The organism is Gudongella sp. DL1XJH-153, from assembly GCF_049310905.1.
Classification (GTDB): Bacteria; Bacillota; Clostridia; order Tissierellales; family Tissierellaceae; genus Gudongella.
The window spans coordinates 102,376-160,046 of the sequence record NZ_JBMEMN010000002.1; the positions used below are offsets into that span (position 1 = coordinate 102,376).

Here is a 57,671-nt window from a genome sequence, read left to right on the forward strand (position 1 = left end):
TTCTTCAAGCTTGTCCATTCTGCCTTCAAGCTTGCCTTGACCCACCTTCAGATCCTTTAATTCCTCCAGCACTATCCTTTGAAATTCTTCATTGGTCATAAGGCCACCTCCACAATTTCATCCGTAGGGATATTATATCACAAATCCTGTACGAAATTATTAACTATATTTTATCATAATATCGTTAACCGTACAAGTGTTCGATTAATTTTTCTTAATATTTTTTCTGCCAGAAACTTATACAATGGCCTCCTGCTCAAGTTTGATGTTGTTCTCCAACATATACTCTATTGTTTCCTTGTACTGGCTGTTTAAAAGCTTTTTCAGCCTTTTTTTATCGTTCTCAGTAAGAGGTTTGCCGTACTCTTTATGCTTCTTCAAGGTATCTATATCCATTTTATAAGGCATGAAGCTAACAGCAGTTGTATCCTTTAAATGTTCGAGGATAAGGAACCCTCCTGCATCGATATCTCCAAAGTGATAGTAAGTGGCATCAGAGTTTTGATCATAGAGCATTTTTATAAAATCCCTTCTCACCCTGTTATGAAATCCACCTAAATAGATTACAAAATAGTCCTTCTCTTGAAAGCTATGAAAAGTTGTTAGATTTTCGACAGTCATTACCTTTCCCCTGAAAACCTTAACAGAATCAATATCACCAAGCATACTGGATGATATTGCAATATCCGAAGATAGCCTACTTAAATCAATTTCCTGGCCGGAAAGACATACCTTGCCTGCTCCCTTGAAATTAACGTGTGTGGGAGTTCTGACAAGATTGAAGTTTCCAAGAATCTCATCTTTTTCAGGAAAGTCTCCATATTCGAATAGCAGACTTTCAACCCTGCTCTGTATGTTCCCAAAGGCTTTTGAATCATTATAAAGTTGAACCGAGAACTCCCTTATAAATTGCTCGTTTTCAAGCTTTTCCAGCTCTTTTACTGCAAGAAGAATTCTTTCAAATTCACCGAAATCGCCTAAGAAGAACCTTACACTCCTATTTTCCTGAAGCCTCTTAAGCTGATCTGCCAAATAACCATCTAGAATTCTACCATAACCCAGGTACTCTTTTAATATGCCTTCCAATCTGTAATTGATTTCACTTTTAGGTGTCCTGTTTAGATACTTGTAGGCTTCATTTATTGTCTCAGTTTTGAGGTAAACCTCCCTGATAACACCTCCACCTGATTTTTTTGATATCACCAGACCCTTTCTCATCAAGACTTCAACTTCTTCGTTAATGTCCCTAAAAAGACTGTAATTTGAATGGTCATCGTACTTTGGAAACAATGCTGAAATCCTTACCTTAAAACTTTGGTTCACTTTGTTGCTTCCCTTAAAACTCTTGCTGTTTTCATACTTGTCCAAAAGCTCACTCAGGATTGCTTTTTCATATTTGCCCATCATAGGTCATACACCTCTACAATCGCATTGTTTCCTTCCCTGATAGCCAATAGAACAGTGTCAACCTTCTCACCTATTATCTCCATCTTGCCTGGGGGCGTAGCCAATATTATCTGGAAATTCTGGCTGTTAAAGAAGTCCATCATTGATGCAATTCTATTATCATCCATCTTGTCAAAAGCCTCATCCAGCATAATTATTCTAATGGTATTACCCGCCCTGTAAAGCTGCACAAAGGAGGCTGCTATGGCAACATAATAAGGGGTCTGGGTCTCCCCGCCGCTTTTCTCGCCATATATGTTTGAAAACCTCTGGCTGGTGCCATCCTTCTTTTCAACGATGATATCATAGTCGAGATAGCTCCTGTAGTCTGTATACTCCAGAATCACCTTGTCGCCCATGTCATCATATGCAGTTAACTTGTCGAAAAGGTCGCCGATTTCCTCCTTGTACTGACTTTCAAAGCTGTAGCGAAACATCTGGCTGCCTCCGGTATTCTGATCTGACATAATCATCTGATACAGCCTTTCCTTCTTCTTGTTGTTTGTAATCTCAAACTTATAGCTGTCATCCCCGTAATAAATGCCTCTTAGAGCCTTATTCAGCTGCCTGAACTCAAGCCTCGCACTTTCAATGTTCTCCTTTATTCTGGCAAGGAAGGATTCCTTAAACTCAAGCTCGCAATTATCCTTGGCTTTTGCCAGCTCATCCTCGAATTTGACTATATCAGATGAAACGAGTTTGTGGTGCTCCTTGATAAAGTCCTCCATTGCCTCTCGCCCGGTACCAAAATCACAGTCATATTTGCTGCAATAATCCCTTTGCATATCCTTCAGCAGATCTGTTAGCTTGATCATTGTATTCTCCAAACCCTGTGTGTAGGGAGAGAAGTTTGTAATTATTATTTCCGGTGACTTGGATCTTGACTGCTCCTGAAATTTAAACATTCCTTCTTCGAAGGCAACAGGCTCACTATCTCTTAATTTTTCAAAGATAGCTTGCTTATAATCAAAATTTCTGTTCAGATCAACCAATCTAGCCTTGTTCGACTCCACATCCTTTTCTAGACTTGTGCAGAGTGATGTATAATCCCTGCTTTCCTTGCGAAGCTTCTGCACCTTTTTACTGCATTCTGTAATCTCAAGCTGAATCTCAAGATATGTGGGATTGCTTCTCGCTTGATCAAGCTCCTTTTTCTTTATATACAGGTTTTCATCAATTCTAGCAAGCTCATCAGGAGCAGAGATATTTTCCTTTATGGTATCCATATGGCATAAATCCAGTGCCTCCAACACAAGTTCATGCTTGTTCACAACGCTTCTGTGAGATGCCAGCTCAGTCACTGCTTCCTCAAGCTCACTTTCCCTAATTTCAAGCTGTTTCTTATATGCAATCGCTCCAATGTAGGGCGGATTATAAACCTTTTCATTTATCTTTCTAACAGCATAATTCTGATACAACATGCACCCTTCAGTAACAGCTACTTTATGCTTCTTCAGATCCTCAAGCCTAGAGCACCTTGTCACTCTGTTCAATAGGTAATATGCATATGATCTTGCATATCGATTGTTGCTGGTGACATAATATGCCAGAGATGACCGGTCAGCCTCAAGCTCAAGATCTAGTTTTTCAGTGTTTACAAGCCCAACAGAATGAATCCTGTCCCTTACTCTGTTGTATGTATGTAGTGCAATTTCGTAATATCTTGGGTCCACAATCAGGTAGAACCTTTGGGTGTTTAGATAACCCTCAATGGCATTTTGCCATGAAGGATTGGTGATTTCCAGAAGCTCCGAGAAAATCCAGACATTTGCAGCTATTCCGCGCTTCTTGAATTCAGCAAGTATTTCCTCCCTAAGCTGGACTGTACTGTCTGGATACAGGAGCTTCTTATTCTGTAGATCCTTTATCTCTTCCTGTAGCTTTCTTCTCCTATACTCAAGCTCATTGATTTTTTGATTTGTACTGTAGAGCTGTTTGTTATAAAATCTCTTGTTCCTTTTGACCATTCCCTCCATTTCGTATGCCATTTCCAATTTTTCTTCCAATGAACCTTGCGGTTTGCCCAGGTCATCTATTTGGTTCTTGGTGATGGAGGAACTACCCTCCTTAAAGAGCAGTTCAAAAGCATTTTGGCATTTCTTCAGCATGCTGGAAAGTCTGGCTATCTTTTCCGAGAGATGCCCCTTTTCCTTTTCCATTGACCTGATTTCATTCTCAATATCCTGGATCAGTCTTGTGACCTCATTGTTCTGATGGGCAGCTTCAAGACCTATCAGCCTGTTATTTTCGCTTTCATATGCCTTCTCGGTCTCGCTTCCTCTTAGGATTGCATTTTCATGTCTTCCCTTTATCAGAAATATTTCCCTTTCTAACTTATCCATTTCATTCTTAAGCTTCTCAAGTCCGGCTTTTTGTAGAAGTATTTCATTGACCTTCTTATCATTTTCCTTTGATTGGATTTCCTCTTCCTTGACAAGAATGCTTTCAAGGGAATCAATCTTGTTACTCGTCTTTACCATAAGATCCTCAAAATCCTTCAATAGCCGTATGTTTTTTCTAAGCGAATCAACCTCAATTCTTTTCTCGGAAAGAATAAACTTGTTGATAAAGTCCTTTACATTATCCATGGGCTTAAATGCAAGGGACTTGGGAATCATATCAAAAAATCGATCCTCCAGGTTTCCAAGCCTTCTCCCAAATCTCTGCTTGGCTTCACCCATCTGGCTTATGAGCTCAACCTTCCTATCATTTCGTCTGAATTCACCCTTCATTGATGGCCTACCGTCGGTTATAAAAGCAAGCTCATCAAGCTTGCACTCTTCCACAAACCATCTGGTATCAAGCTTTGCTTCCTCATCACGAGACTCTATCATTGCACCAAGAGTAAAATACTTTGCATTTGTTTCCTCAAAGAACTCCAGGGCTACATAGGAAATCACACTACCTTTTCTTTGGTATGTGTTATCCTCATCCCCAGTCTTACATCTGACATATCCCCTTAAGTCCCTACGGCTCTTTTCATTTGCAGCTGTATTGAATTTCCTGGTGTTGGTGGTCAGTACAAGCTGTATTGCATCTAGAACTGTCGATTTTCCAGATGTGTTTTCACCAGAAATCAGAAAGGATCCATCAACCTCAATCGTTTCATTCACAAAATAATGCCAATTAATCAGCCTGATCCTGGTCAGTTTCTTCATCATCAACACCTCCACCTGCATACTTGTTCAGCCTATCTGAAATTTCTTCTATCATATTGTTTATATTCTCCCCGGGAACTGCAAACAAGACAGAAGGATAGATAATTATCCTTGAATCAGACTGTGTCACATCAGTGTCAACATTTGAGATGATATTGAATCTTTTGAACAACCTAATCGAATCACGAAATGTTGTCTTGTCAATATTTGGCTTGGACTCTATCTTAAGCATCTGGTACTTTTCATGGATGTCCTCTGAAAAAACCATAATATTATCATTGGTGCTTAGTTCCCTTTTCTTTTCTATGTACAGTAGCCTTAGAATCAACAGGAGTATTGTTTCAATCTTCCTTAATCTGTACCTACCTGTTCCATTGTAATTTACAAGGCCAGCTACATCACTGTTTTCATTGATTCTAAGCTCGTAGCCCAAAAGGTCAAAGTATTCTTCAAACATCTCTCTATGCTGCAGTATGAAGATGTAGTCGTTCCTTGTGTCTTCCTTTTTCTTTAAGACAAAGCAATGATTAAGAAGCTTATTGGCTGCGCTTCTGAACTTATCTCTCTGAGCTATACTCTCCTTAAATACGTCCATCTTCATCCCGCCTTTCAATCTCAAAATCTTCAAACCTAAAGCCGTTTTTCTCAACAACTGTTCCCTTCTTAATAATTCTGAAGCCTGACAGGTGATGTCGTCCATAGAGACTGATAAAAATTATCCGGATAATGTCCCTTCTGGTAAACAATGGCAGTGATGATGCTAATATTGTCTTGTTATCTCCAAGTGAATCCATAACAAAGGAATCAATATTCTTCCTGGAGAATCTGTTTCTGTGCCTCTCCCTTAAAGCTAGCTTCCTTAAGAGTCTCTCTTCCTCGCTAAGGCCCATGGACTCATCCAGTAGCTGAGGTACTTGATTCTTTCTTGTTATTGGCATGACATAGAGAGAATCTCCATCCAGAAAACCCTGTGGGAAAATCTCAAATATCCTTAAAAGATCTTCATCCGCATCTTCATTTATCCCCAAATCATCTTGCCTGTTCAGCTCATCCGCCATAACAGCCAGTATCTGAAAAATCTTCCCGTCAGTGTTTCCTGAATCATTCAGTAGAAATTTAGCCCTAGCCACTGAGCTTGATAGGTATTTTGTGTGCTTTTCGTCAATTTCCTTGGCTATTTCATCGTAGTTTTTAAATGATGAGATTGTTCGAAGAATCCTATTCTTAAGCTCTTCTCTTGCCTGATTTCGGTCCTTTATCTGCTCCAGCTCCATAAATCCGTCGACAGTTCTTTCAAAAATATTCTTGTCATCCAAAACATATCTTAGTTTTTCAACTATTTCCAATCTGTAATGGGAAATATTCTCGCTTGTCTTCATCCTATGATAACTTTTGGACCCGATTTCAATGTTATAGTCAAAGAAATCCCTGACTATTTCAGAGGCTGTCTTATCCCTTGTTATATTATCTATCCTATTCTTGATGGATGTGTTCAGCTTCTTAAGCCCCACCATCACGTATTCAGTGTTTTCAATTACCTTCTTTATAACATTCTCGTATGGCCTTCTAAAACCTTCTTGGTTCATCAGGATGCCATAGATTGATGATATCTCGCTTTGGTATTCCATTTCCTCGTTTCTATCCACCTTAATCAATGCTTCAATGATTGTTGCAGCATAATCATGCAGGTTCACCTTAACATTGTAGCTGCTGTCGTGTTCATACTCAACCCATCCGCAATTTCTAAGGTGTCTGAGGACTGCGTTTGCCTTGGACCTTGAGTCTGTGACTGATATCTCTTCCTCGTCAAAAACCATTTCCTCAGGATACTTTTCATCAAAGTATTGCTCTAGCTTTCCAAGCAAAACCTCCCTCTCAACGCCGAAAGAAAATTCAGTTCTGTAGGTTTCGTAGATCATCTCCAAACAATCCACATATGTATCCTTGTATTTACTTGTAAGGGGTTTGAAAAAGTCATCCGACAGGGTTTTAAACAATTGCATAAAAGTACACCTCTAAATCACAGTTAGTCTGTTCATATCAAACAGTACTTATTGATATTATTCTACCATTAATCTGGTATCAATTGGAAACTAATGTTGCAGATAACACTTGCAAAAACTAACCCTTATTTTATTTTAATTTACAAAATAAAATAAGGGTGCTGAAAAAACATATTATTCTTCATACTCCTGCGAATCTATATTTTTAACATATGCAGTTGCTCTACCAGATCCGACTTTTTTGATGTATCCATCTTTTAGTAAATCAGAAAGAGCTTTTTCAATGGTTGTAACACTTATATCGGGATTAATGTCTGCTATCTCACGCTTTGACAGTATGTCTATCTTTGCATATCGTTGTACAAGGACATACGCTTCTGCTAAAATATTTTAATCGTTTTTTTCGGTCATAATTTGGCCACAATTTTTATATATAAATTAAATATGGTTAAAAAACCATGACAAATAACAACACATTTCTAGGAGGAATAAAAATTGAAAAAAATCATGTCATTATCAATACTAAGCCTACTGATTTTCGCATCATCAAGCACAGCATTTGCAGCAAATAATGTTTCCAGAATGGCAACAACAAAAGGCGGACTAAATGTTGCACAGTGTGCCCAGGAAATGGACCTGGGAATATCACAATGTCTGCAAATGCCAGAGTGTACACACTAATATAGCCCCTTAAGTTTAAATGGTTCCCCATGTAATGTGGGGGCCATTTTATTAATATTTAATATATCCCATGACTCCATGCTAAACTGTTCCATATCCTCTCTTCTTGATCCTTTTCTTGTTGGAATACATCTTAAGGTCAGTTTCGTGTATGAAATCGCCAATATCGTCATGCTTATTGTGATCATATATATCAGAACCGATGGCAATATCAAGCACATATTCATGGTCAGGTTTTGCTTTATTAAGCTCCTCTCTCATCCTAACTACCTTCTCTTCAAAGGCTTCATCATCCAGGTCGAAAATTACACAGGCGAATTCATCTCCACCTAGTCTAAAACAGTCACCATGTGGCTTCAGATGCTTCTCTATCACTCCGCTGCAGGCTCTGATGGCATCATCGCCCTCTTTATGTCCATAGTTGTCATTGATGTATTTCAGGTTGTTAATATCCATCATTGCCAATCTAAATGTCTTGCTGCCCTTTTCACCTCTCAGTCCATCAATGTATCTCTCAAAGGCAGCCCTGTTTCCCATATTTGTGAGTATATCCTTGTATGCAAGCTTCTTCAGTATCTCTGATTCCTTTTGATTCTGAATCATATTGTTCATGGTCCTGAATGTGTTATATGAGATTTGAATAAAGAATAACAGTATCCCAATTCCTGTGAAGTATCCTGTCATTTCGTATCTTCCCAATAGGAAAACAATGACCTCAACAATCAAAAATGAGCCTGAAGTGCTAGAATATATAAGCATATTCTTAGCCTGCTCATTGTCATGCCTCTTCCACTCCAGTACCATGAAAAATATGGAGGCTGCCAAGATCAGTAGAATAAGCAATACAGTAATCTGCATACTGACAATGAAAGGAACTATTCCAGTCAGCTGAAAATACAAGTTTGATACCATATTAACCAGAAACATAACAGCAAATGCAACCATGATGGATCTGTACTTCCGCAATACCGATTCCTTGAGGAAAAGCAAGTATGATATTGCAATCAAGGGAATCATCATATAGCTCAGTCCACCAATGATAAACCTGTTTCCTATGAACAGCTGCATAATCTTTGATTCACTGAAGCTCCAGATTGCAACAAAAACAGCAAAGCCTCCCAAATATATGAGCCTATTGTCTTCAAGATTTCTGAACAATCCCGAAAGAACAAGGGTTGTTGCTCCAAATGCAAGGAATATTACACTAAGTGTTAACTTGAAAATATTGCTGCCTATAACATCAAAGATCAGGTCCTTTCCCTGCCCTGCATAAACCTCGTTCAGCATCCCTGAAAATGCTATGGTCGGGGACTGCATCTCAATCCTGAGCTCCTTGCCACCACTGTCATTTGGAAGTTCAAACAGATGCCACAGACTTGCATCAGGTGCCATAAACCTGCCATCATTATTCTTGATATCTCTGAAGATCTCATTGCCATCCACATATACTATCACATCCTGCATGGAGGACCTTATCCTAAGTCTGATATGGTTGTCCAAACCCTCAGGAAGTATAAGCCTTGCCGTGTAATTGACATTCTCCTCCAGTCTAAGGTCATGTGGAAGGCTTACATCATTCACAACAACATTATCATACTCCACAGTCCACCCTTGGTTCAGGTCAATTTTTTCATTGCTTATAATCTTGTAATCTTCTGACGGAAGTTTGAAGGAAAGATATGAAACAAGGGTCAATAATAAAGCTGCCACTATGAAAATAATCATTCTGTTTCTATGAGCTTTATTCATTGTTGTTTTCCTCTCTTTTTCTCATTTTATACTTGAAATATATTATATATCAACACCGCAATATGTTAAAGTGTATTTTTGATAGGATATTCCATGGATTGTGTCTGAATCTATTAATGGTATGACCCGAATAGATTTGCAATTGGATCCTTCCACTCTATCCATTACCTGATATTTATTCCTTAGGCTGATTATCAAGCATATCGATAAAAACTTCCACCAATCTTGGATTTAAACCAGTCCCTGCATCGTGGCGCAATACCCCAATAATCTGGTCATGCTCTAGACGAGCTCGATATGGTCTGTTGCTTCTTAAGGCATCGTATATATCCGCAATGCTTATAATCTGACTGACAAAATGAGGTTTCCAGCTCTGGGTTATTGTCGGGTATCCACCGCCGTTGTATTTGATATGGTGTTCCAAGGCAGCCAAAATTGCTATTTTTGGTATCCCCTTCTGATTGCACAGATACATGACCCCATTCAAAGTATGGGATTTTATAGTTTCAAATTCACTGGGGGTCAAGGGACCAGCTTTGTTCAGTATCTCATTTGGAACTAGCATTTTCCCAACATCATGCATCAAGGCAGCATAGATTATATCCGTCAGCTCCGATCCTACAATGCCAATATGCTTGGCTAGGGACATGGAGAGCAATGCTACATTGATTGTATGCACATAGGTGTATTCATCTTCACTTTTAACTTCAGCCAGATACTTCAATGGACTTGCTGAATATCTGAATGTCTCAATCAAATCCACAGAGAGGTCCTTTACCGTCTTGAAATTGAAGGGATTTTGGGGGTCAAGATTCTGCAGCATCCAAATGAAGTCTTGTGATGAGTTCAAGTCCATAATCGAATCAACATTCCTATCATCACTTTCCTTATCTTCTGTAGATATCCTCCCCAGCAATATATGTGAATAATCTAGTATCTCTGCACTACCAGCATTTGCTCCGAAGGTTTCCATCAGAAACATGGTGAACTCTTCCTTGTACAATCCCTTTAAAAACACAATCTGATCAATGTCTACCTCATTCAGCAACCTTACCATGGACTCAGACACTCGCCCGATTCCCACAACCGGCTTCTGATTAACCAATATGCTGTCATTGAATACTCCGATAAGCAGCTTGTCTTCGGTTTTAAAAACCTGGTCAAGCCTATCCATTACACGATCCACGGATGATCTTGCTTGTGGATGCTTGTGGGAATACAGCTTTATGGAATTGATTGCCCCTAACAAATCGGGCAAAATATGGTCATTTCTATCTGGATATGTGGTCATGGCTAACTCCTTTTAAATACTTCTTGATTCTCCTGAGGTTTTTTGGCGAAAGCGTAAACCTCTTTCCCATCAATCTGCTCTCCAAATCCCTAAAGGCTTCTGAATCTAACCAAGAGATTGTATCAATAGTCTTCACGATATACTTATACCTACTCTCATCAATGTAGAATGTACCGATCCTGTTGACTATGGTGTCCATCAGTTCAGTAATTCTAAACTCACTGATCAGGTCAAGCAAACCCAATACAAGTTCATTTTCACCATCTTTAATAATCCGCCCTATGTCATTTCTTACACCCTCATCCTCCTCAGCCAGCAGGATTCTCATGGCAAGCAACTTCGCATCCACCGAATCACAGTGAAAAAGTCTAGACGACAGATCCTTGGGTATTGAGCCTATGTGGTCCCTGATTATTGGCATAAACAAGGATATTTTCTGAGTCGGGTCTTTAATAAACCTTTTAAGAGCATAAATGGCGGCAGTCTCTTGGAAAGACTGAATCAGGCTAAGAATAACCCTTCTACTCCTCAAGTCAGTCTCTTCAATATAGGAATCCATAAGCCAGACTATGTTCTTGGGCCCACTTACCTTGATGACTTCCATCAAATGCCTGTCACTGTAGGAGCTTCTGCCCCCTATTGCTTCGGACAATCCCAGAACCGTTGAATCCTGCTTCAGGTAAGATGATACCAACTCATTATCTGTGATTAAATGGATGAATTCCCAGTCCCGGCATTCAATAAACTCGTCAAGATAATTATGTATGCTATCCACAAAGCTAAAGTGTATCGCATTATCCAATTTGCTCCTTGTCAGATGTATAAGAGCCATTACTATTGTTTTGTTGATAAGGGTCTTGTCAAACATATCCAAATCAGTGATGCTATCCTTGGATTGAATATCATATGACAACAGGCTCCTCAGATGCTGCCTGTAGTCATCTGAAATATACAATTCATATGCTTCCCTTTCCACCAGCTTGTCCAGTTGGTCAGAGCTTATTTCATCAATGGATTTCTCTATCCTGTCATCACCAGCGAGTCTTCTGGCTGAATCCATTGCAACAAGCAGGTCAATCAGTGAAGGGGATATGGAATTTTTCTTGGCATTAACTCTTTCAATTATCTCCGATACCACATCATCTGATAAGCTTTGCAAAAAATCTGGGACCTGATTTTTAGGCATTTTGGATAACTCTTCCAAGGCTATGTCTAAGAGTTCCTCTGTATCGTAGCTATCAATATCAGGATTAAGGGTCTCTAAAGACATTTGCAACTGATTTCTTATATTATTGTCAGCAGAAGAATGGTCTTGGGCTTCATCTTTGTATCCATACCTTAGACTGCCATAATCCATCTCTTCAACTTCGATTGAATCAATTCTATGAATGGCAAACTGAATGTCCGTATGATATAACAGCTTGCTATTGTTGGGTATGGAGTTTAGCAGATACAGTAAATTCATTATGGACGAGAATCCAACTCCTGAACAGAATGTTAAAGAAAGGATTCCACGGCCACCAAGCAGCTGCATAAGGTATCCTGCCTTTAAGTTATCAGCATTAAACTCCATATCATTGATCACCAAACTAAAACCAGTATCCGATATTCTGATTTTCGGAGTGCTTTTATGTAATTCCTCAATAGTCCTAAGCAGATCCAAAGCAGCTTGATTCACAAAATCATGTCCATGTGAATACAAAAGGTACTTTTTCTCCAATATTACTAATTCATTTAGAAAATCATCATACTTGGCCATCAAAATAATCTACCCCATTTTCTACAGTACATCCACTTTGACTAAGATTTACAATTTTGTTTTTGAGATGATCTTATTACTATTGAAATGCTGCGTATATTTTACCCAAATGGGAAATCCCCTCCCATTTAGCTGTAAAAACAGTCCAGTATGGCGATATTTTTAGTTTGGTTCTCTAACCCCAATTGTATCACATTTCAAGGCTAATTGGTTTTCGAAAATCACGAACAATCTTGATCTTTAATTTCTCGCTATCTACATCATTCATTATTTTATTTCACCCTAAATTGGTACTTACCTCAGCTTAATTTTTTTAAACTTTTTTCAGTTATAACTGTATTTAAATATTATTTGTTGTTTTTTTAAGTTATACCTTAAATAATAGTTGATTTTGTAATAACTGGACTTGGTGACACTGACTACGGTCATATCCTTGAAAATGCAGTATTTCTAGAATTGTTAAGAAGAGGCTACGAAGTAACTATAGGAAAGATTGGGACCCTTGAATTTGACTTTGTTGCAGTCAATGAAAACGAGAAGATCCATATTCAAGTATCAGCTACTATCTTGGATGAATCCACGAGAAATAGAGAACTTAAACCATTGCTAGACATTCCAGACAATTACCCAAAGTATATACTCACAATGGATCAAACGATATATGATAATTTTTCCGGAATTAAGATTAAAAACATAATTGATTTTTTACTTGAATAGGTATGAAATAAACCCAATATATGGAGAATTTTACTCTTGCTCCATATATTGGGTTATTAATAATCTATGAATCACTCCTAAATTTTATTATACACAAGTGGAGTTTTTTTACTTTTATCGACCATAACTACACCTCATTATCCGCAATGGATTTTACGTGCGGGTATTTGAGTGCAACCATACCATTCTCTAATTCATGATTAGCCAAGCATGTCACACCTTATCTGTCATTTCAAATAGCCCTTCCGGCACCATCAACCCCCATTCACTGTTATAAGAACTTATCTCTTTTGCTTCATTCACAAGGTACCGTCTGCTGTTTAAACTTCTGCTTTTCCTAAGAATATATCCCCTAGAATCTCCAGCATTTCATCAAAATTTGTGCCTCTAATACCTAAGCTCTTCAGATAAGGTTTATCTTCCTTGATTTGTTCAATGAACTGAATAACATCATTTTGAATTTCTGCTGAGGGTTCAATCCTACTTGTGGGAGATACATTGGCTAGAAGCCTAAAGATGTCATTCTTATGTTTCCTTATATTTTTTGTATCGATATCATCTCCGGCTTCTTTTCGTTCTTTCATATCCAGCCATGCTTTGATCTTAAACAGGATGACTGTTTCGATTTCGATTAGTGAATATCCATCCACCGTCCGTTTCCCTTTTGTTAATAGCCCGTAATAATCATCGTTTAATAGTATTGCAGATAGACTGACGATGCTCTCATCAATGTGAATGGGAGTCAGTCCCCTATCGAAACTAAGCTCAAAATCATTAGGAAGCTTACTGAAGAGTTCAATCATTTTGGGAAAGGATGAATCCTTCGGTTCAGTAAAACGATAAAATTGATTCTCACCCGTTCCCTTCTCGCGATACTCATATCCTCCATCTTTTATGAATTGCCAGAAGGTTTCCCCAAATGAGGAATCTAGAGCCTCAATGATGAGCACCATATCCAGATCCTTGGTTGCTCGAAATGGAGCTCCAAGTTCATCCATAAGAATATCGCAAGCTGTTCCTCCAATAAAGACATATTGACTTGTATGGTCTCCAAAATACTCTTTAAATTTTTCTAATCCGTGTACCATGGCTCACCTCGCAAGACTTCCTCTAATGCCTGCTCAACCCTTTCATCAGTTTCTTCCTTCAAAGACGCATACAAAGATAGTAGGTCCACATGGTGATTATTAGAAAACAGTCCAGGATCATAGTCCCAAAGCTCTAGTTCCACCAGTTTTGTATCTTTTATAAGATCCTTATTTTTAACAATTTCAACCTGCTCTTTATTCAACTTATTTCTATCTATTGCCCTAATCGGATGACCAGGTGGATTGATCATGGATAATCCTGCCAATGCATCCATTCCAGCAGCCAAAGCACCTAAAGGCTTTTTCTTTGTGTAGATGATTCTTCTCACCGGTGTCTTCAGATAGTCACGACCTCTAAGAAAGTAGTCCGGGTCTGGAATCCTCTTATACTCCTTGCTACGGCCAGTCATTCCTCCAATTTGATAGGTGATGAGATTCGCATGGTATAGATTATTTAATGCTCTAGAAGCTGTCATTTTATTAAATCCCAGCTTTTTCGCAAACTCAGTCGTGTTCACAACTTCCTCTTTATGATACAAGAAATACAAATAGGCAATCTGCGCAGGTATTGTGAAGCTCTTCACTTTATCTTCAACATGTTCTTGGGCTTTTTTCAAATCAAGTCCCAAGAATGGCAAATACATCTGTCCATCTTCAATCACAAATGCGATCCTGTTTTCAATCAGACTTTTTCTTCTATACCTCGTGATATCTTTGTAGAACAGAACAATTTGAAGATCCGTTAGGTTTTTAATTTGCTTCATATGCTTTTGAAGCTGGTCGATATTTGGCATCTCATCAACGACTTCTAGTAAAATACACCGTGTCCCAAGAATCGTCATCTCATAGAAGTTGTAGCTATTTCTTAAAAAAATTGGAAAATTATTCTTTTTAAGCCACGGTTTTATTGTAAGCTGTCCATCGATATTTTCTTTCAAGTAAGGCTCTGCTGCCATGACCAATTAAATCACCCCCTAATGTAACATTACTTGCTTTAAATATATCACCATTGCTGTTATATTGCAAGTTATTTTTGTTACATTAAGCCAATTTAACTTTTTGACTTCAGATATAACATTTTGATTGTTACATTTAGAATTATTTTGTTACATTATTTTTTGTCATATTTTTTAACTTGATCTTTTTTCATTAAAAGGTCCAACTGAGAATACGCTGTCTTCTCATTACCAACAAGTTTCGTTTCTTTACATCATCGATTGTAAAAACTGGATACTTTGCCAAATCAGTAAAAACTTCCACTTATCTCACCTCTTTCACTTTCAGCATGATTTTCTTCATAATTAAAGAATAACATGCTGCTTTTAAAATATGTTTTTCTGGCACTGAAATTTGTATGCAAAAAATAACAAAGTCACAAATCGCATACGCTTTTAAAAGCTTTACAATAACTTATAGGTTACTGTAGGTCCGCTACCTGATCTACTTATGATATTTTTATCTACAAGACTGTTCAATATCCTAAGTGCTTTTGATTTATTAAATCCGGTTTTCAAATCTATTTCTTTTCTCGAAAGCTCTCCCTCTGCTTTTAGCAACTCGTAAATAAGGATTTCATCCTTCGATAAATCTAATGAATCAATCTCAATAACAGGAAGTATGATTCTAATTCTATTTTCACTTACTTCATAGTCAGGTCTGGATATGCTATTAATATACTCTTTATTAATTCTTGCTATTCCTGTGCCAAACTTCTCAATAATACTTAACCTATTAAAAACCCCTGCTATTATTGGGTTTCTCAAAACAGAAATATTTCCATATAAATACTCATCCTTAGTTATACCTTCAGGCAATCCCCCGGGTGAATTTATTTCTATTTTGTCTTCATGCATAGCAATTTGTATATATGAGTTGGTGTCCCAGACCCTATGAACAATGGCGTTTGCTAAGGACTCTCTAAAAGCTTCTTTAGGGATTAACTCTTTTTTTGTTCTGTTGTATCCCTCAATCTCTTCAAATATATAATATTGCTCAAAAATGTCTATTGCTGTGTCGAATTGGGTTAATAACGATACATTGCTAATAGTTTTTCTATACTGAATTTTATTGATGTCCTTCCCAAATTTAACAATATCAATACCTGAAAACTCTATACCATTTTTATCCGCCAACAACTCTCCAGCAATATTATAGTATCCTACTTTATTACATAAATTAAGGGTTTTTAGAATATCTAAGTCAATCCTTTCTATTCCAGCTTCCTTTTTCAACCTTGTTTCTAATACATTGAATTTTAATTCTTGGGAAGATGCTTTTCTATCTTCATAGTGCATATTAGTACCTTCCATAGCTAGTCTTCTGAGCTCAAATCTATCTACCTCTATGGTTGAAGTATCCGATCTTTTGTAAGCTTTCCCTCTGTAATAATATGGAGTATCCTTCCCTTTTCTTACTTCTAAAATAATAATTTTCTTATTTTCTATTTCCTTTACATTAATTTTAAAATAAGGAACTGGAGTAATTGAATCGTTGATCATATTTTCAATTTTTAGCATTACTTCTTCTATACTCCCAATAATCCCCTTCACATTTCCATAGTTTTCTATGCCAAAAATTATTTCTCCATCATTATAATTAGCAAAGGCACTTACTGTTTTTAAAAATGTTTTTGATATTTCTTCTTTCAATTCTAAATTGTATTTTTCCTTAGTTTCCACAAGCGTCACCTCCAAAATTCTATACTATACACTATAATTTTACCATAAAAATTTTACTTTTGCAACGATAGCGCTTTCGTTTCACTTATCGTTTCATTTTTCAATTCTTTTTCTTGTATCGTTGCACAACGGTGTGTAACGATGAATATTCTTGAGCACCAATCTCCTAAAAAATCCCATAAAATATCTAAAGTCACAAAATTGGCATTTTGTGACTTTAGCGAACTTGTGTTCTGTGTTTTGTTGCTGTTAAATATATTCTTTATATGCATTAGATTCTAAATATAGATCCTCTTTATTAATATCTTCTATAATTGAATAGAAGTTGATCGTCGGTAGAATTACTGGTTCATGATCACTTTTTGAAGTTGCATCAGTCAATATAGATCTAAGATAAGGGAATAAAATTGAACTGCTATTTACTAGATATATGTTCTCTAACTCATCCTCATCAATATTTTCTTCATTAGCTTCGTAAAACCCTCTAACAACTACCGATACTCTAAAAGGGAGATTTTCATTATCGCTAAATCCTAATCTAGTTCCAATTATAATATTGTATTTGTAAGGATTTTTTTTATCAACAGCTACTTTTATCAAAAATTGCGGAATCATTTCTACATTGTTGGTATTCTCGTTAAAATCGTTATTCCTAACATAGTTAATTTCTTCTACACAATAACCCTGGAACTTTATTATACCTTCTTTCATGATTCAAATCTCCTTAACTCGTCATTTCAGCTAATTCTTCAAAATTAAAAATCCTGTCATGTTCGTCAGAACTATCATTCAACTGCTTTCTGATTACTTTTATTCTTACACTCTTAACCTGATGCCAATCTTCTGATCCATCTGGTTTAGAAAAGAGCTTTTCTAGTTCTTCCCTATTCAAACTCCTAGTTGATCCATCAATATATTTCATCTTTGGACCACTCGAAGATCCATTATAAGCAACATTATATCTAAGCGCAACCTTCTTAACTATGCCTTCAATATTTTTCACATCAATCACCTCATTTTCTTTTCAAACCAAATTCTACTAGGTAGCTTATAATCTCCCGCTTCAACAACTTTCTCACTGCTTTCAATACAATTATTATTAGTTGCACATATTTGTGTTTCATTGTATTCAATACCTAATGGGAAATAATTCTTCTCAAAGAAGCTAACATTTGCCTTGCCATAAGTCTGTTCTTTTGTCTTGAATGTCTTTATTATAATATCCAAATCGTGAAGTTCTTTAATAATATCCAATATCATGCATCTATTCAAATTTGTATCTTCACTCAAAAATTCTAACTTTAAATCATTGTAATGGTCATAAATGAACTGATAAACAAAATCTACCCCTTCGACGGTATCTAGATTCAAAACATTATCCGAATCTGTACTCAACACAGCCTTTAAAACCGCAAGGTTTTTGTTAGTCTCTTCTTTATACTTTCTAACCGAGAACCATTTTGCAAGTCTTATATCAGTATAAAAATAAATACCTTGTCCAAGCCAATGATCATCTCTTTCATTGCACGTATACCCATTTTTTAACATGTCCCCAACATTGTTTTCATTTGTGCCATGATATCCAATTATTTTATAAACATTTTTTGTCATGTTATCTGCCCTTTCAAACTATTGAATCAACTTTATTCGATAGAATTTTGATTTCAAAAAAAGAGTCAATCTATCACATAGCAAAAATTATAGCAATCTACTAAATATGTTATCAGATAAAGTATGATATGTCTATCAAAACACAAATTGCAAGCCTTAGAACTGACTACTCAATACTTGAATCTACATTATCGTAGTAAGTAAATATCCTTTGTTTGGTCTTAGTTTTTGAACATTCATTTTAAAAACCTCTCTTGTAACAGTACCATCGTATTTAGGCAAAAAAGATAATGGATTTTCAAATTTAATGCCACCACTCAACCAATTGAAAAGAGTGGAATATAACATATCACTTGAAACTATGAATGCTATGTCTGAAATGCTTCCAACTTCCAATCGATATGGAGTAATTTCATTATTATTTCTATTAAGGCATATTCTCCATTCTCTCTGATAAGCGTGTTTATTCCATTTATCTAAACAATCATAATGATCCATAATATTTTTATCAGAAGCGATTAAGTTGATATCTATTTCATCTTCTCTAATCAAATGAAGCATATTTCCAGAGACTAATCTCCCACGATTTTGGGCAGGATGGTAGTCTACATCTCCGTATACACAATCGAAAGATGCCTTTTTTGCTGCCTTATAAACCCTTCGTCTAAATTCTACCTCATTCGTGATGACAACCACAAATTTCCCAAATTCATTCATCGTATCCATTCTTGGTACAAGCAGCTCCTTTGACCGAACATTATATTCAGCATGATATGTTGAAAATAGATTTACACTTTTATATGCAGACAGTCTTACAACCGGATTTGGCCCTATTACATTTGCAAACTCCTCATCAAGTCCAATATCATCTTTGTTTAGAGATAAATATGTACCTTCAAAAATATCATACCTATCAGAATTACTCGCTCCAAGTGGTTCCCCATGGTTTATTTGCCAAAAATAGGACAAAGAGTTCATGTACAGCGATCCTTTTATAACATCGTTTGCATATTTATATTTTTCTACGAATTTAAGTAAAAATTTCATGTGCCACTCCCATCTTCTTTGTAGGTTAATTTCTACAATGGTTACGAGACTTAGTTAATCCGCCTGTTTGTTGATTACAACTATAACAATATCCAATACCACTCTTCTCAATTGTCTTGCTTTTCACTTTCTACAAGCAACATTCCAATAATTAAAAAAGCCCCAAAATTAAATACTCCAAGTACTGTAACCTTGGTACCGACAATATTGTCGGTACCAAAGGTATCTTTTATCTCTTCCTTAAGTAATTTTAGCTGTTTTCCCCGTAGAATAGTATTAGCATTTTCTTCTAATTCTTCCCTATTGCTTTCAATATATCTATTAATCATTCTTCCGAAATATCCCTAATCCACTTATCATGAGTCTTACTAAAAAATATCAATGCCAATGCTGCCCCAATAAAAGCCCCTAACATATCCTTATGGGTATCCAAAACATCCCCTTGAAGTGAAAGTACATATTGTGCAGATCTACCTGAAATAATGACTGCACTAAATTCCAAGAGCTCCCAAGATGCACTTATTGCCATAACAAACGCAAAAACTGTAACATAAAAGAATTTACTTTTCTTAAAATATCCTTTTCTAAGTAAAAACTCCCTCGCAATAATGGCAGGTACAAATCCTTGAGCAAGATGTCCTAAGCGATCATAGTGGTTTCTTGAAAGATTGAATATTTCTTTTATTTCTTCAAACAATGGATTTAGTGGATATGTATATTTTGCACCAATAAGCAATATCACAATATGTATAAAGACCAACACATATGCAAAGTAGGTGAATTTAAATTTATTATGTGTTGCAATAAAAACTCCAGCATATATCATTGCTGGAATTGTAAGCGCTATCCAAGCAAAATAGTCTTCAGCATCAATGGCAGACCAAATCAATACTATGATGAGCGCCAACACCAGACGTCGTTCCTTGAAATAATCTTTACTTCGATCTTTTGAATTCATTTTTATAACCCCTCGCATAAACTTTTCTATAGCATCACCCTAAACATCTAGCCCTAAATCTCTACAACCTGAAGAGATACTTCCTTCTTTCCGTCAGCCACGGCTTGTCTGCCAACCTCCTTGAAACCGAATCTTTCATGAAACTTCAAAGATCCAGGGTTTGGAGGATTGATATCAATTTCAGCTGTTACATAAGGAACACCCATCTTCATGGCATGTTCAAAGACTGATTTGTAAAGTATCTTTCCAAGGCCCTTTCCCTGCATTCTCTCAGAAACAACTACCCTATCTATGTACAGAAACCTCTTGAAGTTGTTTGAGAACCAAAGGTAGTTCAGACTGTCATAGTCTTTTCCCTCACTTAGTGTCAACACAAAAGCCTCAACAGTTCCCTCACATTCAAGCACACTAAACATCTCTGACTGACCCCAAAGCCTCCTGAGCTTTTCCATAGTAAGGGGTGATAAAAAATGAACCGACTCCTTATTAAGTTCGAGTATCCTCTCAAGATCCCTGGACTCCACTTCTCTCAATATCATTTTCCCTCTTCCTTCCTAAAACTTCCTACAACACAAAAGAGCTCAAGCAGTCTCTTACACCCATGCCCAACTATTTTTTTCTCAATCCTTTCAACATTCTCACGGGAACTCCTTAACTCCAAGAATATTAATCTTATACTCTACAGAAAAACTTTATTGTGAATAATCCCATTCCTCAGATAGAATCCAACTACCTCTTGTTCTTTACAATAAAGTAAGTCAACATCTTGTAATAGGCTCCTCCAATAAGTCGTTTAAACACATTTATTTTACAGTCATAGAAATAAGGTTTACCCACATAACCTTTCTCTTCCCAGTATTCCATATCAAGAGGAAGTATATTAACACCTAAAACCTTTTGAGTGTTAAATTCAATAATCTGCTTAATAGTAGGCTTATAGTTTCTTTTGTTCTCATCTTCCAAATAATACTTAAAGTTATCCAGTGAACTACTTTCTATGCTTTTCTCAAGATTAAACATGTTTCTTGAAATATGACCTGCATTAATGGTACCCCATTGTACAGAAAGGTCATTAAGATACCTTACAGCCGCACTAGATCCTGTAACCTGGGTTGCAGTCACAAAAAACACAGGCTTTCCAACGAGAGGAGACCTGTGATACCAAACACAACCGCGATCAATTAGAACTTTTAAATATCCAGATATTTGCCTTAGATAAACAGGCGAACCAATGATTACTCCATCTGAATCACTTATTTTTGTTAAAACAATATTGGCTTCATCTTTGATATTACAGGTACCTTCTCTCATGCAGTTCTCACATCCGATGCACGGTTTAATATCAAAATCTTTAATATTAAGAAAAGTCACCTCGTAGTCACCTAAGAGCGATTCAATACTTTTTAACAACGAAAAAGTCGCCTTTTTTCTTATGCTTCCATTTATTATTAGAATTTTTTTCATATATAATCTCCATTTTTTGATTATAACGAATTTTCATCTATTATACATCAAATATACTCAAATAATCTAAACTCATAACCTACATTTAATTCTTAGTTCTGTTTATTCCTAATACCTTCTAGATGTGCTTGCCTTACCTGCTCTGTCGCTCTCCTAAAGTACCTTAACTTCCAATAATACTTGAATACTTCTTTCTCAGTTAAGATGCCCTCCGATTTATCCAAATCTATTCATAATCCCATACTAAACCTACCAACTCAGTACTGACAATCTTTACTAAGTTTTTTAATGAAACGATTTCATGGGACGAAATTTCTAGAAATATAATTATAATAAGTTGCATCCAAAAATAACGGTATCTATTGTTTCATTTTTACATTTTTTATTTTATACCTCCTTAATATTCCAACCATTTTCAGCTAATAATCCTTTAATTGTATCGCTGACATATTCTTTTGGCAATGCAATACAGATTAGGCCTTTGGCTCTTGTTAATGCAACATAATGACATTTCAATCTTATGCTGTTTCTTTTACCATAATTCCCAATGTTTCCTGTAAACCAAGGTAGTATCGATTTAATATTGGCTTCATGCCATTTAGTTTCTAATATAAGTGTAGCTAAGTGTGTTCTTCCTTTTACAGAGTGAATGCTCCCAAAATTTAATTTCAGCGAGTTTCCACTTTCCTTATCAACGTAAAAACACGTATTGGGCCCAATTTCTTTTGCATTATTATATATACTCTCAAACACATTTTCTTTCCATTTAAAAAAGTTGCTGCTAACATTATCTATTTCAATGTAATTATCTAGTAATGTACGAATTTTGAGTAATACTCTTTCCCACTTTTTAGGAGTAGAGATATCTTCAAATAATATCTCTCTAATATCTCGGCGTACATTTATTTGCTGGTCTGTAGGAAATATGTTTATCAAAGTCCTAAATGCATGATTTGAATTCGAATACTCCAATGAAGTGAACATTACTAAATATCTTAAAATCCCTTTTGATATCCATTCAGCTAATATTGAAACATCCTTAGATTTTTCATATTTACTCTTCCCTAAATGAAAATAATCAATCAGTGATTTGGGCTTTTCGTTCGTATACTCTGGATTGTAGGGTTCCCAATAATTACTTACCCTCTTTGCGAATTCATATGCCTCCTGATTTGTGTTTGTGTGAACCATACCGACAACATGGCAACCAAAATACTCGTAATCTAGCAAATCCTTCTCAGTGAATGACTCCAAAATTAATCTTGCATAAGCTGGTATAACATTGCCTATAGTGTCTTCTTCGAATAGAAAAATTGTATTACAGTTCTTCATATATTCAAATCTACTCTCGTCTCCTGCCATATGATTAGAGTTAATAGCTAGTTTGTTTGCAATTGATGCAATACTTCCACCAAATCGTTTGCTATTTTGAATACTAAGTGCTTCATCTCTGGGAAAAGACATAGATTCATCATTAGAATTATATGAATTGTAAATAGCTTGGTTGCTGTCACCATAACTTTGCCTTATATGTGTATAACCATTATCAATAAATAACTTCCCTATTAAATTCCATTGATCTCGATTTGTGTCTTGTGCTTCATCAATAAACAAGAATGGAAAGCGCTTTTGTGAGCTTAATTGAATATTCTTAGAACTATCAATTGCCTCTTTAGCAAACAATATCATCTCATCAAAGGTATAATATCCCATTTCATGTGATTTCATTACAACTTTCTCAACATCTTTATAAGTAGAAGAAGTTTCTTTGCATTTTAAATCAAACTTAAGAGGTAATGATATCGGCTCACAACAAGCTTCGTTCAAGTATTTCTTTTTTAAAAAATACTTAGAGGAAGGAGAAATTTGATTCCAACGTTTACTTAAAACATAATCACTATCGACTATTCTTACTGGGATGCTTTGAGATTTAATCCATGGCATACCAACAAATCGATCAAAGAATGAGTGGAAAGTGCCAATAAAGTGAGGGTAAGATAATAATTTTCGCCCTATATCCGTTTCCCCGATTCTATTTTGAATTTCCTCTCTTGCTACATTTGTATGGGACAGTACACAAATACCACTATATTGAAAAGGCCACTTTTTAGCTAATATTGCTAATTTTGCAATTAATACCGTGGTCTTCCCAGTTCCTGGACAAGCTTGGATATCAACAGAATCAAGATTTTTAATAATCTCCCTTCGACACTCATCAAATTTAATTCCAATTAGAATGCTTTCAACCCAGTTTATGTCTTCGTCTGTTATGATTATCTCTTCCAATATAGTTTTGTTATTCATATCATCCACCTACTCTGTTACATAATTTATAGCTTCGACAATATAATTTGGCAGCTTGCTCAATAGTTCACCTTTTTCTTCATTCCTATATCTATCTTCTAAAACATTTGCCAACTCTTGAGCAAACTCAGCTTTTGAAAATGTTTTCTTTGTAAATAATGAATAAATATATGACGCTTTCTCTTCCTCGCTACGAAGTTTTTTGAGTTCTTTATAATGATCTTGTAAAAATCCATCTTGTTTTTCATCTAATATTGCTGTTTCCATACCTCTTGTTTTCAGCTTGCTAGCAGCAATAAGTATATCTTCAGTCAACCCCGCAAATGCCAAATCATATTCCAATGTCCAATTATCAGATACAAAAGTATTTACAAATTGACCATCTGCTTTTGATTTTTTTTCCTTAATATACTTTTCTTTGTCATCGATTTCTGATTCTACAACCCATCTACGCTTATTCTTCGCAGGCCAATTTGCTTTACTCTTGTATTCTTCATTTATACAAATCTCTGGTGCACAATCAGGCATAACATCTCTATCTGTTATACAAGCTACTTTTACCTTCAGAATATTACATTCATCTTTACGTTGAAAGATTCTTGCGTACCTTCTCAAACCGGTGCTCATTACATTTACTACAGAAATTCCATAATCTGTGAAACTTTTCCCTAATAATTTAGCAATCGTTGGTAATAATAGCTCTTCACTGGGGCCCTCAACAATAATAATACTTCTAGCAAAAAATAAATTCGCCTTTGTAGCATCTAAGTATCTTTCTAAAAATCTATAATCCTCGTTTTCTAGTTTCGTATATTCTTCTGCCATTGGAAATGGCTTTCCGTCTTTTAGTATTACAATATTCTTTAATGAAATTACTGAAGATAGGATAGGAGAATGTGTAGTAAGTATGATTTGTTGATTGTCATCAATTCTAGATTGTAGTGATTTAATAAGTTTTAATTGACGCTGCGCATGAATATGTGCCTCCGGTTCTTCTATAAGCAAAAAGGAACTAAATCCATTTGACGAATTTGACTGATTTAACAATAATTCACATGCCATGCTAAGAATGTTACTAGTTCCTAGACCGACACGTCCATGATGATTTGAAGAAGACTTAACAATAGTTAAATCCAATTTTTCTAAAAGTCCTATAAGTTTTCTTTCTTCCGACGCTGCCATATCGGATACAGTGATATTTGCGTTTACATCATCACTTTTCAGCAGCATCTCATTTTTTAAAATATCAGTAATATCTTTACTTATTACATTTAATTTTTTATGATTAGCCAGTAATTTATTTGATAAGTCTGCAATTCCAGTTAAAGATAATTCATCCAAAGACTTACCATCAACATATACATGGTCTCCTGAATTTAAATCACTTACATTATTAATGATTTGAGAAAGTCTTGAATTTCTACCTGACTGCATATTATTATATGCATCACGCGGTGCTCTTAGGTGAGTAACTCGTAGTAGCTCTCTTGCTTCAGCTACAGGAGCGACAATATCACCATTGATTCCTGTATAAATTGTAGTTGCTATACGATTTGGTTTAATTGTTGACATGTATTTAGCATTCCAATGAATGTATAAAACTGCATTATCTTCTTCAATACTAAGATTTTCTAAAAAACTTGCTTCTTCTTCAATTGAAAGATCTTGAAACTTACAAACAATACTAATTTCTCTTTCTGTATCTTCTTCATAAAAGTCAGATAAATTAACTCTTTGCCAGCTTTGATCTGTTGTCCCCAAAACAAGCTTTATTGCATCAAGGACTGCTGATTTACCAGAATCATTTTCTCCTATAATAAAGGTAATACCGTTGTTTAATAGAATTGTCTGCCCCGCTTCATCAAAACATCTAAAGTTTTTAATTGATATTGATGAAAGATACATTCACTCTCCTCCTTAAAAGCTGAAATACTTAATATGCATATAATATATTCTAACAGTATCTAAGACTACAACCCAATAGTATACCCCAATTACTTTATTTTTAGGATTATTTAACTCTTGGATTATAATACTCAAAGTTGAAATACTATCCCACGACTTGAAATGAAAATAAATCTTTTTATCTAATTTTTTAGTTACCTGATATTACTTGTTCGTAAAATCTAAGCCTCTTTTACATTATTTTACCAGATTGTACGGATTAAAGCACTACTATAACATAATTTGCTGCAAACAATGTTTTCAGTATGGCAACAACCAAGGGCTGTCTTCACGTAGCACACTATGCCCAGTAGATGGACTTGGTATATCACAATGTCCTCAAAAGACTGAGTGTAACCATCAATTCTTACAACTCATAGCATATTCTCATATATTATATTGTGAATTCATCAAGCACCGAATATTCTGTTAATTTACCCTTAAATGTAAGCGGGTGCTAACCCGCTTGATCATTATTCATTAATGTATATTTCTATCCTTCTCGATTTTGACAATATTATCAAGATAGTTCAGAAATTCATCCCTTAAATCATTTCTTCTTAATGCAAACTCAACAGTGGCTTCAAGAAAGCCTTGCTTATCTCCTACATCATATCTTTTACCGTCAAATACATACGCATACATTGCTTCCCTCTTTGATAAAAGATTAAGTGCATCTGTTAGCTGTATCTCACCTTTCTTACCAGGCTTTGTTTCCTCAATAGCTTCAAAAATTGCAGGATTTATTATATATCTTCCAAGAATAGCTATATTTGATGGTGCATCCTCCATACTTGGTTTTTCTACAAGGTTCCTAACCTTGTAGATTCTATCTTCAATGTGATTTCCATCAACAATACCATACTTGCTTACTTCATTATCAGGAACTTCCTGTACACCGAGTATTGTCGTCTTGTATTCATCATAAGCTTCAATCATCTGCTTAAGGCAAGGTTTCTCACTATGAACAATGTCATCACCTAGTAATACTGCAAAAGGCTCATTAGCAATAAAACTCTTGGCACAGTGGATTGCATGACCCAGGCCTCTAGGTTCCTTTTGTCTGATATAATGAATATTTGCCATATCAGAGATCTTTCTTACCTCTTCAAGCATTTCATCCTTGCCTGCCCTCTCAAGCTCCATCTCAAGCTCGACAGACTTGTCAAAATGATTTTCTATGGAAGACTTGTTCCTTCCAGTGATAATAAGTATTTCCTCAATTCCTGATGCAACAGCTTCCTCTATTATAAACTGAAGAGTTGGTTTATCAACAATTGGTAGCATCTCTTTGGGTTGCGCCTTGGTTGCAGGTAAAAACCTTGTCCCAAGACCTGCTGCTGGTATAACTGCCTTTCTGACTCTCATTGCAAACCTCCCGTATTATATATACTGTCAAAAACAAAACACTCTCTTACAATATTCTACCAGAATACATAATCGATTAACACCTAATTTAACAAACAAAAACTAATTGTAACCAACCATTTTCTCAATCTCTATAGGTGTATATCCATTATTAGCCCACATTCTTGTATTATCAGCAAGACCTTTAATCAGCTCCATCAATTGCTCTGCATCCTTGCTATCCTTGAACATCAAATCATTCTCCTCAAAAAAATATCCAAGGTTTCCAATACCATCAACAGACTTTAGGAATATCCTTATGTCATTTGCCAGCTTTTCAGCTTTAGATTTATCTTTATATAAACCATATAAGAATTCCACAAGATCATTATATGACTTTGTTCTTTCAAAATAAGTATAATCAGCATACCTCAATAATTCTTCCTTTTCAGGTATGTAATACGGCTTGCCATCCTTATATTCTTTCTCCTTGCTATAGTCATCTAGCATCATAATCTCCATGGCAATGAGCTCATTATTCTCCACAACTACAAGATTATCTCTTAGATAAACTATATTTTTCCCCACCTCAGCTCTAAGCTCCTCTATCTTAATATTATCTTCATTTTGAATATTGTAAGTATCAGCAACCTTACCAAAGCTTACGATTCCGTAAAGATTCACCAGAGAAATACAGTAGTCTAAAATTATACTTTTCATAACACAGCTCCTTACGCATTTTACGCCATTTAGAGTAATAATTGACTGAATTTACCATCTATGCTAGAATCCTACCTAATAGTTATCTTTATAAAGGAGGAATGGTAAAGTTGAGAATCATAAAAGCCATAATGGCTTATATTAGAGAATGGTTAAGCATATTTTTCTGGTCCTTGAATGCTAAACTAAAATCCGACAAACACAAGGAATTTGAGATTGTTGCTTTAAGAATGCAGCTTGCATACTACAAGAGACAGGTTGAGAAGAAAAATCTTCCCAAACCTCGAACAAGCATTGCCCATCAACAATTTTGGGTTCTTTTATCAAAGCACTACAAACCTTGGAGAAAACTACCACTGGATGTTACCCCAATAACCGTGAAAAGCTGGCATAAAACAGCCTTCAAAAGGCACTGGTGGAAAAAATCCAACCCCGTTGGCAGACCAAAAATATCAAACAAGACAAAGGAACTCATTAAATCCATACACTCGAAGAACCCACTACTGAGCGCAGAGAAAATCCATGAAATGCTGATCAATATGAACTACACCGATGTACCTTGTGCGAATAAGATCCGTGAGATGCTTGGCCAGGATCCCAAGAGATCTCCATCTGGCAAACAGGTTCAGTCCTGGAGAACATTTCTGAAAAACCACAGGGATATTTGGGCAATGGACTTCTTTACAGTACCAACTTTAACTTTCAAGATTCTTTATGTACTAATCATTATCAATCACGACACCAGAAAGATTGAACATTTTGGCGTTACCTACAACCCAAACACAATATGGTTAAAGCAGCAGTTACGAGAAGCAACCCCATTTGAAAACAAACCTAAATATCTTATTCATGATAATGATCCAGTTTTCGTTTCAGAAGATTTCAAGGCTTTTCTTGGTTCCTCTGATATCAAGTCGAAGAGAATCTCCTACAGATCCCCTTGGCAAAACGGTATAGCGGAAAGGTGCATCGGCAGCATCCGCAGGGAACTGACTGATCACATTATTCCTGTTAATGAGAAGCACCTACATAGGCTTATGAAGGAATATGTAGATGAATACTACAACACAAATCGTACTCATCAGGGGATTAACTGTACAACTCCTATCCCTTCTCTAGAGTACCCGGAATTAAAATTCACTGAAGGTAAAATGAATCCAAAGGAAATTCTAGGTGGTCTGTACCATACTTACAAAAGAGTAGCGTAACCTTAATCAATTCTCTTGCAACCCTGATCGGGAGGGTTTATTGTCATGCCTTTTTTTAATCTCCAACCATTACACCCTCATAAAAATAACATTAATCAGTTTCTTTCCCCCATTATTTCCCATACTAATAAAAATCTTTAAATTATTAGTCACAAAATTCCAGCTACCTTGTTGCAAAGTTGCTTTGGAAATAATTTATGAGGTCGACACCCATGTCAATTACCAGATGGAAGATTTTTTTCTAAAAATTAATTTTCATCTTTCCCTAAGCAGCACTTTTTGTATTTTTTCCCGCTGCCACAAGGACATGGGTCGTTTCTGCCTATCTTCTTCCTCGTCTTCATATCTATAACATTAGATCCACCAAACTCGAACGGCTTATTCGGTAACGGCTTTAGATTTGGCTTTTCAAATTTCTCGAAGATTTCATTAGGGGTATGGCCATTATTTTCCCATATCCTAATATTATTAGAGAGATCCATCACAAGTTGCATGACTTCATTAGTCTGGTTCATATCTTTAAAACTTATCTTCATCTTATTGAATGAATCAAATATTGTCTGCATGTTCACACCAAACTGACACATCCCCTGGATATCCTCCGCCAGCCATTCAGCCTTTTCATCTCCCGGTTTGAAGAAGTTCTTCTGCAGATAAATCAGCAGATTATTATATTGCTTTGATTTCTCAAAGTAACTCTCATCAACATATTTTAGAAGTTCATCTCTTGCAGGAACATAGTATGGCTTATCTGCTTTCTTTCTGAGCATCAATTCAAACTCATTATTATCAATGATAGTTTCCATTACAAAATAATCCTTGTGAGTGAGGATAAATGCATCTTCTAATTCTTCTGTTGGGTTGTTCAGTATCGCTTCCACATTAGCTAGACTGACCTGATCTTCATTCTGGCTGTTATAGATTTCTACAACTTTGTCCTTGTGAACCATTCCATAAAGATTTGAAAGTGCGATGATGTAATTTGTTAATTGGGTCACTATGTCACCTCCGTTCATTTCTATTTCATCTCTTCTCCAAGTACTTCATTCATTATATCATCCAAATCTTCCCCTTCAATATCTACGCCTTTATACGCATAAACTTGTGTCATCATTAGAGCAAAGTATTTTTCCCGATTAATTCCTAATAATGTATTGCCATCAAGCTCCTTTAAAATTTTTACCGTGTCCACATTAAGCATTCCATTGCGGGTCATGCTCTTTCTAGGTCGTTTAAGATCAAGCTTATATACCGAATCTACAATTAATGATTCTAGTTCTGCAAGAAGACCACTAATTTCGTGATCCAGTGTAATTGCCACTTGTAATAATAGGGTGGTTGACAGCTTATCAATATCTTCTTCACTGAGCTTATTATCTGCTGGTAGCGGAATTCTTGTAATTGCTACAAGTAATGCATTAATCCATGAAAAATATCCTTGCATGAGTGCAAGGTGGAATCGCACCTTCTTACCCATCCATAACTTGTTCGTTGTTATGATTCTTTCAAAACCTCTAAAGAACTCTCGAAACTTATCAACGCTACTAAAAACATCCGAATACTGTAGATGAGGTTCGTGCGGTAATGTAAGTTCATATTCTTTTAGTAGGGCAAGCCATTCTTTCTCTTTTCCGTTATGCAGCTCTTTATGGAAAGCTAAGTCTTCAAGAAAGTCTAAGATTTCCTGCTCACTGTTAACTCTTTTCTCAAGTATAACACCTGCAACACGAGTGATTTCATCTTTCTTCTTTAGATAAAAAGTGGTAACAAAAGCAATAATCAGGCCGGCACCCAGGGTTATTGTGATATTGAATATTCCGTCCCACATGAACTGTGGTAAGCCTAAAAATGAATTTACCGTTTCTTCCAATTGGTGTGCCTCCTTTCCCTACCTATTGCCCATTAAGCATTTTTAGCTCATTTTGAATTGACTCTAATAACTCTATAATTTTACCTTCATCATAATTAGGTGCAGTGCTGTTGCTGTTGATCAAGGCAGCAACTTCATCAAGTTTATTGCTTATTTGACCTAATTCTTCCGAGGGATTTAGTTCGTTTAGGGCTATTTCAATATCTGAGAGTTGTTCTGAATAATTATTACCACCCCAATTTAAAAAAGCAGGTACTAAATTTGCGAGTGTAAGAACTATTACAAGAACCGTCATCCATGTTGTAATTCTAAACTGTTTGGTTGATTCTTTTGCTCCTTGCTCCATCATTTCTTTATTTGATAGGTATTGTTGCTCAGTTTGCTTAGAGAAATCTGTTAGTGTTTCAGTTAGTTTATGTGTTGAGAGAATCGTACCTGCTTGTGCTGGTTGACAATGATTAACAGCATTCAACTTGAATATAGACTGATACGTTTTGTTTTCTACTAACTCACATATTCCTCTAAGATTCCCAATTTCCTCACATTTATAGTATGCGGTACATCTAGAATACTCATATATTTCATGATTTTGGTAGTTACCATTCTTAATCAGTTTATCAAGACATTCTTTTGAGCAAACAGCTACCGATTTTGATTCATCTCTTTCATGCCTGAGATAATACCAAAAGTACCCATCCTCAATTGATTCCTCGCATATTTTACACTTCCAATTCGAAAAGTCAGGACGTTCAAATTCATCACTGTCTTCATCAAGAATTTCTTCTGGTGAATGGTATTCTTTTCTGTTCGGATCTAACATCTCATATGCCGGTGTGATATTCAAAGGTTCAATCTTTGGAACTGCAAATTTACCTATATCCCCAAATATATTTTTTAGTTTATCATTATCCACTTCATCACCCACCTTCAACTCAACCTACTCATCTTCTCCACGATGCTCCGTCATCTGAACATCAACCCAATCTTCTTCAACGTACACCATTCCATTCCGACCTTCCACCTTCCGGTTAGGACCAGCCTTATACAGCTTGCAACTAAGCGGACCATAACAGAATGTCTCAAACCTATACTTCTTCTTGCCTCTAGGATTCCAGTTGTCTACAATTATCTCAACAGGCATTCTACAGCCCCACATGCAGCTGCTACACTTCGTCTCATAAGTCCTAGCTGCCAGTCTACGGTGTCCTCTTTCTCTGTAAACTTCCAGCTCCGGCGGCACCAGTTCCCAGGGTGATGATGTGTTAGTGATGGTAGTGCTTCGGGTGATGAGTTTGAGTTTAGAGACTTTGTAATACTCAGTAGGTTCAGTATCAGGATCCGGTACTGGTACGCACTCTCCGCTGATGATATCATTCACATTGAATTGATGTTTGGCATGAGCTGCTTTGCCGATGCCAACGGAGAAGGTGGTATTGATGTTGTCCAGCTCTCCGTCTAAGGTAATGGCATAGCCCAGGTATGTATGGGAGGCTTCGTCGAAGGACCTGGTTAGACGGATCCTGGGTTGGATTGATATTATCTTACCGGTGAAGATATGTTTGTCCATGACTTGAGGCCTCCTTCATTTTTATAGCTTAGGTAGTTCTTCAATGAGTTTATGAGCACGTTTTAAGAAATGTTGATAGTTCCCAATTGTCATCTGCAGTTCTTCAGATGAAACAACATTACCGCTTGGATGCCCTGACTCGTTTCTTACTTTTCTAATAACATCTAAAAAGTTAAAATTTAGCTTTGGATTCTCAAAACCAAGATTTTCAAATAATGAAGCATTGCTATTAACACGCTTCTCGAACTCATCTAATCTTATATAAGCTGACTTTGCCTTGATGACTTTTCGCTCAAAAGCCTCTTGTTCATTCTGACTAGAATGATTTTTAAGATACTCATGATATGAATCACAGAGTTGGGATAACAAATATTCTGCCGCACATCCTAGCATTGTACTGGCTGCAAGTCTATTGTTTCTGATTGCGCACTCACATGCTTCATAGAGATAAGATTTTTCAATTTCATCGAGACCTAATGAAGAAACTTCTGTTATAAATGATTGGTAAACAGAACCTTCCACAATCTCTTTTTCAATTTCCTCTATCTCAATAGTAGTGACCTTTGCCGCTAGCACTGTAATAACAACATCGGTTGCCATATATTCATCGTCATCTTCATATATTTCAAAACTTAAAGTCCTTAAGAGATCAATTTCTTTTTCCAATAAGGTTTTAAATTCTATTGGCGTTTTTATATTTATGTTCATCTTTCGCTGATAACTAACAACACCAGAAAACGGCCAGAGCTTGTCATATCATATACAATTCTAGAACGCTTGATGATATTACTGAGTTCCTGCTTACCTTTGATATCAAGATATTTTATTAGTGTATAATGGAAATCTCTTTCTGGCGTCATACTTCACTCTCCTCAAATCAGCATTTCATCAATTTTCTGTAAACTCATCTTCTTAAAAAACGGACATCTCTGCGTCTAAAAATGCCCGTTCTCTTTCACTGCTTATCTGAAAAGTTTCCATCACAGCTAATCATGGTGTCTAACTGATCAACCAGAATCACTACCGATCTGAAAAGTTACCATCACTGCTTATCTGGAATGTTTACCATCACAACTGATCTAGGTTTCAAAGTAATCAGTTCTGTCTGAGATGTCAAACTAATCATGCATATCAACCAGATTGAGCTAAAATGACCCCATCTCGAATGTAGTCGTCACTACCGATCTTGATACCAGCCTATTTGCCTATCTGTTTATTCTGTATAGTTGCTCATCTCTCCATCACCCTAATCAACTTGTCCACTTGTCAGTGCCCGGCACCTCTCAAATCTAAGCTTTAGTTGATGTAACCCTTATTAGAGCCTCATATAAGATTCCCAAAATTTACTTATGTGGCAGAAAAGTTTTTTGGGGAGTTTTGGGGAGTCAAGTTTACCACCACTAAACAAAATCACTTAGTTACTGCCACTAATACCACGAGCAGCCAGGTAAGTTCATGGTAGTTCAGCATTTACCAGTTGCCACAACAGTTCAAAACACTAGATTATTAAGCGTAGCTTTTGCTGAACTTCCATTTTGGTATGTGCTGCGGTTAATCATGCCCAAAACCTTTTTTGCAATTGAGACTAGAATATTTCTTCAATCCCTCTTCTAATGAAATAGTACACTCCCAATCAGGTAGCAATTTATATCCACTCCAGAGCTCCATGACTTCTCTTCTTCGATAACCTCTACCACCCCAACAAACATTGATTTTTTTAGATGTCACTTTTTCAAATATCTCAATTAAATCCTTTAATCTAATTTTTCTACCGGATGCAACACCAAACTGCTCAAAATTGATGGCACAATTGCTAGATAATATTTCATAAGCTTTCACAAACGCTTTAACTACGTCATCTACATGAACTAAATCTAAAACCTGTTCTCCAGGAGACAAATTAAGCTCCTTGTTTTCATCCGCAAACTTATGAAGGAGATTAATTAGTTTTGGTCTGGTATCTGACTCACCATAAGTATCAAAAAGCTTTAGTGTAATGCATCTAATATTTTCTGCTTCAGTATAGTATTTGATTAAACTTTCATATGCCTGCTTGGTTGCAGCATACAAATCTACTGGATTGTATTCGTTTGTATGATAATGCTGCCACGATGTTCCTGTATTAATGAGTTGTTTTGTACTTGATTCTTTCATGGCCTCAAGGATATGAAGACCAAATTTTATGTTGCTATCTATCAGTTGATTAATCTGATTTGATTCATGTTCAGCAATAAATAGAGAAGCTAAATGAAACACAACGTCAGCTTCTTTTTCTCTAAAGAAACTGATTAATTTTTCAACATTTCCATCATACTCAAATAATTGAACCTTATTAAGTACACTATTAATATTGGTGTAATCTGATGACGGTCTCGCAATTATAGAGACTTCCCAGTTATTATCAATTAGATATTTACACAAATTGGAGCCAACAAATCCTGTAGCTCCGGTTACAATTGCTCTTTTCATCTTCTGCACCTCCTAAAAAGGATTGCTTTTACTAAATTCCTCAAAACTTACTAGCGACTTATCACGTTCAGAGACAATAGGTTCTGATAACTCCCAATTGAAGTTAAAACTATTAAAACGCACTCCAGAATCAGCTTCGTTATTATAAACAGTTGAAACATTATAAATCATTATAGTATTGTCTACCATTGATCTAAAGCCATGTGCTAAACCCTTTGGAATATAAACAGATCTGTAGTTCCTGTCATTTAATACTATTGAAATTGATTTCCCAAAGGTATTAGAACTCTTTCTCAGGTCAAGAATTACATCTGTTACTTCACCTTTTGCCACATATACAAGTTTCTCATGGTCATGCGGTGGCAACTGAAAGTGCATACCACGGATTACATTCTTTTTTGAAATGGAAAAATAGCTTTCTTTAAAATCAGTACAAAGAGCATTTTTCTCAAAAAAATTGCTATGATACGTTTTAGTAAAGCTTCCTCTTTCATCAGAAGCATAAAAATTTTCTATTATAAAAACACCTTCAAGTTCGGTTTTAATTAATTTCATTCATATCCCCCTTTAACGGAGAAATCAGTAATTTGTTGCTTACATAATTCATAAACCTCTGTATTGTTGTAGTCTTTATACCAATCAATGGTATACTTAATGGTTTCATCTATATTTAGAGTTGGCACCCAGCCCAATTTAAATCTTGCTTTCGAAATATCAAGTGCTAAAAGCTTTGCTTCGTGAACAGCGTTAGGATCAGAGACATCTTTTAACTCTCCTCTTTCATAATTATTTATAACAGATTGTGCAATATTCCATACAGGTATTATTGAACTTAGTTCAGGACCAAAATTCCATGCTTCAGCATAATCTACAGGGTTATTGTACATTTTTTCACCTAACATCAAATAACCACTTAAAGGCTCAAGAACATGTTCCCATGGTCTAACTGATTTAGGACTTCTAATCTCAATTGGATTGCCGGCTTCTATTGCTTTTATACAATCTGGAATGATTCTGTCTTTAGCCCAATCTCCACCACCAATTACATTTCCAGCTCTCACACTCGCAATGGATTTGCCATGTTTTTCATATTCTTGAGGATTGAAATAAGAGAGTCGCCATGAGTTAATTGCAATCTCAGCAGCGCCCTTTGATGATGAATAAGGATCATAACCGCCCATTGAATCGGATTCTCTATACCCCCAAAGCTGCTCTTTATTGTCATAGCACTTATCTGTAGTAATCATAATACCTACTTTAGCGGCCTTCGTTTTTCGAATGGCTTCGAGAACATTTATTGTTCCCATCACATTGATCTCATAGGTCTCAACAGGATTCTCATAGGATAGTCTAACTAAAGGCTGTGCTGCAAGATGAAATACAAACTCAGGCTCATAGCTACTGAACACTCCTTCTAGTTTACTCTTATCACGAATATCTCCTCTGATGTCAATTATCTTTTCGCCAATCTTTGATAATACAAAATTATCTCTCTCTGTGTAGGGGTCTAATGCATAACCTATTACCTTCGCGCCTAACTCATGCAACCAGATAGAGAGCCAAGAGCCTTTAAAACCCGTATGACCGGTGACTAATACCGTTTTATCTTTATAAATATTATTGAATACCTTCATTCCTACCACACTTTCCAGAAAGCTTCATTATTTTTCCATATTCTTTCTAAGTAACTCAAATCTCTTTCTGTATCCATACAAGCCCATAAACCATCATGCTTATAGACAGCAATTTTACCTTCAGAAGCCAATTGCTCTAAAATACCCGCTTCTAAATCACAACTCTCATCTGCTGTTAAATAATTCAATAACTCTTTATTAAAAACCATGTATCCACCATTAATCATTCCCTGTGAAGCCTGTGCTTTTTCTTCAAAAGATGTTAGAATATCTCCTTCAGCAACAAGTTCACCGAATCTAGCAGGGGGGTGTACACCAGAAATAGTAACAATTTTATTAGTATTATTATGAAACTCTATTAGATTGTTGATGTTAATATCCGCTACACCGTCGCCATATGTTAATAAGTTGATATCATCATCAAGGTATTTCTCAATTCGCTTCAGTCTTCCTCCTTTAAGAGTATTAAGACCTGTATCAACTAATGTAACCTTCCAATCAAGCTCATCATGCCCATTATGAAATTCCACACTATTGTCTGACAGATTTACAGTAAAATCATTGTTATTTGCATCATAATGCAGAAAATAATCCTTGATTACATCGCCTTTATAACCTAGGCAAATAACAAACTCTTTGATCCCGTAATGGGCATAGGTCTTCATAATATGCCACATTATTGGCTTACCACCAACTTGAACCATCGGCTTTGGTATCGAGTTTGTCAGATTACCTAATCTACTACCATAACCACCTGCTAAAATTACTAATTTCATTTTCTTCACTCCCATTCGTCCATATATATTTTTGTGTATCCGTTTTTTATGAGTATTTCCTTATAGTTTTGGTTAAATGATTTGCTACCACATAAATAAATATGGGTTTCTTTATCAGCTATCCTATTAATGTCTTCTACAGTGATACGATTGTTATGACAGTTGCTATATTTCTCTCTTGTAACAAAGACTTCCATTCGTTCTCCAAGCATTTCTTTTAGAGATCCATAATGGAGCAAGTCATTGAAATATTTTGCGCTATAAAAAAGAGAAATATTATCTAAAAGATTGTTCAACTCGTAGTATTTGACTAGACTTAAATAAGGTGTGATTCCTACACCACCTGCAATGAATAGGTGCTTTTCATTCACTGAGTTCTTATTGAATAAATCACCAAATGGATATTTAATGGTGCACTTATTACCCACACCCAGTTCATCGAATATCTTAGAAGTATAGAACCCTACATTCTTAATAATGAACTTCATGACACCTTTTTCATAAGAAGCTATACTGAAAGTTCTTGAATCAGGCCAAATGTCAGAAGCAGTGACCAAATCTAAAGTGAGCTGAACAAAGGAACCTGGATTGTACTTGCGTTCTTTTTCTAATTCTAGAACATATTCTCTGATATCTTTGCTGTGCTCAACAATTTGTACAACTTTTGCTTGCGTTACATGATTCATTGGTCGAGCTCCTTGAAGAAGTTTTCAAATATTTTGGCAATATACTTAACCTGCTCATCATTTATGCCTGGATAAACGCCTATAAAGAAAGTATTATTCATGATGTAATCAGTATTTTTCAGGTCTCCGATAATTCTACATTCAATATCTAGATATGCTGGTTGTTTAGTAACATTACCAGCAAAAAGAAGTCTGGTCATTATCATGTTCTTTTCTAAATACATTGTTAAGTCGTTTCTAGAGAACTTCTCATTTTCTTTAACTGTGATTGGAAATCCAAACCAAGAAGGATCAGAATTCTTCGTCGCTTCAGGCATAATCAAAAGCTCTTCATATTTCAAAAGTTCATTCTTAATCTTAGAAAAATTTTCTTTTCTCTTCTCAATAAAACTTGGTAATTTTTCTAACTGAGCCATTCCAACCGCAGCTTGCATATCTGTAACTTTCAAATTGTATCCAATATGGCTATACACATATTTATGATCATATCCGACTGGTAGCTTTCCATACTGCATACTAAAGCGTCTTCCACATGTGTTGTCGGCACCCGGTCCACAATAACAATCGCGGCCCCAATCTCTAAAAGATGTTGCTATCCTCATCAACTCATCATCGTTTGTCAGTACTGCTCCACCTTCACCCATGGTCATATGATGTGCAGGATAAAAGCTTACTGTAGCAAGATGACCAAAAGTTCCTACTTTTTTACCATTGTAAGTTGATCCAACAGCATCACAGCAATCTTCTACAACAAATAAATCGTGCTTATTAGCAAACTCCATAATTGCATCTAAATCAAAAGGATTTCCTAATGTATGTGCTATCATTATCGCTCTTGTTTTATCCGATAATGCATTTTCCAAATCATTAACTTTTATATTGTAAGTTCCAATTTCCACATCAACAAACACTGGGATTAAACCATTTTGAATAATTGGATTGATTGTTGTTGGAAATCCTGCTGCAACCGTGATGACTTCATCGCCTTTTTTTAATCTCTTATCCCCCAATTTAGGTGATGTCAGCGTTGTAAATGCCACTAAATTAGCTGAAGATCCTGAGTTCACAAGTAAACAATGCTCCAGATCCATAAACTGAGCAAACTCATACTCAAAATCGTTGGCATATCGTCCAGCTGTTAGCCAAAAATCTAATGAAGAATCCACAAGATTTATAAGTTCATTTTCATCAAACACTCTTCTTGCAAATGGAATTCGATCACCTTCTGAATACGCATCATCCTTAAAAGCAACATCATAGTATTCTTTTACCTTCGTAAGTATTTCTTTTCTTAAAGTATCTTTGTTCATTTTGTTTACCTCCAAATTTATTGGTTTTAAATTTTTTCTCATTTAAAAACTGCACTACAAAAGTGTTATCCTTTACAAAGAATTAATTATATTAACCATTTTCTCCTTGAAACTATCTTCAGAAAAATTACTCAGGTACACTTCATACGCATTGTTTATCCTGCTCTGAATCACATCTAAATCTAAATTTGATATGTACTCAATGGATTGAGCTATTGATTCAGGAATATTCTTTGAATAGAAAATATCATTCTCCCCATCAAAAAATTCTTTTGGTGCAATAGATTCTCCCGTTAATACAGGTGCTTTCATGGCAACTCCATCAATTAGTTTATTAACTAGCACATTTTTTGCTTTATCACTGTCACCAAAATTTCCTAGTACGATGTCACAATTATGAACTAGAAATTCTTCTAATTTTCCATTTTTAAAAGTATAATCATTTTCGATAGAAATTACATCTTGTAAGGATAGCTCTTCAACCACCTTAGAGTACACAACAGATTTCTCATGTGAATTACCGAATAAATAAATTCTAAACTTTATATTTTTATCATTTAAGATCTTTCCAGCTTCAATGATTTTCTCTATGCCATGTAGAGGAATATATGTACCCCACCAACATATTGAAATGTAATCATTCTTCCCCGTAAAAAAAGGCAACTCCACCCCTCTTTTTTCATCTACACATAATGGGACTACTTGGTGTTTTATTCTAGATAGATCCACTTCAGCCAACTTTGAGTATCTTTTTGCTTCCGTAGAATTCAAATAGAGAACTATACTCGAATTCATAGTGATATTCCTATCAAATTTCTTGAGTTTAATAGCTTTTTTACTTCCTTCTTCAAATAGTCCCCTATCATTCACTTTTGTGTCGTACTCAGATATATAAAAATCAGTAATTATTTGCTTTCTAAATAATTTAGCTATGTTAAACTCAAACTGTCTATTATTATTCATGGCGGGCAAAATCACTATGTCTGCCATAGATAGGAATAGTATTTTAGTTGGAAAAGCGATGATTTTTTGTAATATTTTTATAATTTTCCTTCTAGTTCTATGTGTAAATTTCATGCTTCCTGCATATTTCAGAGACACTATACTACAATAATAAATTTTATGATTACTATCTAATAATATTTTGATTAAATTCTGAGTCCTATAACTTCCTTTGACTTCTCCGATTATATATATGTTCTTCATCAAAATTAACTCACCTCTACTCCACCAATACGATTTTTCTAGTATTATTTATAATCATTTTTTCTAGGAGCTTTTATAAAAATTTTTGTAATATGTCTAGTTTGCCTAGTAACTACCATAGCTAGAATAAAAACTACCCCACCAAATATTAATTTGATTAGTGCTGATAGTAATAGATTATTTATAGTAATCATAGAAATAAAATATAATCCCACAAATGTTACTATAAAAATTATCAAATCAGGTAATAAACTCTTAAAAAAAACAGTAGTTGATTTTTTTAACCCTTTGTTTATCAACAAATAGAATGAGATAACAATATTTAAGTTGTATGCTAGTGTGACGCATACAGCAACTGCATTAATACTACCAAATCCAATCCCGATTACGATCGAGCCAACTATTAAAAAAGCTGAAACAACACCTGCATTAAATAACAACTTAGTATTCCCAATACTTTGAAAAATTGAACCTGTACTAGACGTTATCATCTGTGCCCATATCGATAATGCCAAAAATCTAAAACTTAGTATAGAATCATACCACTGATTACCAAATAATAATATAACTATTTCTTCTGCAGCAAAAAAAGAATACGCTGAAGCAAACACTCCGAGTAACGAAAGAATCTTGATAACTTTCATATACTGTATATATATATAATTCTTGTCTTCTTGATGTGCGGATAAAATTGGATGTAATACTGGGGTGATAACGTGTGTCAAATTTTGAACGGGGTAAAGCATAAGTTTATAAGATTTATCATAAAACCCTAATGCAGAATTCCCCATAAATTTACCAATTAACAGATTATCCATATTCCTAGAGAAATAATTTATTATACTAAAAGCCATCTGATATGATGAAAATTCTTTTATTTTCTGGATGCTCTGTTTGTTAATCTTTATATTAAACTTAGGTTTTACCGTATACAAATTCCATAAGAAAGTAATAAATGCGACTAGTATTGAATGGAAAACTATTGAATAATATTTAAACCCTATAAGCGCTAAGATTATGGTAGGTATAGCGGATAGAATGGAAACTATCACCAATCTTAAATTAACTAATTTGAACCTGTGTGCTTTAAGAAGCAACGCATTTGGCACAATATTTATTGTGTTAAAGAATAATGATACTCCTAATAAAGCTCCAATCGGAATATAAACTTGATTATTATAAAAATATGAAATAAGTATGGAAAAAAACGCAAATAAAGTGCCCATTGCTAACCCTATATATAAAGTTAATGAAAAGATATTATCTGTGTCATTCTCATCAATGCTTTTATTCTGAATAATTGCAGGACCTATACCCATATTGGCAACAAGTGTGAAAAAAGATGTAAAAACAGTTACTACAGCCACAATGCCAAAATCCTCTGGTGTCAATATTCTAGCTAAAATTGCACCATATATAAGTTGTATAAATATATTTGTATACTTTCCCAAGAAATTAATTATTGTCGCTTTTCTGATTGATATTGATTGACTATCTACTCCCATTTTTCATCATTTCCCTTTTATTAATCTCTACTAAATAAATCTCTTGTGTAGACCTTATCCACGACATCTTTAATCTCATCAGATAGTCTGTTAGCAACAATCACATCAGAAATTTGTTTAAACTCATCAAAGTCTTTGATCACTCTTGAATGATAGAACTCATCTTCAAGAAGTGCTGGTTCAAATACTACTACCTCGATACCTTTAGCTTTGATACGCTTCATAACACCCTGGATTGCGGACTGACGGAAGTTATCAGAATCCATCTTCATTGTAAGTCTATAAATACCCACAATCTTTGGCTGTCTTTTAAGAATCATATCAGCAATATGATCTTTTCTCGTCCGGTTAGCATCAACAATTGCCCCGATAATGTTATTTGGCACGTCCTGATAATTAGCCAAAAGCTGCTTTGTATCCTTAGGCAAGCAGTATCCACCATAACCAAAGGAAGGATTGTTGTAGTGGCTGCCAATACGGGGATCTAAGCCAACTCCTTCGATAATTTGCTTAGTATCCAGTCCTCTTACTTCCGCATAGGAATCAAGCTCGTTGAAATACGCCACACGCAGCGCAAGGTAAGTGTTTGCAAAGAGTTTAATTGCTTCTGCTTCAGTCGAATGGGTATATAAAATCGGAATATCATTTTTAATTGCTCCTTGTGCTAGAAGTTCAGCGAATACTTTAGCTCTCTCAGACCGCTCTCCCACAACAATTCTTGATGGGTAAAGATTATCATAAAGCGCTTTTCCTTCTCTTAAGAATTCAGGTGAAAAGATTACATTTTCAGTATCAAACTTCTCTTGGATAGATTTAGTGTATCCAACCGGAACTGTAGATTTTATAACCATTACAGCTTCTGGATTTATGGATAATACATTTGCAATTACAGCTTCAACAGTTCTGGTATTGAAATAATTCTTATCTGAATCGTAGTTTGTTGGTGTTGAAATAATGACATAGTCTGCATCTTTAAATGCAACATAATTATCTGTAGTAGCTTTTAGATTCAATTCTTTAGTGGCTAAGTATTCTTCAATTTCAGTGTCAATGATTGGTGATTTTTTATTGTTAATCATATCAACCTTCTCTTGGATGATGTCTAGTGCAATAACCTCATTATGTTGTGCTAAAAGTATGGCATTTGACAGACCAACGTAGCCAGTTCCAGCTATTGTAATTTTCACAAGTAACCTCTCCTTCTGGTAGCATTTACATGCTAAACAAATATACTTTTAAAATATTAGTTTGTTGCTTCTTAATCAAATAGTTTTGGCATTACTGAAAAATTCTTTCCAACAAGTTATCTCTTTGTACTTGTTCAATTTTCATATTACTTAAACGACTTTTCTTTTCATGGTTAACTTATATCCCTTCCCGTAATAAAATGGGCCAAATGATTGTGGCATTAAATACATTTTTATACCATGTTTTTTAGCTATAAGTATATTAATTAGATAGTCAAATGAACGTCTTATACCTCGTTGAGATGATAATGCATAACCACTAACATCGATTATATAATCCGAATCTTCCAGTATTTTTTTCAGTGAATTAACTTCATTATTAAACAATTTATATTTCTTATATTTTATTGATTTGTTTATGGTAGAAAGAATAGTCCCAGCAAAATTAATCTTGAGTCTATCAAGCCAGGGCATAATCTTAAAATTACATTTGCTTCTACTATCATTTGATTAATTAATACTTGACAGTTATACTACCTCTTTTTCCGGCATATTTTTTTGATATGATCAATCATTGTAAAGGTCATAGCTTCAGCACCTTTATTATTCATTTTTCCTCCGACAATCAGTACGTACCTCATACTAGTCCCTCCGCTCTATTTTTCTATTACCTATATATTCATGTAAAGATTTCTCATTATTAATCGCAAATGCTAAAAGAATTAAAAATAAGGCAAATAATTTTTGCTCATCAACCAACGTATTAATTGTAAAAGCAGTGATAGCAGGTATAATAAATAAATACTTCTTTTTAAATATGTTTTTAAAAAGGAAAAATACTGTACTGAAATATGCAACTAGCCCATAACTATAAATTAATCTTAAATGATCACTATGTGGTTTGAAGAATTCACCTTGAACAAATAATGTATAACCTTGTCCGAATAAGAATGGAAATAAGTTACTAATTGCTCTCATGTATATACCAACTCTTGGGTTTCCAGAAGTGACTGTACGTTCATATCTATATATATATCTATCAATAACGTCAATAGTTGTTGACCACAATTCAGGAAATACAGCATTTATAAATACAATAGCAATAAATGCAAGAAATAGTAATTTGATTACACTTTTCCAAGTTTTATTTTTCAATAGTTTTTTATCTAATAAAATGTTAAGGAACACACCAGCTATTGTTGCAAGAATTGCCCCATTACTCTGAAATGAAAATAGTAATACTACTGTTGCAATAATAACTGCGAAATTATTTATGGTAGAAATCTCGTATCGCGAGTAAACAAAAAATACTACTATTAGGAAAAAATATGCCGCTGTGTTTGGATCAACAAACATGTAACTATATCTAAGATATATTAAAACATTTTCGGCTGCGTACGAACTAGATTTGTATAAGATGTTTTTTAGATCGACAATATAATTAGGGTCAATAAAAAATAATATGGATAATACAAACTGATAAATAACAAATAACATGAGTATCTTCTTAATATTAATATCTCTTCTTTTTAGAGTCTCTTGATAGTAAAAGAAATAAGCAAATGTTGTAAGCAATTGAAATGCTCTTTTCATGTTTTCAACTATGATTTCTGTTGATCTTCCAATAACAATTGATGTAAAAACACTAATGAATATAGTGACCGCAATTATTGAAAAGAGTTTCAAATAAATATTATTAGTTATCTTTCCATAACGTAGTAACATTAAAGCCACTAAAGGTAGACTCATCGGCATAATGAAATAAGGAAAATACGGCATAAATAATATGTCGAACAAAACAATATAAGCGACTATTTTCACAATGTCTATCGATGCTCTTTCGTTTTTACTAACATTTATTGTTTTTGAAGTGTTTGATAAAACCTGCATGATACACCCGTCCTATCTCGGTAATATCTGTAATGTAACATTACATACCTGGCTGAAATACTAATTCCACATTTTTTTAACTAATGATAATATTAAGTATGTTAACGATCTTTTTTTCCCTAGCGGAATCCTTAAAAAGTAAAATTCTAAATTTCTAAAACGAATATTTATTTTGCTATCTATATCAAATTTTTCATTGATAAATGTATCATATAGAAAAATATCTTTTCCGTATAGATCACACAATACGTTCTCTTCTTGAGGAAACATTTTTAATGAGTATCCTTTTATAATCTTTTTGTTCATTATCCTAGTTGTTAGCACATATCTTGTATTGCTGTTTTCTTTAGTACCATAAATATCAATCGTTACTTCATCACTTAAGCTTTTCTTCAAATAATCCCTTAATCGAATGTTCTCATGGAATGCATCATATACAACGGATGATTCTTTAAAATCATCGAAATCATAATTCTTTTTGTTGAATTTCAGTAAAGGGACTTGAAGTAGATTATCTTGGGATTTTGCATGTACACCTTTTTCCCTCATATTTGTCGTTAATGAGACGTATGGATATACGAAAAACTTATCAGATTCTATTAGGTATCTTATAAAATATTTTTTCCAAGAAGATGCTGGCCATGATGATAAATTAGGGGGAGTATTACATTCAGAAAAAGATATATCTTTGTTTTGTTCATACCACTCAATGAATGACGACCATTGTTGTTTTGTCCAAATTTGTCCCCAAGATGATGCCAGCTGCATGAAATAAGTATCTTTACCACTTATAAGTGGTTGAAATATTTTCCCAGCAGTTTCATTATACTGTTGAGCATATAAAGATACCCCTGCAACTCTTTCATCGAGTGAATAATGCTGAATTGCATGTTTTGAGTAATGGTAAAAATATTTTGATACGTATAAATCATCCTCAAGCATTATAATACTTCCATATTTATTAACTAAATCTCCAGCTTTTAAAATATGTGCTCTAAGGCCAAGATTTTTCTCATGTTTTAAAACAATTTTTTCTCCATGAATCCATTTATAATCATCAGCAACCTTTTTCACCTCATTATTAAGTTGATTGGTTCCTCCATCAATACTTATAACTATCCGTGTATTTTTATCATCATAATCACAACAACTTAATGACTTTAGGAGTAATTCTAATGATTTGGGACGATTGTATGCAATAACTACTATTGTTGGTTGGGAGACAGAAGGCGTTTCACTCATATTATTCTCCTTAATCTAAGTATTTTTTAATAATTACTTGCTTCTAAATTAGAAGATTTTAGTAGTGAATTCAAATCTTTCACAAACTCATAATCCAAAGTCTCGATTACAGATAATTGACTATGTGCTTTATCTAACTCTACAGTCATAACCGCTTTTGCTATAGAACTGGGAGTATCATCAGCAGAGAAATTTATTTGGTTTGCAACTTTAGATATTGTAATACTCTCAATAGCTGTACTAACAACATTTAAATGATGTGATAAGTATGACAAAACTTTAGATGGAAATGCTGAATTCATATATTCACCTTGAACTTGAGGATTTAATCCGATGTCACAATTCAACATAAATTTCTTGTATTCATCACCAACTAATATTCCGTGAAATGAACAGCATTCCCGATTCATCTCTAAATTAAGCTTTTCGATTAAATCTATCATTTCATCAATGTGTGTTTTCTCACCGAAACCTAATATATTTAAATGATATCTATTCGGTAGATATCTCATGCTTTTTATTGCGTTAAATGCTCCGCCTTTAACTCTATCAATTGAACCGGCATACACTAAATTAATTTCGTCATTAAAATTATTCTCTTTTTTTTCAACATTAATAGCCTCATAAGCTCCATAGATAACAACACTTGGTTTCTCAGCAAATAAAACGCTTAGCTTATCTGATGCGAAAAGGTACTTTTCAAATTTCTTAATATATTTAACCTCTTGTTCATAATTTGCTGACCCCTTCCAAACATCCGAATAAATTTCCTCAACTTCAAGAATAATATCGAATTTTTTTATATACTTTGCAATAGTAATCGGCCATATCAGCGAAATCGAATGATAAACAATTACGATATCCTCTTTCTTAATGCCAAATAACAAGTATTTTAAAAGAAATATTGAAGATAGTATCTGCTTTATTTTTTTCATTGTTTTTCCCTTTGATCCAATTGTAAAAAAATTTCGCAATAAAACTCCTTCGTTTATGCGGCTAATTCTACCTTTATAATAACCGGTATCATTATTTGACCAACAAGGAGACACAATTTCTACTTCATAACCATTTCTGTTCAAGGCACGACATATATAATCGACCTTGTTTTTTATTGCTAAGAAAGTATTCCTATTTTCTCTGGGATTGATTTTATCATCATTATAGTAAGCAATATATTTGACTTTTTTTCCATTCATATTGAACTCTTCCTTTTTAGTTTCATAGTACTTTTTGTATTAATTTCAAAAACTAACTAAATAATTCATAAGATTTTGCAATGTCTTCTTGTCTGTTTGATTTAGAGCGTCCGTATTCAAAGGCTTTTTCGGAAAAGATTCTATATTCTTTTTGGTTTAAATCTACGCATTTTTGAATAACATCAACAAATTCATTTTCATTTGAAAGATTTAAATCCCAACCGACACCACTTTCCGATAAATGTCTCCAAGGTGTTTGATCACTTGTAATTACAGGGCATCCACCTATTAACGCTTCAGATATAACATGCCCAAAATTCTCACCTAATGTTGGAAACAGAAATATGTGGTTATTATTAAATACACTCATAACTTCTTCATGACTAATCAAACCATTATATTTAACGGCTATATTACTAGGAAGTGAGTCGATATTTTTTTTGCATTTATTCCAATAAATTTTATCTTCAATTGGACCGTAAATATTAAACTCTACATTTCCAGAAACTTTTTTCAAAAAATTGATTGCTTGAGCTAAATTCTTTTTTGGATGAATTCTAGAAATAAATAGAACTTTCAACTCACCCGTTTCTTTTATTATTGTTTTATTATAAATTAACTCACTATAATTCTGAGTTAAATTATTAGCCGTTAAAACCTTTATATCAGATCCAAATTTATCATGGATATACTCTTTTTCTTCAGATGAAGTCGCATGCCAGGTGATAGAATCAAATAGTTTAAAAACCTTAGAAAGCAGAATAAAGGCCTGCTTTTTAATAAGTTTTAAATTCATTGCACCTGGTGAAAATTGACCTCTTGGTGCTATTACAATATTTCTTATTTTATGATTTTTAACTTTCTTTAATATGACAGCCTGTATTCCAAATCTGTAATCAAAAAAGCTATTAATATACACAGCGTCATAATTATTGCTCTCCAGAATCAATTCTAATTTTTTAAAACTTAGCTCACTGGGGTTAATATAATATATATTTTCTTTCTTTAATTTCGTCCATTCTTTAATTTTAATATTTTTAAATGGTTCTTCGTCTCCTAAATCCCTGTCTCCTGCGACAATAAAAAACTCAATTTTGTCTGATAAGTTATCAACTAGATTTTTTATTGATTGTATTGGGCCTCCACCTTTCATACTCGGTAAATAATACCTAGTTAGAACAAGCACTTTTTTTTTCATTCTTATTTCCCCCAAACAACCCTATTTATATAATCTGTATATGATAAAATAATCCTTACAACCTTATCAGACACATTAGGCATGCTATAATCTGAAACCAACCTCAATGAATCCTTTTCTTGTGTCTCAAGTACTTCTAACCCCTGAAGAATTCTCTCTCTCTTGAGACCAACCAGCATCACTGATGCTTCTTCCATAGCCTCAGGTCGCTCATGAGCTTGTCTGATATTCAGTGCCCTAAACCCAAGAATTGATGACTCTTCACTAATTGTTCCACTATCACTAAGAACAGCTTTTGCATACTTTTGTAGTTTCACATAATCATTAAATCCAAGAGGTTTCATAGTTTTAACCAATGGATTGAACTCAATTCCTTTTGCTTCAATCATCTTTCTTGTTCTTGGGTGTGTGCTAACAATTAATGGCATGAGATATTTTTCTGCTATTGTATTTAAGCTATCTACCAGATCCATAAAGTTCTGATTAGAACTGATGTTTTCTTCTCTATGAGCAGACACTACAAAATATTTCTCAGCTTCGAGTCCCAACCTTTCAAGTACATCTGATTTTTCAATGTCTTCTTTTCTAGAATTAAGAACTTCAAACATTGGGCTGCCAGTCTTAATTACTCTGTCTGCAGGAAGACCTTCTTTTAAAAGATATTCTCTAGCAATATCACTATAAGTTAAATTAATATCTGCAGTATGATCTACAATCTTTCTGTTCGTCTCTTCTGGAACTCTCTGATCGAAACACCTGTTACCAGCTTCCATGTGGAAAATTGGAATGTGTCTTCTCTTTGCAGCAATCGCACAAAGGCAACTATTCGTATCTCCAAGTACTAGAAATGCATCGGGCTTAACCTCTTCAAGGATTGGATCAATCTTCACGAGAATATTTCCTATCGTTTCTACTGCAGTTCCCGTTGCAGCATTCAAGAAATAATCCGGTTTCTTTAAGTTGAAGTCATTGAAAAACACTTCATTCAATTCATAGTCATAGTTCTGTCCTGTATGAACAAGAATGTGTTCAATTGCTTCAGATTCTTCTAATTTATTAATAACAGCTGACAGTCTGATTATTTCTGGTCTAGTCCCAACGACTGTCATTACTTTTAATCTCTTCATCAGTTATACCTCCAAATAATAAGTATCAGGTTTTTCAGGGTCAAATGACTCATTGGCCCACATAATTGTTACCATATCTGTATCGCCAAGATTATCAATGTTGTGTGTATATCCCGTTGGTATATCTACTACTTCCATTTTCTCACCACTTACGAAATACTCTAGCACTTTTTCTGAATCTATTTTTCTAAACCGGATAACACCCTTGCCACTTACAACTAGAAACTTCTCATTCTTCGTGTGATGCCAGTGATTACCTTTTGTGATTCCAGGTTTTGATATATTTACTGAAACTTGGCCTCGATCAGGTGTTTTAATAAACTCTGTAAAAGATCCTCTCTGATCCACATTCATCTTTAAGTCATAACTAAACTTGTCTTCAGGCAAATAGCTTAAATATGTACTGTAAAGCTTCTTTGTAAATGCATCAGCCATATTTGGCACTGATCTATCTTCTCTACTTTTCTTAAATGAATAAATTAGTTCTACTATTTCACCAAGTGTTATTGTATGTACTACAGGAACTTCACAAAATGAGCCTATTTTGTTTTCTTTTCCTTCTAGCGCATTAATCAATTCACTAACCACATCATCTATATAAACAAGATTCATTACCACACTGGGGTCATTGATCTGAATGGGCATATCATGGGCAACATTATGACAGAACGTCGCCACTGCACTGTTATAGTTTGGTCTGCACCACTTTCCAAAAACATTAGGAAACCTGTAAACAAGTACTTTAGATCCGGTTTCTTTACCATAAGCAAATAAGAGATCTTCTCCCGCCTTCTTACTTTCACCATAAGGATTATCTAGCTCAGCTTGAATAGACGATGAAATCATCACCGGGCAGGTGTTATTATTCTTCTTAAGAGAATCTAACAGATCAGAAGTAAAGCCAAAGTTACCTTCCATAAATTCAGATTGCTCTTTAGGTCGGTTTACCCCCGCAAGATGAAATACAAAACTGGCTTCTTTACAATACTCATCAAGTAGAGAAGGATCTGTATCCCGATCATATTCGAAAATTTCAGTGTATTTTCTATTTCTAAGCTCTGCTATTAAATTTTTACCTATGAAGCCCTTTGCCCCAGTGACTAAAATCTTCATTATCTATCCCAACTTTCCAATTGTTCTCTTACATAATCAAGCTGCAGTAGCTTTTCTTTAATCTGCTCTATGTTAAGCCTTTCTGTATTATGAGAGTTATACTCATCTTCTGATGAAAGCTTTTGATCACCTTCAACAAAATACTTGTCATAGTTTAGATCTCTCTTATCAGCAGGTACTCTATAGAATCCACCCATGTCTTTAGCAACAACATGTTCTTCTTTTGTAAGAAGTGTTTCATACAACTTCTCCCCATGACGAGTTCCGATGACTTTAATTTCATTGTCTACATTAAAGAGTTCTTTAACCGCTTGCGCTAAGTCTCCGATGGTTGATGCTGGGGATTTCTGAACCATGATATCGCCGGCTTCAGCATTCTGGAATGCAAATACAACGAGCTCAACAGCCTCTTCAAGACTCATTAGAAACCTTGTCATATTCGGATCTGTTACAGTAAGTGGTTGTCCATTCTTAATCTGATCTATAAATAGTGGAATTACTGAACCTCTTGAAGCCATAACATTACCATATCTTGTACCACAAATAAGTGTTCTATCAGAATCAACAGTCTTTGCTTTAGCTACAAACACCTTCTCCATCATTGCTTTTGAAATTCCCATTGCGTTGATTGGATATGCTGCCTTATCTGTAGAAAGACAAATAACCTTCTTAACGCCCATCTCGATTGCGCCTGTAAGTACATTATCTGTTCCTAATATATTGGTTTTAACTGCTTCAAGCGGAAAGAACTCGCATGAAGGTACCTGTTTGAGGGCAGCTGCATGAAAAATATAGTCAACTCCATGCATTGCATTTTTAACGCTTGAAAGGTCTCTAACATCGCCTATATAAAATTTTAATTTATCGTTTTTGTATAACTTTCTCATATCATCTTGTTTCTTCTCATCACGAGAGAAAATTCGAATTTCTTTAATATCTGTATTTAAGAATCTTTTCATTACTGCATTTCCAAAAGATCCTGTTCCACCTGTGATTAGTAAAGTCTTTCCTTTAAACATTTAACTTTTCCTCCAATCCATACTGTTTGTTAAAATATATGTCCATCTTATCTAGCAGAATGTTTTTATTAAAATGACTATCATAATACTTCCGAGCATTATCGCCTAATTGAATAAGTTCTTCTTTTGATTTTTTAGCTAGATTAATAATATTATCAGCTAGTTCTTCTGCATTCCCTGGTTTGACACATAAACCTGAATTAGACTCATTTATAATCTTTGCAGTTTCACCAGCTGCAGATGCAATGTTTGGAATTCCACAAGCCATATAGGATTGAAGCTTAGCAGGTATAGTCATTGCAAATAACGGGCTATCCGTCAAACTAAGAAAAGCAGCATCACTTGCAGCCATGAACTCTGGTATTCTAGTTGCCGGTTGCTTAGGGATGAAATTAAACATATCATCCAATCCCTTAGCATTGACTATGTTTACAAACTCATTCTTATATCTGCCATCTCCAACGATATTAAATCTTATCTGTTTTTCAGATTTAGTCTTTATGATTTCTGCTGCTTTTGGCAGAATATCTAACCCTTGGGCTGCTCCAATATTCCCTGCAAAAATGATATTGAACGCATCATCTTTTGGTATCTCTGGGATACTCATTTCCTCAATCGGAATATAAAAATCTTCAGCATATTGCGGCCAGTACTCGATTTTATCTAGTGGAACTCCCCGATCATGAATAGACTTAACAAAGCTCTCTGACGTGGTAAATATCCTAGTACAGCCCCTATATATGTAGTCAACCATTTTACCAATGGCACCAATAATCCTTTTATTTTTGATTCCCGTTATTATCTCAACATTTTCTGGCCATAGGTCTTGAACATATAAGTAACAGGGAATCTTCCTCTTCTTTGCATACCAAACTCCAGGAAGTGCCTGTGTCATTGGCGATACTTCAAATATAAATACATGATCAGCTTTAATGTTAGTAAGCATCTTCCAGAAGAAACCCGATACTACGAACGACAAATAATTAAGAGCAAGCATGATTGAATTATTTCCCCTCGGAACTAAAGGAATTCGTATGATATTCATTCCGTTATAGGTTTCTTTTCTTTTCTTGAATAGCCCATATCCATCATAATATTTGCCTTGAGGGTAGTTTGGAATGCCTGTAACTACAGTTACTTTGTATCCTCTTTTCACCCATTCTGTACAAATGTCATTGATACGAAACTGCTCAGGGTAGAAATATTGCGCGATTACTAATATATGTTTTTTCAAGCTCGTATCCACCCTTCCTAATTATTTCTCCGTCAACTCAATAGATTCTTTGAATGTTCTTATTCGGTAATTCGCCTTATCGTAGTCACTCATGGACTTCTCATAAACCAAATTGCCGAATACCTTATTCACTATCCCTATTCCAAACATCAATCCAATCAGCCAATTCATCCAACTGATCATCCATATCTTCTTTCCATAAACTTCACCAATCAATCTAACTAGTTCACTCGTCTTCACATACTCTTTATTCTGTGGAAAGTAAAGCCCCGTCTCTTCATGATCAATCATGACCTTTATAAATTCACAAAGGTTATCTATATGAAGCATGCTGCGCTCATTATTGATATCGGGGAAAACAGGTACCTTCTTGGCCATGTTTGCAAGTCTTGGATAGTTTCCTTTCGATCCTTTCCCATAAATCATAGGTGGTCTAAGTACAACTATCTTAAAATCATCTGCTTCTAAATCCTTTATGCCTTCCTCCGCCTGCAGCTTACTGTTTCCATAGAAGTTACTAGGTGTCGGAACTGTATTTCTATCAATAACCCGCTTACTACTGCTGCTATCGCCGTAGACAATAATGCTGCTCATAAAAATGAACTGCTTTACACCTTCTGCCTTGGCCTTCTCAGCAGTTTCAATAGTTAAATCTCTATTCACTTTATAGTAGATGTCTTCCATCTTAGGATCAGATGATACATGAGCAATCCCAGCCACATGAAACACGACATCATATGAACTGAAATCCTTCTCTTTCCACGACCCATCTTTCATATCAACCGTATCTACTTTATATTTATCAGGTTCTCTCATGAGCCAATTCTCAAGAGATGTACCTATGTAACTGTTTTTTCCGGTAATTAGAACTCGCTTCATCGTTTCACCTCTTATAAGTTGGAATGACTCGAACCTTTACTTTCTTCTTTATCTTTAGTCATCTTTGCAATAACCCCAGTTCCACCTTCAATAACGCCTTTGCTCTTTAGAACAGCTGTAAAGGTTCCTATGAAACATATAAGATCAAACCAAAGACTTCTCTTCCTTACATACTTGCCATCCAACCTAGACTTTTCTTCTATAGGCAATTCATCTCTACCATTTATCTGAGCCCAGCCTGTAAGCCCAACTGGCACGTCATTAGCACCGTACTTGTCTCTTTCTTCAATCAGATCATACTGATTCCAAAGAGCAGGCCTAGGACCAATGATACTCATCTCACCCTTAAAGATATTGATGATTTGTGGAAGCTCATCAAGAGATGTTCTCCGTAAGAACTTACCTACCTTAGTTATCCACTGATCCGGATTCTCTAACAGATGTGTTGGTGTGTCCTTCGGTGTATCGATTAGCATGGTTCTAAACTTCAATATATGAAAATGACTCTTATGGATCCCGACTCTCTTCTGTTTAAAGAGAACAGGTCCAGGGGAGTCAACCTTAATTGCTATAATGAGTACTAAAAAAACAGGAGATAAAATGATAAGTCCTATGCCTGAAAGTATGATATCTATTAATCTTTTGATTTTTAAGTAAATCATGTTAGTTCCTCCTGCTCTATGTAAATGTATATTGGTGGTGTATAGAACACCTTATTTTCTTCTTTATATGCAGTGTTGTTATTGATTTTCAGTACTATATCTTGCATAATTCTGTGTTTTGATTGAATGGGACTACGTGTAATGCTTCTGTAACATTAGTACATTTAGCTGTTATGCCGAAACCCTTGCTATCACTGCCTTACAGCCTATTTATCCTTTCATCATACTCACGTCGGTCTATCCATCCAATTATATCACAGATAGGGTATTTCTCCTCCAGAATCATCCTCTGAGTCTTCCTTTTTTGTATCTATATGAATCTCACATCTAAATTTGCCATTAAGATAACTTATATCCCCTTCGATTGGACATACAATTCTGTCAGAAAGTTTATACTCACTCCTATAATATGTTTCTTGAGAAAACATGGTATTATCTAGCTCATTTTCTTCAAGGTAAGCTTCATATTCTTGATTCAAAACTCTTAAATTATACTTACAAACCGTTGATGCCGCTTTATCTCTTATTCCACCATAGCTTACCATAGCCAAAGACAATAAAATACCAAGAATTGATATTATCACTATCAACTCTATTAATGTGAAACCTTTTTTGAATTGGTTATCCACTTCCTTATTATCTTTCACCTATGGTCCCTCTAATGTATAAGACTTATATTCCTACTCCCACTCACCAAAGAACTGGATTATCTTCTCATCTTCATAACCCATCTGCAGCAGATGGCTCCTGATTATGTTTTCAAAAGTGTAGCTTGATACCATTACTCCGTCGTGCTCATACTTCTTGATGTCTACTTTGGAGATAACCGGATAACCTAGAAGCTCTGTGCCTCTTTTTTCAAGGTCATCATCTACTATTGCCTGTACTTTCATATCTATGTCCTCAGTATTGTTTACTACATTTAGGATTATTTCTGCTACTTCTCCAGCTCCGTAAAGGAGAATTGAGTGGAATCCTTTCTGTGAAACTCTCTTTAAGAATTCTTCTACTCCTGCTTTTGCAAGCTTGTGCAGATCCATCAGTTCCTGGATGTAGGTTACATTAAGGTAGTTCTTTCTTTTCTGTCCCTTTGGAGTTACGTGATACTTCACCTTTTTGGATGTTATGTACTCTCTTCTTACATATCCATTCATCTCGTATTCATCTATATATGCATTTATCATTGATGTTGCTGCTCCTATAGCTTTTCCTAGCTCCTTCTGTGTTGTGTCTGGATTATTGTCCATGTATTCAAGGATCATTAATTCCTTATACTTCAGTGTTGGTAGGAAAAAGCCGTTATCTTTTATAGTGTCTATTTTTCTCACCTCTCAAAATCATTCGTTTACTGAACGATTTAATTGTAACATGTTTCCAGTGAGATATCAATGGATTTCAGAAAGTATTTCAGTGTTTTTGTCAAAGGGGTTGGAGGTGTTTGTTTTAGTGGGGTTTGTGGGAGTTTTAAGAAGACAATGTACAGCTAACAGTGAACAATGAACAATTGAAAAGATAAGATCCTTCGGCAAGCCTCAGGAAGACAAAAGAGAGATCTTTCGACTTCGCTCAAGATGACGTATATAGTGCTACGAGGGTCAAGTTGATTCGCGAGGCTCAGCTTGGCAATAAAGAGTGCAATTATGCTTTAGCGAGTTGTTGTAGCAACCTTGTGAATGGGTATAGTATTATTGAAGGTATATGTTTTTTTACTTTTAAGGGTGGTCAATATGAAGGTCTGAATGAATCTACTAGCTTAGGAAAATTCAAACAAGGAGGTAATTAGAATGAAAAGAGCTTTGTTAGCAATAGTGCTTTCTATTTCAATGATTTTTGCAGTAGTTCCTGTTACTGCAATAGAACTTGATCCAGGTATTACTTTTGATCCTATTATTCCCGAGGTACCTGATATTCCCGATTTGACGCTGCAGCGCATTATCCTAAGTGACCAATTTCCAGTAGATAGGACTTTGGAAATAGGCGAAACGGTTGGCTTTTCAACAAGTCTTGATGCCAGTAGTGAAGTCACTGAGAACTTAGAATATGAATGGTATTTCATTGTTGAAGATGTTGTCTACTCCATTTCGGAAGGTGATGAAATGCAAGGCTGTTCCTTTGAATTTGCCAACAAGAATCTGCTTAGGATCACAGCGGAAGCAGATGCGGTTTCAGGCGAATATGGAGTTTACTGTATCGTATCATCGCCTTTAAGCATTTCAGCAACCAGCCGTGTAGCAGTGTTGACAGTTAACGGAGTTGAGGAAGATCCTGTTCCAGAAGAGGAAGTGGAAGATCCTGCTCCAGAGGAGGAAGAAGAAGATCCAGTTCCAGATGAAGAAGAGGAAGATCCTGTTCCAGATGAAGAAGAGGAAACTGAGGAAATTCCATATATGTTTCCTTTCACTGATGTAGCTGACAGCTCATGGTATCGTAATGATGTGGAAATCGCCCACAAAAATGGTTTAATCGATGGCAAGACCCCTACCCTATATTATCCAGACGATAACATGACTGTTGCAGAAGCTATCAAGCTTGCAGCATCCATGCACCAACTGTATTATGATGGAGTAGTTACACTGACAAATGGCAGTCCAAATTGGTACAGTTCCTACGTGAATTACGCATTGGCATACAATATCATCGACGGGGAATATCCCGACTACAATGCCAAGGTTTCTCGCGAGGAATTTGTCCATATCTTCTACAGTGCTCTGCCTTCCACTGAATATGG

General features: G+C 35.2%; 52 protein-coding genes and 1 pseudogene (1 of these 53 running past the window's edge). 4 read left to right on the plus strand and 49 right to left on the minus strand.

Going from position 1 to position 57,671, the window contains the following annotated elements; genetic code table 11:
- Window positions 1-237: 237 nt before the first annotated feature.
- From ACOEN1_RS02105 to ACOEN1_RS02120, 4 genes are read right to left on the minus strand one after another with little or no spacing between them, the layout of a single operon-like run.
- On the minus strand, window positions 238-1,407 hold the full coding sequence (locus tag ACOEN1_RS02105) for a Wadjet anti-phage system protein JetD domain-containing protein (protein ID WP_422484760.1): 1,170 nt from the start codon (window positions 1,405-1,407) through the stop codon (window positions 238-240).
- Window positions 1,404-4,607, minus strand: coding sequence for an ATP-binding protein (locus tag ACOEN1_RS02110; RefSeq protein ID WP_422484761.1), 3,204 nt, complete (start codon window positions 4,605-4,607; stop codon window positions 1,404-1,406). Before ACOEN1_RS02110 ends, ACOEN1_RS02105 begins: the two co-directional genes overlap by 4 nt.
- Window positions 4,573-5,199 (minus strand): DUF4194 domain-containing protein, encoded by a 627-nt coding sequence (locus tag ACOEN1_RS02115; protein WP_422484762.1) that lies wholly within the window; start codon window positions 5,197-5,199, stop codon window positions 4,573-4,575. Before ACOEN1_RS02115 ends, ACOEN1_RS02110 begins: the two co-directional genes overlap by 35 nt.
- Window positions 5,186-6,607 (minus strand): Wadjet anti-phage system protein JetA family protein, encoded by a 1,422-nt coding sequence (locus ACOEN1_RS02120; RefSeq protein WP_422484763.1) that lies wholly within the window; start codon window positions 6,605-6,607, stop codon window positions 5,186-5,188. Before ACOEN1_RS02120 ends, ACOEN1_RS02115 begins: the two co-directional genes overlap by 14 nt.
- A 495-nt stretch (window positions 6,608-7,102) precedes the next feature.
- On the opposite strand from ACOEN1_RS02120, the gene ACOEN1_RS02125 reads away from it, so the two are divergent.
- Window positions 7,103-7,288, plus strand: a complete 186-nt coding sequence (locus tag ACOEN1_RS02125) for a hypothetical protein (protein ID WP_422484764.1) — start codon at window positions 7,103-7,105, stop codon at window positions 7,286-7,288.
- 81 nt (window positions 7,289-7,369) lie between these two features.
- Here ACOEN1_RS02125 and ACOEN1_RS02130 read toward each other — a convergent pair whose 3' ends face one another.
- The 3 genes from ACOEN1_RS02130 to ACOEN1_RS02140 form a co-directional block, all read right to left on the minus strand.
- Window positions 7,370-9,037 carry a GGDEF domain-containing protein gene (locus ACOEN1_RS02130; RefSeq protein ID WP_422484765.1) on the minus strand — a complete coding sequence of 556 codons (1,668 nt, stop codon included), beginning with the start codon at window positions 9,035-9,037 and terminating at the stop codon, window positions 7,370-7,372.
- Between the two features lie 175 nt (window positions 9,038-9,212).
- Complete coding sequence (locus tag ACOEN1_RS02135; protein ID WP_422484766.1) at window positions 9,213-10,328, minus strand: HD-GYP domain-containing protein; 1,116 nt, start codon at window positions 10,326-10,328, stop codon at window positions 9,213-9,215.
- Entirely contained in the window at window positions 10,309-12,090 is a 1,782-nt protein-coding gene (locus tag ACOEN1_RS02140; protein WP_422484767.1) for a hypothetical protein, read from the minus strand. The genes ACOEN1_RS02135 and ACOEN1_RS02140 overlap by 20 nt, the downstream gene beginning before the upstream one ends.
- 453 nt (window positions 12,091-12,543) lie before the next feature.
- Here ACOEN1_RS02140 and ACOEN1_RS02145 point away from each other — a divergent pair, with 453 nt between their 5' ends.
- Window positions 12,544-12,804, plus strand: a complete 261-nt coding sequence (locus tag ACOEN1_RS02145) for an ATP-binding protein (protein ID WP_422484768.1) — start codon at window positions 12,544-12,546, stop codon at window positions 12,802-12,804.
- Window positions 12,805-13,124: 320 nt separating this feature from the next.
- On the opposite strand, the gene ACOEN1_RS02150 is transcribed toward ACOEN1_RS02145, so the two are convergent.
- From ACOEN1_RS02150 to ACOEN1_RS02220, 15 genes are all read right to left on the minus strand, one after another.
- A complete protein-coding gene (locus tag ACOEN1_RS02150; protein ID WP_422484769.1) occupies window positions 13,125-13,892 on the minus strand; it encodes a hypothetical protein in 768 nt (255 codons plus the stop codon).
- Complete coding sequence (locus ACOEN1_RS02155; protein WP_422484770.1) at window positions 13,877-14,854, minus strand: MarR family transcriptional regulator; 978 nt, start codon at window positions 14,852-14,854, stop codon at window positions 13,877-13,879. Before ACOEN1_RS02155 ends, ACOEN1_RS02150 begins: the two co-directional genes overlap by 16 nt.
- A 438-nt stretch (window positions 14,855-15,292) precedes the next feature.
- A complete protein-coding gene (locus ACOEN1_RS02160) occupies window positions 15,293-16,570 on the minus strand; it encodes an RNA-binding domain-containing protein (protein WP_422484771.1) in 1,278 nt (425 codons plus the stop codon).
- Between the two features lie 249 nt (window positions 16,571-16,819).
- The gene (locus ACOEN1_RS02165; RefSeq protein ID WP_422484772.1) at window positions 16,820-17,281 is read right to left on the minus strand and encodes a protein-export chaperone SecB; all 462 of its coding nucleotides are present in this window, start codon (window positions 17,279-17,281) and stop codon (window positions 16,820-16,822) included.
- A 13-nt stretch (window positions 17,282-17,294) separates the two neighbouring features.
- Window positions 17,295-17,573 (minus strand): hypothetical protein, encoded by a 279-nt coding sequence (locus ACOEN1_RS02170; RefSeq protein ID WP_422484773.1) that lies wholly within the window; start codon window positions 17,571-17,573, stop codon window positions 17,295-17,297.
- Window positions 17,574-17,578: 5 nt separating this feature from the next.
- Window positions 17,579-18,181, minus strand: coding sequence for a hypothetical protein (locus ACOEN1_RS02175; RefSeq protein ID WP_422484774.1), 603 nt, complete (start codon window positions 18,179-18,181; stop codon window positions 17,579-17,581).
- 183 nt (window positions 18,182-18,364) lie between these two features.
- Window positions 18,365-19,228, minus strand: a complete 864-nt coding sequence (locus ACOEN1_RS02180; protein WP_422484775.1) for a hypothetical protein — start codon at window positions 19,226-19,228, stop codon at window positions 18,365-18,367.
- A 107-nt stretch (window positions 19,229-19,335) separates the two neighbouring features.
- Window positions 19,336-19,557, minus strand: a complete 222-nt coding sequence (locus tag ACOEN1_RS02185; RefSeq protein ID WP_422484776.1) for a hypothetical protein — start codon at window positions 19,555-19,557, stop codon at window positions 19,336-19,338.
- Complete coding sequence (locus ACOEN1_RS02190) at window positions 19,554-20,186, minus strand: DUF2238 domain-containing protein (RefSeq protein ID WP_422484777.1); 633 nt, start codon at window positions 20,184-20,186, stop codon at window positions 19,554-19,556. The genes ACOEN1_RS02185 and ACOEN1_RS02190 overlap by 4 nt, the downstream gene beginning before the upstream one ends.
- A gap of 53 nt (window positions 20,187-20,239) precedes the next feature.
- Window positions 20,240-20,725 (minus strand): GNAT family N-acetyltransferase, encoded by a 486-nt coding sequence (locus tag ACOEN1_RS02195; RefSeq protein WP_422484778.1) that lies wholly within the window; start codon window positions 20,723-20,725, stop codon window positions 20,240-20,242.
- Between the two features lie 190 nt (window positions 20,726-20,915).
- Complete coding sequence (locus ACOEN1_RS02200) at window positions 20,916-21,650, minus strand: flavodoxin family protein (RefSeq protein WP_422484779.1); 735 nt, start codon at window positions 21,648-21,650, stop codon at window positions 20,916-20,918.
- A 387-nt stretch (window positions 21,651-22,037) separates the two neighbouring features.
- Window positions 22,038-23,954, minus strand: coding sequence for a UvrD-helicase domain-containing protein (locus ACOEN1_RS02205; RefSeq protein ID WP_422484780.1), 1,917 nt, complete (start codon window positions 23,952-23,954; stop codon window positions 22,038-22,040).
- 9 nt (window positions 23,955-23,963) lie between these two features.
- Window positions 23,964-25,859 (minus strand): ATP-dependent nuclease, encoded by a 1,896-nt coding sequence (locus tag ACOEN1_RS02210; protein WP_422484781.1) that lies wholly within the window; start codon window positions 25,857-25,859, stop codon window positions 23,964-23,966.
- A gap of 519 nt (window positions 25,860-26,378) precedes the next feature.
- A complete protein-coding gene (galU, locus tag ACOEN1_RS02215) occupies window positions 26,379-27,266 on the minus strand; it encodes a UTP--glucose-1-phosphate uridylyltransferase GalU (RefSeq protein WP_422484782.1) in 888 nt (295 codons plus the stop codon).
- A gap of 102 nt (window positions 27,267-27,368) precedes the next feature.
- Window positions 27,369-27,965: a hypothetical protein gene (locus tag ACOEN1_RS02220; RefSeq protein ID WP_422484783.1), complete on the minus strand. Its 597-nt coding sequence runs from the start codon at window positions 27,963-27,965 to the stop codon at window positions 27,369-27,371.
- Between the two features lie 101 nt (window positions 27,966-28,066).
- On the opposite strand from ACOEN1_RS02220, the gene ACOEN1_RS02225 reads away from it, so the two are divergent.
- On the plus strand, window positions 28,067-29,173 hold the full coding sequence (locus tag ACOEN1_RS02225; RefSeq protein WP_422484784.1) for an integrase core domain-containing protein: 1,107 nt from the start codon (window positions 28,067-28,069) through the stop codon (window positions 29,171-29,173).
- Window positions 29,174-29,421: 248 nt separating this feature from the next.
- Here the strand turns inward: ACOEN1_RS02225 and ACOEN1_RS02230 are convergent.
- From ACOEN1_RS02230 to ACOEN1_RS02360, 27 genes and pseudogenes are all read right to left on the minus strand, one after another.
- Window positions 29,422-29,508 (minus strand): annotated as a pseudogene (locus tag ACOEN1_RS02230) (SEC-C metal-binding domain-containing protein); the annotation flags it as partial.
- A 683-nt stretch (window positions 29,509-30,191) separates the two neighbouring features.
- A complete protein-coding gene (locus ACOEN1_RS02235; RefSeq protein ID WP_422484785.1) occupies window positions 30,192-31,043 on the minus strand; it encodes a hypothetical protein in 852 nt (283 codons plus the stop codon).
- A 22-nt stretch (window positions 31,044-31,065) separates the two neighbouring features.
- Window positions 31,066-31,968: a hypothetical protein gene (locus ACOEN1_RS02240; protein WP_422484786.1), complete on the minus strand. Its 903-nt coding sequence runs from the start codon at window positions 31,966-31,968 to the stop codon at window positions 31,066-31,068.
- A gap of 12 nt (window positions 31,969-31,980) precedes the next feature.
- Entirely contained in the window at window positions 31,981-32,610 is a 630-nt protein-coding gene (locus ACOEN1_RS02245; RefSeq protein ID WP_422484787.1) for a hypothetical protein, read from the minus strand.
- 21 nt (window positions 32,611-32,631) lie between these two features.
- The gene (locus ACOEN1_RS02250; protein WP_422484788.1) at window positions 32,632-33,318 is read right to left on the minus strand and encodes a hypothetical protein; all 687 of its coding nucleotides are present in this window, start codon (window positions 33,316-33,318) and stop codon (window positions 32,632-32,634) included.
- Between the two features lie 843 nt (window positions 33,319-34,161).
- Window positions 34,162-35,079 carry an NAD-dependent epimerase/dehydratase family protein gene (locus tag ACOEN1_RS02255; protein ID WP_422484789.1) on the minus strand — a complete coding sequence of 306 codons (918 nt, stop codon included), beginning with the start codon at window positions 35,077-35,079 and terminating at the stop codon, window positions 34,162-34,164.
- 12 nt (window positions 35,080-35,091) lie between these two features.
- Window positions 35,092-35,634, minus strand: coding sequence for a dTDP-4-dehydrorhamnose 3,5-epimerase (gene rfbC, locus ACOEN1_RS02260; RefSeq protein ID WP_422484790.1), 543 nt, complete (start codon window positions 35,632-35,634; stop codon window positions 35,092-35,094).
- Window positions 35,631-36,713 carry a CDP-glucose 4,6-dehydratase gene (rfbG, locus tag ACOEN1_RS02265; RefSeq protein ID WP_422484791.1) on the minus strand — a complete coding sequence of 361 codons (1,083 nt, stop codon included), beginning with the start codon at window positions 36,711-36,713 and terminating at the stop codon, window positions 35,631-35,633. Before rfbG ends, rfbC begins: the two co-directional genes overlap by 4 nt.
- 2 nt (window positions 36,714-36,715) lie before the next feature.
- Window positions 36,716-37,489: a glucose-1-phosphate cytidylyltransferase gene (gene rfbF / locus ACOEN1_RS02270; RefSeq protein WP_422484792.1), complete on the minus strand. Its 774-nt coding sequence runs from the start codon at window positions 37,487-37,489 to the stop codon at window positions 36,716-36,718.
- Between the two features lie 5 nt (window positions 37,490-37,494).
- Window positions 37,495-38,175 (minus strand): ferredoxin--NADP reductase, encoded by a 681-nt coding sequence (locus ACOEN1_RS02275; RefSeq protein ID WP_422484793.1) that lies wholly within the window; start codon window positions 38,173-38,175, stop codon window positions 37,495-37,497.
- On the minus strand, window positions 38,172-39,485 hold the full coding sequence (gene rfbH / locus ACOEN1_RS02280; protein ID WP_422484794.1) for a lipopolysaccharide biosynthesis protein RfbH: 1,314 nt from the start codon (window positions 39,483-39,485) through the stop codon (window positions 38,172-38,174). Before rfbH ends, ACOEN1_RS02275 begins: the two co-directional genes overlap by 4 nt.
- Before the next feature lie 72 nt (window positions 39,486-39,557).
- Window positions 39,558-40,694 (minus strand): hypothetical protein, encoded by a 1,137-nt coding sequence (locus tag ACOEN1_RS02285; protein ID WP_422484795.1) that lies wholly within the window; start codon window positions 40,692-40,694, stop codon window positions 39,558-39,560.
- 41 nt (window positions 40,695-40,735) lie between these two features.
- On the minus strand, window positions 40,736-42,196 hold the full coding sequence (locus ACOEN1_RS02290) for a lipopolysaccharide biosynthesis protein (protein ID WP_422484796.1): 1,461 nt from the start codon (window positions 42,194-42,196) through the stop codon (window positions 40,736-40,738).
- Between the two features lie 20 nt (window positions 42,197-42,216).
- Window positions 42,217-43,383 (minus strand): nucleotide sugar dehydrogenase, encoded by a 1,167-nt coding sequence (locus ACOEN1_RS02295; RefSeq protein ID WP_422484797.1) that lies wholly within the window; start codon window positions 43,381-43,383, stop codon window positions 42,217-42,219.
- A 150-nt stretch (window positions 43,384-43,533) separates the two neighbouring features.
- A complete protein-coding gene (locus ACOEN1_RS02300) occupies window positions 43,534-43,857 on the minus strand; it encodes a polysaccharide pyruvyl transferase family protein (protein WP_422484798.1) in 324 nt (107 codons plus the stop codon).
- A gap of 168 nt (window positions 43,858-44,025) precedes the next feature.
- Window positions 44,026-45,273, minus strand: coding sequence for a hypothetical protein (locus ACOEN1_RS02305; protein WP_422484799.1), 1,248 nt, complete (start codon window positions 45,271-45,273; stop codon window positions 44,026-44,028).
- A 60-nt stretch (window positions 45,274-45,333) separates the two neighbouring features.
- The gene (locus ACOEN1_RS02310) at window positions 45,334-46,515 is read right to left on the minus strand and encodes a hypothetical protein (protein ID WP_422484800.1); all 1,182 of its coding nucleotides are present in this window, start codon (window positions 46,513-46,515) and stop codon (window positions 45,334-45,336) included.
- A 26-nt stretch (window positions 46,516-46,541) separates the two neighbouring features.
- The gene (locus ACOEN1_RS02315) at window positions 46,542-47,711 is read right to left on the minus strand and encodes a hypothetical protein (RefSeq protein WP_422484801.1); all 1,170 of its coding nucleotides are present in this window, start codon (window positions 47,709-47,711) and stop codon (window positions 46,542-46,544) included.
- A 52-nt stretch (window positions 47,712-47,763) separates the two neighbouring features.
- Window positions 47,764-48,909 carry a glycosyltransferase gene (locus tag ACOEN1_RS02320; protein WP_422484802.1) on the minus strand — a complete coding sequence of 382 codons (1,146 nt, stop codon included), beginning with the start codon at window positions 48,907-48,909 and terminating at the stop codon, window positions 47,764-47,766.
- A gap of 2 nt (window positions 48,910-48,911) precedes the next feature.
- The gene (gene wecB / locus ACOEN1_RS02325) at window positions 48,912-50,036 is read right to left on the minus strand and encodes a non-hydrolyzing UDP-N-acetylglucosamine 2-epimerase (RefSeq protein WP_422484803.1); all 1,125 of its coding nucleotides are present in this window, start codon (window positions 50,034-50,036) and stop codon (window positions 48,912-48,914) included.
- 3 nt (window positions 50,037-50,039) lie between these two features.
- Complete coding sequence (locus ACOEN1_RS02330) at window positions 50,040-51,149, minus strand: capsular polysaccharide biosynthesis protein CapF (RefSeq protein ID WP_422484804.1); 1,110 nt, start codon at window positions 51,147-51,149, stop codon at window positions 50,040-50,042.
- Complete coding sequence (locus ACOEN1_RS02335; protein WP_422484805.1) at window positions 51,149-52,168, minus strand: polysaccharide biosynthesis protein; 1,020 nt, start codon at window positions 52,166-52,168, stop codon at window positions 51,149-51,151. Before ACOEN1_RS02335 ends, ACOEN1_RS02330 begins: the two co-directional genes overlap by 1 nt.
- Entirely contained in the window at window positions 52,161-53,414 is a 1,254-nt protein-coding gene (locus tag ACOEN1_RS02340) for a glycosyltransferase family 4 protein (RefSeq protein WP_422484806.1), read from the minus strand. Before ACOEN1_RS02340 ends, ACOEN1_RS02335 begins: the two co-directional genes overlap by 8 nt.
- 9 nt (window positions 53,415-53,423) lie before the next feature.
- Complete coding sequence (locus ACOEN1_RS02345; RefSeq protein ID WP_422484807.1) at window positions 53,424-54,281, minus strand: NAD-dependent epimerase/dehydratase family protein; 858 nt, start codon at window positions 54,279-54,281, stop codon at window positions 53,424-53,426.
- 11 nt (window positions 54,282-54,292) lie between these two features.
- Window positions 54,293-54,943 carry a sugar transferase gene (locus ACOEN1_RS02350; RefSeq protein WP_422484808.1) on the minus strand — a complete coding sequence of 217 codons (651 nt, stop codon included), beginning with the start codon at window positions 54,941-54,943 and terminating at the stop codon, window positions 54,293-54,295.
- Window positions 54,944-55,197: 254 nt separating this feature from the next.
- The gene (locus ACOEN1_RS02355) at window positions 55,198-55,590 is read right to left on the minus strand and encodes a type II secretion system protein (protein WP_422484809.1); all 393 of its coding nucleotides are present in this window, start codon (window positions 55,588-55,590) and stop codon (window positions 55,198-55,200) included.
- 33 nt (window positions 55,591-55,623) lie between these two features.
- Entirely contained in the window at window positions 55,624-56,271 is a 648-nt protein-coding gene (locus ACOEN1_RS02360; protein ID WP_422484810.1) for a winged helix-turn-helix transcriptional regulator, read from the minus strand.
- A 456-nt stretch (window positions 56,272-56,727) separates the two neighbouring features.
- Here ACOEN1_RS02360 and ACOEN1_RS02365 point away from each other — a divergent pair, with 456 nt between their 5' ends.
- Window positions 56,728-57,671: the 5' portion of an S-layer homology domain-containing protein gene (locus tag ACOEN1_RS02365; RefSeq protein ID WP_422484811.1), read on the plus strand. 223 nt of this gene lie beyond the right edge of the window; the window shows 944 of its 1,167 coding nt (coding positions 1-944); its start codon is at window positions 56,728-56,730; its stop codon lies beyond the right edge, outside the window.

Bases quoted from the DNA above. Each gene is read 5' to 3' on its own strand.
- ACOEN1_RS02250 (WP_422484788.1), bottom strand. From the start codon at position 33,318: ATGAACATAAATATAAAAACGCCAATAGAATTTAAAACCTTATTGGAA.
- ACOEN1_RS02105 (WP_422484760.1), bottom strand. From the start codon at position 1,407: ATGATGGGCAAATATGAAAAAGCAATCCTGAGTGAGCTTTTGGACAAG.
- ACOEN1_RS02330 (WP_422484804.1), bottom strand. From the start codon at position 51,149: ATGAAGATTTTAGTCACTGGGGCAAAGGGCTTCATAGGTAAAAATTTA.
- ACOEN1_RS02275 (WP_422484793.1), bottom strand. From the start codon at position 38,175: ATGAATCATGTAACGCAAGCAAAAGTTGTACAAATTGTTGAGCACAGC.
- ACOEN1_RS02150 (WP_422484769.1), bottom strand. From the start codon at position 13,892: ATGGTACACGGATTAGAAAAATTTAAAGAGTATTTTGGAGACCATACA.
- wecB (WP_422484803.1), bottom strand. From the start codon at position 50,036: ATGAAGAGATTAAAAGTAATGACAGTCGTTGGGACTAGACCAGAAATA.
- rfbG (WP_422484791.1), bottom strand. From the start codon at position 36,713: ATGAAGGTATTCAATAATATTTATAAAGATAAAACGGTATTAGTCACC.
- ACOEN1_RS02290 (WP_422484796.1), bottom strand. From the start codon at position 42,196: ATGGGAGTAGATAGTCAATCAATATCAATCAGAAAAGCGACAATAATT.
- ACOEN1_RS02190 (WP_422484777.1), bottom strand. From the start codon at position 20,186: ATGAATTCAAAAGATCGAAGTAAAGATTATTTCAAGGAACGACGTCTG.
- rfbC (WP_422484790.1), bottom strand. From the start codon at position 35,634: ATGAAATTAATTAAAACCGAACTTGAAGGTGTTTTTATAATAGAAAAT.
- ACOEN1_RS02185 (WP_422484776.1), bottom strand. From the start codon at position 19,557: ATGATTAATAGATATATTGAAAGCAATAGGGAAGAATTAGAAGAAAAT.
- ACOEN1_RS02180 (WP_422484775.1), bottom strand. From the start codon at position 19,228: ATGAAATTTTTACTTAAATTCGTAGAAAAATATAAATATGCAAACGAT.
- ACOEN1_RS02195 (WP_422484778.1), bottom strand. From the start codon at position 20,725: ATGATATTGAGAGAAGTGGAGTCCAGGGATCTTGAGAGGATACTCGAA.
- rfbF (WP_422484792.1), bottom strand. From the start codon at position 37,489: ATGAAATTAGTAATTTTAGCAGGTGGTTATGGTAGTAGATTAGGTAAT.
- ACOEN1_RS02350 (WP_422484808.1), bottom strand. From the start codon at position 54,943: ATGATTTACTTAAAAATCAAAAGATTAATAGATATCATACTTTCAGGC.
- ACOEN1_RS02320 (WP_422484802.1), bottom strand. From the start codon at position 48,909: ATGAAAAAAAAAGTGCTTGTTCTAACTAGGTATTATTTACCGAGTATG.
- ACOEN1_RS02175 (WP_422484774.1), bottom strand. From the start codon at position 18,181: ATGACAAAAAATGTTTATAAAATAATTGGATATCATGGCACAAATGAA.
- ACOEN1_RS02110 (WP_422484761.1), bottom strand. From the start codon at position 4,607: ATGATGAAGAAACTGACCAGGATCAGGCTGATTAATTGGCATTATTTT.
- ACOEN1_RS02310 (WP_422484800.1), bottom strand. From the start codon at position 46,515: ATGAGTGAAACGCCTTCTGTCTCCCAACCAACAATAGTAGTTATTGCA.
- ACOEN1_RS02245 (WP_422484787.1), bottom strand. From the start codon at position 32,610: ATGGACAAACATATCTTCACCGGTAAGATAATATCAATCCAACCCAGG.
- ACOEN1_RS02130 (WP_422484765.1), bottom strand. From the start codon at position 9,037: ATGAATAAAGCTCATAGAAACAGAATGATTATTTTCATAGTGGCAGCT.
- ACOEN1_RS02115 (WP_422484762.1), bottom strand. From the start codon at position 5,199: ATGGACGTATTTAAGGAGAGTATAGCTCAGAGAGATAAGTTCAGAAGC.
- ACOEN1_RS02305 (WP_422484799.1), bottom strand. From the start codon at position 45,273: ATGCAGGTTTTATCAAACACTTCAAAAACAATAAATGTTAGTAAAAAC.
- ACOEN1_RS02135 (WP_422484766.1), bottom strand. From the start codon at position 10,328: ATGACCACATATCCAGATAGAAATGACCATATTTTGCCCGATTTGTTA.
- ACOEN1_RS02205 (WP_422484780.1), bottom strand. From the start codon at position 23,954: ATGAATAACAAAACTATATTGGAAGAGATAATCATAACAGACGAAGAC.
- ACOEN1_RS02255 (WP_422484789.1), bottom strand. From the start codon at position 35,079: ATGAAAAGAGCAATTGTAACCGGAGCTACAGGATTTGTTGGCTCCAAT.
- ACOEN1_RS02210 (WP_422484781.1), bottom strand. From the start codon at position 25,859: ATGTATCTTTCATCAATATCAATTAAAAACTTTAGATGTTTTGATGAA.
- ACOEN1_RS02165 (WP_422484772.1), bottom strand. From the start codon at position 17,281: ATGAAAGAAGGTATAATAAAGTTCCAGGGTTATTGTGTAGAAGAAATT.
- galU (WP_422484782.1), bottom strand. From the start codon at position 27,266: ATGAGAGTCAGAAAGGCAGTTATACCAGCAGCAGGTCTTGGGACAAGG.
- ACOEN1_RS02225 (WP_422484784.1), top strand. From the start codon at position 28,067: ATGGTAAAGTTGAGAATCATAAAAGCCATAATGGCTTATATTAGAGAA.
- rfbH (WP_422484794.1), bottom strand. From the start codon at position 39,485: ATGAACAAAGATACTTTAAGAAAAGAAATACTTACGAAGGTAAAAGAA.
- ACOEN1_RS02335 (WP_422484805.1), bottom strand. From the start codon at position 52,168: ATGTTTAAAGGAAAGACTTTACTAATCACAGGTGGAACAGGATCTTTT.
- ACOEN1_RS02315 (WP_422484801.1), bottom strand. From the start codon at position 47,711: ATGAATGGAAAAAAAGTCAAATATATTGCTTACTATAATGATGATAAA.
- ACOEN1_RS02345 (WP_422484807.1), bottom strand. From the start codon at position 54,281: ATGAAGCGAGTTCTAATTACCGGAAAAAACAGTTACATAGGTACATCT.
- ACOEN1_RS02200 (WP_422484779.1), bottom strand. From the start codon at position 21,650: ATGAAAAAAATTCTAATAATAAATGGAAGCATAAGAAAAAAGGCGACT.
- ACOEN1_RS02220 (WP_422484783.1), bottom strand. From the start codon at position 27,965: ATGAAAAGTATAATTTTAGACTACTGTATTTCTCTGGTGAATCTTTAC.
- ACOEN1_RS02120 (WP_422484763.1), bottom strand. From the start codon at position 6,607: ATGCAATTGTTTAAAACCCTGTCGGATGACTTTTTCAAACCCCTTACA.
- ACOEN1_RS02300 (WP_422484798.1), bottom strand. From the start codon at position 43,857: ATGCCCTGGCTTGATAGACTCAAGATTAATTTTGCTGGGACTATTCTT.